This is a genomic window from Frankia sp. RB5 (assembly GCF_059816245.1).
Map to the genome: position 1 here is coordinate 1 of NZ_JCBATA010000048.1, position 56,448 is coordinate 56,448.

General features: G+C 72.3%; 49 protein-coding genes, 1 tRNA gene and 1 pseudogene (1 of these 51 only partly in view). 28 read left to right on the top strand and 23 right to left on the bottom strand.

Going from position 1 to position 56,448, the window contains the following annotated elements; genetic code table 11:
• The first annotated feature begins 396 nt into the window (after nucleotides 1-396).
• The 3 genes from AC6EXY_RS22860 to AC6EXY_RS22870 all read left to right on the top strand — a co-directional run bounded on the left by AC6EXY_RS22860 (nucleotide 397) and on the right by AC6EXY_RS22870 (nucleotide 3,379).
• Nucleotides 397-870, top strand: coding sequence for a hypothetical protein (locus tag AC6EXY_RS22860; protein ID WP_243407536.1), 474 nt, complete (start codon nucleotides 397-399; stop codon nucleotides 868-870).
• An 89-nt stretch (nucleotides 871-959) separates the two neighbouring features.
• Nucleotides 960-1,706 (top strand): YcnI family copper-binding membrane protein, encoded by a 747-nt coding sequence (locus tag AC6EXY_RS22865; protein WP_101831984.1) that lies wholly within the window; start codon nucleotides 960-962, stop codon nucleotides 1,704-1,706.
• Nucleotides 1,706-3,379, top strand: a complete 1,674-nt coding sequence (locus tag AC6EXY_RS22870; protein ID WP_499842403.1) for a copper resistance CopC/CopD family protein — start codon at nucleotides 1,706-1,708, stop codon at nucleotides 3,377-3,379. Before AC6EXY_RS22865 ends, AC6EXY_RS22870 begins: the two co-directional genes overlap by 1 nt.
• A gap of 45 nt (nucleotides 3,380-3,424) precedes the next feature.
• On the opposite strand, the gene AC6EXY_RS22875 is transcribed toward AC6EXY_RS22870, so the two are convergent.
• The 3 genes from AC6EXY_RS22875 to mscL form a co-directional block, all read right to left on the bottom strand.
• Complete coding sequence (locus AC6EXY_RS22875) at nucleotides 3,425-4,858, bottom strand: RNA polymerase subunit sigma-24 (protein ID WP_499818127.1); 1,434 nt, start codon at nucleotides 4,856-4,858, stop codon at nucleotides 3,425-3,427.
• Nucleotides 4,859-5,282: 424 nt separating this feature from the next.
• Nucleotides 5,283-6,935, bottom strand: coding sequence for a S1C family serine protease (locus AC6EXY_RS22880; protein WP_499818126.1), 1,653 nt, complete (start codon nucleotides 6,933-6,935; stop codon nucleotides 5,283-5,285).
• A gap of 105 nt (nucleotides 6,936-7,040) precedes the next feature.
• Nucleotides 7,041-7,436, bottom strand: coding sequence for a large conductance mechanosensitive channel protein MscL (gene mscL / locus AC6EXY_RS22885; protein WP_101831795.1), 396 nt, complete (start codon nucleotides 7,434-7,436; stop codon nucleotides 7,041-7,043).
• 189 nt (nucleotides 7,437-7,625) lie between these two features.
• Between mscL and AC6EXY_RS22890 the strand changes: the two genes are divergently transcribed.
• Nucleotides 7,626-9,875: a hypothetical protein gene (locus AC6EXY_RS22890; RefSeq protein WP_499818125.1), complete on the top strand. Its 2,250-nt coding sequence runs from the start codon at nucleotides 7,626-7,628 to the stop codon at nucleotides 9,873-9,875.
• 15 nt (nucleotides 9,876-9,890) lie between these two features.
• Here AC6EXY_RS22890 and AC6EXY_RS22895 read toward each other — a convergent pair whose 3' ends face one another.
• The 3 genes from AC6EXY_RS22895 to AC6EXY_RS22905 all read right to left on the bottom strand — a co-directional run bounded on the left by AC6EXY_RS22895 (nucleotide 9,891) and on the right by AC6EXY_RS22905 (nucleotide 12,657).
• The gene (locus AC6EXY_RS22895; protein ID WP_499818124.1) at nucleotides 9,891-11,111 is read right to left on the bottom strand and encodes a CE1 family esterase; all 1,221 of its coding nucleotides are present in this window, start codon (nucleotides 11,109-11,111) and stop codon (nucleotides 9,891-9,893) included.
• 27 nt (nucleotides 11,112-11,138) lie between these two features.
• Nucleotides 11,139-11,489 (bottom strand): hypothetical protein, encoded by a 351-nt coding sequence (locus tag AC6EXY_RS22900; RefSeq protein ID WP_101831793.1) that lies wholly within the window; start codon nucleotides 11,487-11,489, stop codon nucleotides 11,139-11,141.
• 247 nt (nucleotides 11,490-11,736) lie between these two features.
• Nucleotides 11,737-12,657 carry a mechanosensitive ion channel family protein gene (locus tag AC6EXY_RS22905; protein WP_243407486.1) on the bottom strand — a complete coding sequence of 307 codons (921 nt, stop codon included), beginning with the start codon at nucleotides 12,655-12,657 and terminating at the stop codon, nucleotides 11,737-11,739.
• Nucleotides 12,658-12,780: 123 nt separating this feature from the next.
• Between AC6EXY_RS22905 and AC6EXY_RS22910 the strand changes: the two genes are divergently transcribed.
• The gene (locus tag AC6EXY_RS22910) at nucleotides 12,781-14,196 is read left to right on the top strand and encodes a cryptochrome/photolyase family protein (protein WP_101831791.1); all 1,416 of its coding nucleotides are present in this window, start codon (nucleotides 12,781-12,783) and stop codon (nucleotides 14,194-14,196) included.
• Between the two features lie 267 nt (nucleotides 14,197-14,463).
• Here the strand turns inward: AC6EXY_RS22910 and AC6EXY_RS22915 are convergent, their stop codons facing one another.
• From AC6EXY_RS22915 to AC6EXY_RS22930, 4 genes are all read right to left on the bottom strand, one after another.
• Nucleotides 14,464-15,234, bottom strand: a complete 771-nt coding sequence (locus AC6EXY_RS22915; RefSeq protein WP_101831790.1) for a L,D-transpeptidase — start codon at nucleotides 15,232-15,234, stop codon at nucleotides 14,464-14,466.
• Between the two features lie 5 nt (nucleotides 15,235-15,239).
• Nucleotides 15,240-16,043 (bottom strand): hypothetical protein, encoded by an 804-nt coding sequence (locus AC6EXY_RS22920; protein WP_101831789.1) that lies wholly within the window; start codon nucleotides 16,041-16,043, stop codon nucleotides 15,240-15,242.
• A gap of 731 nt (nucleotides 16,044-16,774) precedes the next feature.
• Nucleotides 16,775-17,557, bottom strand: coding sequence for a pyridoxamine 5'-phosphate oxidase (gene pdxH / locus AC6EXY_RS22925; protein ID WP_499818123.1), 783 nt, complete (start codon nucleotides 17,555-17,557; stop codon nucleotides 16,775-16,777).
• Nucleotides 17,558-17,586: 29 nt separating this feature from the next.
• Nucleotides 17,587-18,075, bottom strand: coding sequence for a toll/interleukin-1 receptor domain-containing protein (locus tag AC6EXY_RS22930; protein WP_243407352.1), 489 nt, complete (start codon nucleotides 18,073-18,075; stop codon nucleotides 17,587-17,589).
• 277 nt (nucleotides 18,076-18,352) lie between these two features.
• Between AC6EXY_RS22930 and AC6EXY_RS22935 the strand changes: the two genes are divergently transcribed.
• Nucleotides 18,353-19,462, top strand: a complete 1,110-nt coding sequence (locus AC6EXY_RS22935; protein WP_101831114.1) for a citrate synthase 2 — start codon at nucleotides 18,353-18,355, stop codon at nucleotides 19,460-19,462.
• Nucleotides 19,455-20,585: a phosphoserine transaminase gene (gene serC / locus AC6EXY_RS22940; protein ID WP_101831115.1), complete on the top strand. Its 1,131-nt coding sequence runs from the start codon at nucleotides 19,455-19,457 to the stop codon at nucleotides 20,583-20,585. The genes AC6EXY_RS22935 and serC overlap by 8 nt, the downstream gene beginning before the upstream one ends.
• Before the next feature lie 413 nt (nucleotides 20,586-20,998).
• Here the strand turns inward: serC and AC6EXY_RS22945 are convergent, their stop codons facing one another.
• The 4 genes from AC6EXY_RS22945 to AC6EXY_RS22960 form a co-directional block, all read right to left on the bottom strand.
• On the bottom strand, nucleotides 20,999-21,988 hold the full coding sequence (locus tag AC6EXY_RS22945; RefSeq protein WP_499818122.1) for a spirocyclase AveC family protein: 990 nt from the start codon (nucleotides 21,986-21,988) through the stop codon (nucleotides 20,999-21,001).
• A 249-nt stretch (nucleotides 21,989-22,237) separates the two neighbouring features.
• Nucleotides 22,238-23,605: a citrate synthase gene (locus AC6EXY_RS22950; protein WP_101831117.1), complete on the bottom strand. Its 1,368-nt coding sequence runs from the start codon at nucleotides 23,603-23,605 to the stop codon at nucleotides 22,238-22,240.
• 274 nt (nucleotides 23,606-23,879) lie between these two features.
• Entirely contained in the window at nucleotides 23,880-24,617 is a 738-nt protein-coding gene (locus AC6EXY_RS22955; protein ID WP_101831118.1) for a response regulator transcription factor, read from the bottom strand.
• 46 nt (nucleotides 24,618-24,663) lie between these two features.
• Nucleotides 24,664-26,430 carry a sensor histidine kinase gene (locus AC6EXY_RS22960; RefSeq protein WP_101831119.1) on the bottom strand — a complete coding sequence of 589 codons (1,767 nt, stop codon included), beginning with the start codon at nucleotides 26,428-26,430 and terminating at the stop codon, nucleotides 24,664-24,666.
• Nucleotides 26,431-26,839: 409 nt separating this feature from the next.
• On the opposite strand from AC6EXY_RS22960, the gene AC6EXY_RS22965 reads away from it, so the two are divergent.
• Entirely contained in the window at nucleotides 26,840-27,271 is a 432-nt protein-coding gene (locus AC6EXY_RS22965; RefSeq protein WP_101831120.1) for a MarR family transcriptional regulator, read from the top strand.
• Between the two features lie 49 nt (nucleotides 27,272-27,320).
• Here AC6EXY_RS22965 and AC6EXY_RS22970 read toward each other — a convergent pair whose 3' ends face one another.
• The 3 genes from AC6EXY_RS22970 to tnpA (AC6EXY_RS22980) form a co-directional block, all read right to left on the bottom strand.
• A complete protein-coding gene (locus tag AC6EXY_RS22970; protein ID WP_101831121.1) occupies nucleotides 27,321-28,334 on the bottom strand; it encodes a Gfo/Idh/MocA family oxidoreductase in 1,014 nt (337 codons plus the stop codon).
• 192 nt (nucleotides 28,335-28,526) lie between these two features.
• The gene (locus tag AC6EXY_RS22975; protein WP_499818121.1) at nucleotides 28,527-29,729 is read right to left on the bottom strand and encodes an RNA-guided endonuclease InsQ/TnpB family protein; all 1,203 of its coding nucleotides are present in this window, start codon (nucleotides 29,727-29,729) and stop codon (nucleotides 28,527-28,529) included.
• Nucleotides 29,726-30,148, bottom strand: a complete 423-nt coding sequence (gene tnpA / locus AC6EXY_RS22980) for an IS200/IS605 family transposase (RefSeq protein WP_101831122.1) — start codon at nucleotides 30,146-30,148, stop codon at nucleotides 29,726-29,728. Before tnpA (AC6EXY_RS22980) ends, AC6EXY_RS22975 begins: the two co-directional genes overlap by 4 nt.
• A gap of 160 nt (nucleotides 30,149-30,308) precedes the next feature.
• Here tnpA (AC6EXY_RS22980) and AC6EXY_RS22985 point away from each other — a divergent pair, with 160 nt between their 5' ends.
• The gene (locus tag AC6EXY_RS22985) at nucleotides 30,309-30,905 is read left to right on the top strand and encodes a 2'-5' RNA ligase family protein (RefSeq protein WP_341477206.1); all 597 of its coding nucleotides are present in this window, start codon (nucleotides 30,309-30,311) and stop codon (nucleotides 30,903-30,905) included.
• A gap of 59 nt (nucleotides 30,906-30,964) precedes the next feature.
• Here the strand turns inward: AC6EXY_RS22985 and AC6EXY_RS22990 are convergent, their stop codons facing one another.
• A complete protein-coding gene (locus AC6EXY_RS22990; protein WP_101831123.1) occupies nucleotides 30,965-31,471 on the bottom strand; it encodes a winged helix-turn-helix domain-containing protein in 507 nt (168 codons plus the stop codon).
• Nucleotides 31,472-32,118: 647 nt separating this feature from the next.
• On the opposite strand from AC6EXY_RS22990, the gene AC6EXY_RS22995 reads away from it, so the two are divergent.
• Nucleotides 32,119-32,865, top strand: coding sequence for a sulfotransferase domain-containing protein (locus tag AC6EXY_RS22995; protein WP_101832890.1), 747 nt, complete (start codon nucleotides 32,119-32,121; stop codon nucleotides 32,863-32,865).
• A gap of 30 nt (nucleotides 32,866-32,895) precedes the next feature.
• Nucleotides 32,896-33,183 (top strand): DUF2530 domain-containing protein, encoded by a 288-nt coding sequence (locus AC6EXY_RS23000; RefSeq protein WP_499818120.1) that lies wholly within the window; start codon nucleotides 32,896-32,898, stop codon nucleotides 33,181-33,183.
• Between the two features lie 19 nt (nucleotides 33,184-33,202).
• Here AC6EXY_RS23000 and AC6EXY_RS23005 read toward each other — a convergent pair whose 3' ends face one another.
• Entirely contained in the window at nucleotides 33,203-36,901 is a 3,699-nt protein-coding gene (locus tag AC6EXY_RS23005) for a sacsin N-terminal ATP-binding-like domain-containing protein (RefSeq protein WP_499818119.1), read from the bottom strand.
• Nucleotides 36,902-37,042: 141 nt separating this feature from the next.
• On the opposite strand from AC6EXY_RS23005, the gene AC6EXY_RS23010 reads away from it, so the two are divergent.
• Nucleotides 37,043-38,041 (top strand): sterol carrier family protein, encoded by a 999-nt coding sequence (locus tag AC6EXY_RS23010; RefSeq protein WP_499818118.1) that lies wholly within the window; start codon nucleotides 37,043-37,045, stop codon nucleotides 38,039-38,041.
• Here the strand turns inward: AC6EXY_RS23010 and AC6EXY_RS23015 are convergent.
• The gene (locus tag AC6EXY_RS23015) at nucleotides 37,989-39,335 is read right to left on the bottom strand and encodes an RNA-guided endonuclease InsQ/TnpB family protein (RefSeq protein WP_243407065.1); all 1,347 of its coding nucleotides are present in this window, start codon (nucleotides 39,333-39,335) and stop codon (nucleotides 37,989-37,991) included. The genes AC6EXY_RS23010 and AC6EXY_RS23015 overlap by 53 nt on opposite strands.
• A 22-nt stretch (nucleotides 39,336-39,357) precedes the next feature.
• Between AC6EXY_RS23015 and tnpA (AC6EXY_RS23020) the strand changes: the two genes are divergently transcribed.
• The 3 genes from tnpA (AC6EXY_RS23020) to purM all read left to right on the top strand — a co-directional run bounded on the left by tnpA (AC6EXY_RS23020) (nucleotide 39,358) and on the right by purM (nucleotide 42,821).
• Nucleotides 39,358-39,774 carry an IS200/IS605 family transposase gene (gene tnpA / locus AC6EXY_RS23020; RefSeq protein WP_101829746.1) on the top strand — a complete coding sequence of 139 codons (417 nt, stop codon included), beginning with the start codon at nucleotides 39,358-39,360 and terminating at the stop codon, nucleotides 39,772-39,774.
• A 312-nt stretch (nucleotides 39,775-40,086) separates the two neighbouring features.
• Nucleotides 40,087-41,685, top strand: a complete 1,599-nt coding sequence (gene purF / locus AC6EXY_RS23025) for an amidophosphoribosyltransferase (protein ID WP_101829745.1) — start codon at nucleotides 40,087-40,089, stop codon at nucleotides 41,683-41,685.
• The gene (gene purM / locus AC6EXY_RS23030; RefSeq protein WP_101829744.1) at nucleotides 41,682-42,821 is read left to right on the top strand and encodes a phosphoribosylformylglycinamidine cyclo-ligase; all 1,140 of its coding nucleotides are present in this window, start codon (nucleotides 41,682-41,684) and stop codon (nucleotides 42,819-42,821) included. The genes purF and purM overlap by 4 nt, the downstream gene beginning before the upstream one ends.
• A 349-nt stretch (nucleotides 42,822-43,170) precedes the next feature.
• On the opposite strand, the gene AC6EXY_RS23035 is transcribed toward purM, so the two are convergent.
• Together AC6EXY_RS23035 and AC6EXY_RS23040 are read right to left on the bottom strand one after the other, a co-directional pair.
• Nucleotides 43,171-43,377: a DUF3073 domain-containing protein gene (locus AC6EXY_RS23035; protein WP_101829743.1), complete on the bottom strand. Its 207-nt coding sequence runs from the start codon at nucleotides 43,375-43,377 to the stop codon at nucleotides 43,171-43,173.
• 349 nt (nucleotides 43,378-43,726) lie between these two features.
• Nucleotides 43,727-44,806: a Glu/Leu/Phe/Val family dehydrogenase gene (locus AC6EXY_RS23040; protein WP_101829742.1), complete on the bottom strand. Its 1,080-nt coding sequence runs from the start codon at nucleotides 44,804-44,806 to the stop codon at nucleotides 43,727-43,729.
• 291 nt (nucleotides 44,807-45,097) lie between these two features.
• Here AC6EXY_RS23040 and AC6EXY_RS23045 point away from each other — a divergent pair, with 291 nt between their 5' ends.
• The 8 genes from AC6EXY_RS23045 to AC6EXY_RS23080 all read left to right on the top strand — a co-directional run bounded on the left by AC6EXY_RS23045 (nucleotide 45,098) and on the right by AC6EXY_RS23080 (nucleotide 50,587).
• Nucleotides 45,098-45,928: a DUF8083 family protein gene (locus AC6EXY_RS23045; protein ID WP_101829741.1), complete on the top strand. Its 831-nt coding sequence runs from the start codon at nucleotides 45,098-45,100 to the stop codon at nucleotides 45,926-45,928.
• 152 nt (nucleotides 45,929-46,080) lie between these two features.
• On the top strand, nucleotides 46,081-46,287 hold the full coding sequence (bldC, locus tag AC6EXY_RS23050) for a developmental transcriptional regulator BldC (protein WP_009741343.1): 207 nt from the start codon (nucleotides 46,081-46,083) through the stop codon (nucleotides 46,285-46,287).
• Nucleotides 46,288-46,689: 402 nt separating this feature from the next.
• Entirely contained in the window at nucleotides 46,690-47,583 is an 894-nt protein-coding gene (locus tag AC6EXY_RS23055; protein ID WP_243407064.1) for a hypothetical protein, read from the top strand.
• Between the two features lie 33 nt (nucleotides 47,584-47,616).
• Nucleotides 47,617-47,689, top strand: a tRNA-Glu gene (locus tag AC6EXY_RS23060).
• Nucleotides 47,690-48,065: 376 nt separating this feature from the next.
• A complete protein-coding gene (locus AC6EXY_RS23065) occupies nucleotides 48,066-48,437 on the top strand; it encodes a hypothetical protein (protein WP_101829740.1) in 372 nt (123 codons plus the stop codon).
• Complete coding sequence (locus AC6EXY_RS23070; protein WP_101829739.1) at nucleotides 48,434-48,799, top strand: helix-turn-helix domain-containing protein; 366 nt, start codon at nucleotides 48,434-48,436, stop codon at nucleotides 48,797-48,799. Before AC6EXY_RS23065 ends, AC6EXY_RS23070 begins: the two co-directional genes overlap by 4 nt.
• 254 nt (nucleotides 48,800-49,053) lie before the next feature.
• Nucleotides 49,054-49,362: a hypothetical protein gene (locus AC6EXY_RS23075; RefSeq protein ID WP_499818116.1), complete on the top strand. Its 309-nt coding sequence runs from the start codon at nucleotides 49,054-49,056 to the stop codon at nucleotides 49,360-49,362.
• 178 nt (nucleotides 49,363-49,540) lie between these two features.
• Nucleotides 49,541-50,587: a methyltransferase gene (locus AC6EXY_RS23080; RefSeq protein ID WP_101829737.1), complete on the top strand. Its 1,047-nt coding sequence runs from the start codon at nucleotides 49,541-49,543 to the stop codon at nucleotides 50,585-50,587.
• Between the two features lie 75 nt (nucleotides 50,588-50,662).
• On the opposite strand, the pseudogene AC6EXY_RS23085 reads toward AC6EXY_RS23080, so the two are convergent.
• Nucleotides 50,663-50,860: pseudogene (locus tag AC6EXY_RS23085) on the bottom strand (D-alanine--D-alanine ligase); the annotation flags it as partial.
• 445 nt (nucleotides 50,861-51,305) lie between these two features.
• Between AC6EXY_RS23085 and AC6EXY_RS23090 the strand changes: the two are divergent.
• The 5 genes from AC6EXY_RS23090 to AC6EXY_RS23110 all read left to right on the top strand — a co-directional run.
• Nucleotides 51,306-52,304: an MDR family NADP-dependent oxidoreductase gene (locus AC6EXY_RS23090; protein ID WP_101829736.1), complete on the top strand. Its 999-nt coding sequence runs from the start codon at nucleotides 51,306-51,308 to the stop codon at nucleotides 52,302-52,304.
• The gene (locus AC6EXY_RS23095) at nucleotides 52,305-52,700 is read left to right on the top strand and encodes a MerR family transcriptional regulator (RefSeq protein ID WP_499818115.1); all 396 of its coding nucleotides are present in this window, start codon (nucleotides 52,305-52,307) and stop codon (nucleotides 52,698-52,700) included. It abuts the gene before it with no gap.
• A gap of 267 nt (nucleotides 52,701-52,967) precedes the next feature.
• The gene (locus AC6EXY_RS23100; protein ID WP_101829734.1) at nucleotides 52,968-54,047 is read left to right on the top strand and encodes a ParB/Srx family N-terminal domain-containing protein; all 1,080 of its coding nucleotides are present in this window, start codon (nucleotides 52,968-52,970) and stop codon (nucleotides 54,045-54,047) included.
• Nucleotides 54,048-54,246: 199 nt separating this feature from the next.
• Nucleotides 54,247-55,017, top strand: coding sequence for an ABC transporter ATP-binding protein (locus AC6EXY_RS23105; RefSeq protein ID WP_101829733.1), 771 nt, complete (start codon nucleotides 54,247-54,249; stop codon nucleotides 55,015-55,017).
• A 46-nt stretch (nucleotides 55,018-55,063) separates the two neighbouring features.
• On the top strand, nucleotides 55,064-56,448 hold the 5' portion of the coding sequence (locus AC6EXY_RS23110) for an FtsX-like permease family protein (protein ID WP_499818114.1). 526 nt of this gene lie beyond the right edge of the window; 1,385 of the gene's 1,911 nt are visible here — the first part of the coding sequence; the start codon lies at nucleotides 55,064-55,066; the stop codon falls past the right edge of the window.

Sequence of the window (56,448 nt, forward strand, 5' to 3'; positions counted from 1 at the left end):
CGGACGACTCAGCCACAGCTCTGATCATCCACGCCCAACCACCAGGATCAAGCAACGACCACAGCGCGTCCCCGCAACACAAACCCCAAGGTCAGCGGGCTACCCCTGCGCACCCGTGAATGGACACGAGGAGTCTGATCGGCTGACATACGCGCCTTCGCCTGAAGGTTCGTCATGTCCGATGGCAGGTCGACTGGCAGATTGACGACGTTGCCGGTTGTGGCGGTCGGTTGGCCGGGCATGGCAAGCTTGGTCCCTGTGAGCAGCGGCTGGCCGGTGAGCGGGGGTACGGCCCGCCTCGGGCGAGCGGGCACCTTCGCCGCGTCTTCCGTCTGCCTGGCCTGGTTGGCACACCTGATGGGTGGCGCCGGGCGGCCTGGTTTCGGGATCACCGCCGTGTCGTTCCTCCTGCTCACCCGCGTGGCCTTCGGCCTGGGCGGCCGAGAGCGGAGCCTGACGGCGATGGTGTCGGGCGTGGCCGCGGCTCAGGTGCTCCTCCATATGGCCTTCCTCCTCGCGCATCCGCACGTACACCTGGCATGTCTGCGCTGTTCGGTGGACAGTCAGATGTTCCTGGCCCATATGGCTGCGGGCTTGGCGGTCTCGCTGTCGCTGCGACGGGCCGAGCGGGCGCTGTGGTCGGCGACCCGGCTGCGTCCCGGCTCATTGCTCGTCGTGCTGCTTCTGCCGGCGACCGAGCCTGCGGCGCCGCCGGTGGCGCCAGTAGTCAAGATCGGTTGTCGGCGCCGGCCCCCCAGAGCCCACTCCCGGCCGTTGGGACGCAGCGCGCGACGACGCGGACCACCCTGGGCATGGCCGGAGGTCGACTGGACGGCGCTGCGACGCGGCATGCCTCGAACCGTGCGCTGACGCCCGCCGGCAGCAGGATCTCCTCCGGCTCGGGTGCGTTACCGAGGCGTTCTTCTGCTGTGCTTCGGTGTTTCTGGGAGGGGATTCTCATGCACCGCTTTCTTTCGCGTGCCGGAGTTCTGGCCGCCGTCGCGGGAGCCACCCTGGCTGCCACGGTGCTGCCGGCGTCCGCGCATGTGACGCTGCAGCCGACCACGGCGCAGGCGGGGAGCTACACGACTCTGTCGCTCAAGGTTCCGGCCGAGGAGGACAACGCATCGACGACTGGTGTCGACGTGCAGTTCCCGGCGGACAGTCCGATTGCCTCCGTGTCCGTGCAGCCGAAGGAGGGATGGACCTACAAGGTCACCAAGGGAAGACCGGCCACTCCGTTGCGCACCGATGACGGTGTGGTCAGCGAGGTCGTCACCCGGATCACGTGGACCGCCACGCCCGGTAGTCCGGGTATCAGACCTGGCGAGTTCGACACCTTCATGATCTCGGCCGGTCCGCTGCCGGACCGTGCTGGTGCGCTCGCGTTCAAGACCCTGCAGACCTATTCCAACGGCGATGTCGTGCGCTGGGTGGACGTGCCTCAGCCCGGAGCCGGGGAGCCGGAGCACCCGGCGCCGTCGCTGACCGTCACCTCGGGGACGACTGGCAGTGGGGCATCGGCAGGCGCGACCCCGGTCGCCGCCACCACAGCCAGCGGTGCCGGTGAAGCCGCGGGGGGGCCGTCGACTGGCGGCGGCGATGACAGCACGGCGCGTGCGCTGGGCATCGTCGGCATCGCGGTGGGAGCGCTGGGCCTGACCGCCGGTGCCTTCGGACTGGGCCGCGCGCGGCGGCGGGGGTAGTGCCCGTGCGAAGACTGCTCGTCGTGATCGGGGCGTTGGCCTCCATGGCCATCGCCTCGATCGTCCTTGGCCTCGGAGTCGCGCCCGCCTCCGCGCACGCCCTTCTGACCGGGAGCGATCCGGTGGACGGAGCGGCGTTGCGGACCTCACCGGCGAAGATCGTTCTCAGTTACAGCGAGTCGGTCAGGGTGCCGAGAGATTCGATCCGCGTGATCGACGGGGCTGGGCGCAGGGTCGACGATGGACATGCCGGTCCGGGGGCGAAGGCATCCCAGGCCGCCGTCTCGCTGCGCCCCGCGCTCCCCGCCGGTACGTATGTGGTGAGTTGGCGGATGATCTCCGCTGACAGCCATCCGGTGTCAGGTGCGTTCGCGTTCGGCATTGGTGGGCCGCCGGCGGCGGGCGCCGCGCATGCCGAGGGTGACACCGCGGGTTCGCCCGTGGTCGGTTTCCTGTTCGGGGCGGCGCGCTTCCTTGGTTATGTGGGGATCGGCGTGCTGCTGGGGAGCTGCGTGTTCCTGGCGGTTCTCTGGCCGAGCGGTTTCCGCGCCGCGGGCTTGGGGCGGCTGGTCGCTGCGGCCTGGGGGCTCACTGCGGTTGACGCGGTCGCCCAGCTACTCCTGCAGGGCCCCTACGCGGCCGGGCTTGGTCTCGGTGGAGTCGTGCGGTGGTCGGTGCTGTCGGCGACGGTGGAGGAGAGGTATGGGCACCTGCTGCTGGTACGGCTCCTGGCACTGATGCTCGCCGCGCCGCTGCTGCGTCGCGCCGTGCGGATGGGGACGCTCGATGCCTGGCGGCGGGGAGAGCTCGCCATGCTCGGGCTTGCGGTGGCCATCAGCCTCGCCGCGATCGGCCACGGCAGTGCGGGCGACCTGGTGGGACTGGCGGTCGTCAGCCTCACGCTGCATGTGATCGGCATGTCGATCTGGATCGGCGGCCTGACGGTCATCGCGCTGGTGTTGATCAGGCAGGCGACGGTGCGGGAGCTGGCGATCGTCCTGCCGCGGTGGTCCAGGCTCGCCATGGGGGCGGTGATCGCGATCGTGCTCAGCGGCCTGTTCCAGAGCTGGCGGGAGATCGGAACGCTTCCCGCCGTGATTGACACGAGTTATGGCCGGATGCTGCTTTACAAGGTCTGGGCCGTCGTGGGAATGCTCGCGATCGGCGGCCTGGCGCAGCGGTGGGTTCGGCAGCACTTCGGCGACGACGCGGGCAGCGATGCCGCGCCGGGCGCCGCCGCGCTGGCAGGACTGCGGCGTGGGGTGGTGTTCGAGCTGGGAGTCGGTGCGGTCGTGCTGGGAATGACGGCGGCGCTGGTCAACATGGTTCCCGCACGGACCAGTTATGCACCGCCGTTCACCGGCACCGCCATCGCCGGGCCGATGACGGTGAAGGTGCGGGTCGCGCCGACCCGGGTGGGTACGGAGTCCGTCGATGTGTATGCCCAGGCGCCGACCGGGAAGCCGCAGAAGCTGGTCGCGGCGACGGCGGAGCTGTCACTTCCCACCGCGGATCTGGGACCGTTTGAGGTACCACTTGATCTTGCCGAAGTCGGGCACGCCCGCAGCGACCGCATCCAGGCACCGTTGGCGGGGAAATGGCAGCTTCGGCTGACCCTCCGCCTGAACGACTTCGATCAGTACGTGACCACGCTCTTCTACACCGTGCGGTGAGCCCGCGCGACGCCCGCTCTGTCCCCGCGGGCGTCCGAGCTGGCGTCAGACGGACACCGGGGACGCGTTCGCGGAGGTCTTTCCGGACGTCGGAGCCGGGCTGGGGGTGCTGGCTCCGCTCGTGGGGTTGGCCGTCGGCCCGGCGGCGGGCGGTGACTGCGGTGCGCTCGACCGGGAGCTGGCCGCGGGGGAGCTGGCTGGCGGCGAAGAGCTGGGGAGTGCGGGGGTCGTCGGCAGCGGCGCGCCCGAGGTGGAGGGCGGCGCATGGACGGGGGGCGGGACGGTGATGCCCGTGCCGGGCGAGCCCGTGCCCGGGACCGTCGGCGTGATGATCGGCGGCATGGTGATGACCGGCGGGGCGGTGACGGTCGGCGCGGTGGAGGCAGGCGCGGGGGAGGCGGGCAGGAACGGGGTGGACGGCCGGGCGGGGGAGCTCGGAACCGCAGGGAGGGCAGTGGACGCCGGGTGTGGCTCGCTGGCGGCGTTCGCGGGCGTGGGCTCGAGTCGGCGCACGTCGTGCGCGATCTGCTCCACGAGCCGCGGTTGGACCGCGCGCGGCCCGTCGTCCCGGCTGGTGTAGGCGCCGGCCACGGTGGGAACGAGGCCCGGGGCGACGAGGGCGCGGCCGCTCGGGGCGGCGGGCGGGGTGGCGGGGCGGGCCGCGGGCAGTGTGGGCTGCGGGTTCACGATCGCCACGCTGGCCTCCGACACCAGCCGGGGATCGGAGGACGGCCAGTTCATCGCGGCGGTCAGGCCGGCTACCGCGACGACGACCGCGGCCGCCGCGGCCATCGCCGGCCGGCTGCGCCAGTCGGGCGTGCCGCGAACCGCGGCGGCCGCGCCGGCGGCGACCGCATCGCCGCCTGGGCTGGTCTCGGAGCCGGCGTCCGCGTCCATCCGCAGCAGCGCCAGGGGCGCCGCGCGAACGCGGACCGGAGGGGCCTCGGCGGACTCGGCCGCACCAGCAGTATCGGCCGCGGCTGCAGCCTTGACGAGGCTGACCCTCGCCGCGGACCTCGCCACCGCTTCCGCGTCTGGCGCCGTCGCGGCGGCGCGGCGGTTGGCCGCCGCGGTCGCGGCGGCCTCGGCGACGGTGGCGGCGCGGTCGAAGGTGCGGGCCAGGCCGACCCGCAGGCTGGCGGGGGCGGGTACCACCGCTCCGACGAGCAGCTCCTCCGGTGGCACCCCGTGCGGCACCGGGATGCTGCGAGCCTGGGGCGAACCTGACCAGGCCAGCGCGCTTCCCCGGGCGAGCTCCAGCAGCCATGACCGCAGACCGGCGGGGTTGCTCAGCGGATTGAGGCGGGTTCTGGCGACCAGGGCGAACGCGGTGCCTGCGGCCGCGCGGGCGACCGTGGGATCCCCGAGGATCAGCAGACACATGGAGAAGACATCGTCCGCGTAGAGATCGTAGAGGTCGTCGAACGCCTGCCGATCACCGCGGCGGACACGGGCCACGAGGTCCGCGTCGTCGTCCATACTCTCGCTTCTCCCCGGAGGACTAGCAGCGGGCCCGGATCGGGTGGTGGGGCCAATGCTAGGAGCCGGGACTCGCTAACGGGTGAACGTTGTGAGGATTTTGTTGTCGTCGATTCGACAGCCGGTATCGCTTGACCGTAAAAGCCCGCAGTGTTTAGTGCGCGTTTGTCGGAGTATGACTAGTTCGCTCCTGGCTCCAGCGCGTGCGTCGAGCCCTTGGCCCGCCGACGGACTAGTCAGAAAAGCAAGCGGACAATAGTCCGTCAGCGGGTGGCGGATCAAATTGTGTCACCGATCCGACGGAGCAGGCGTTCCGCATCCACCGGGCCATTCGCGACCCGCGGCGGGATCGACACATGATTGCCTCGTGACCGGTATGTCGAGGTCGAAGCCCGACGGACGGTGATGATCTGGACGACGACGATCAGGATGTCGGCGGCTGGAGCGCGAGCTTCGCCTTCGCGGTCGTGGACTGCCCGCTGCGGATGTACGTCACCTCGACCTCATCCCCGATGGCGTGGGAGCGCACCGCCGCGATCAGAGAGTCGACATCGCTGACCGCCCGGCCGCCGAGCTTGGTGATGACGTCGCCGGCCTGCAGGCCGGCGCTTTCCGCCGGCCCGCCACGCACCATCGATCGGATCTGCGCGCCACTGCCGCTGGCAGCGGTCGAGCGGCTGTTCTCGTCCGCGGTCGACGCGGTGACCCCCAGGTACGGGTGCTGCGCGCGGCCGGAGGTGATCAGCTGGGTCGCGACGGACTCGGCGTAGTTGCCGGGGATCGCGAAGCCGACGCCGATGTTGCCGGACTGCTGACTGCCGCCGAACGGGCTGCCGCCACCACCGCCGACGGTCGCGATCGCGCTGTTCACCCCGATGATCTCGCCGCGGCTGTTGACCAGCGGGCCGCCGGAGTTACCCGGGTTGATGGGTGCGTCGGTCTGGATCGCGTCGAGGACCGTGTTCTGCTGGTCCTGCACGGTCGAGTCGCCGGTACGCACCGGTCGGTGCATGGCGCTGACGATGCCGGAGGTCACCGTTCCGTTCAGGCCGAGCGGGCTGCCCACCGCGACCACCAGCTCGCCGATGTTCAACGCGTCGGAGTTGCCGAACGTCGCCGCGGGGAGCCCCGTGGCATCGATCTTGATGACGGCGAGGTCGGAGCTCGGGTCGGTGGCTACGACCCGTGCGTCAAAGGTGCGGCCGTCCTGCAGGGTGACCGTCAGCGTGCCGCCGTCCGACGCGCCCGACACGACGTGGTTGTTCGTCAGGATATGCCCGTCGGCGCGGATGATCGTGCCGGAGCCGGTGCCGGACTCGCTGCTGGACTCCTCCGAGATCGTCACCACGCTCGGCAGGATCTTCTTCGCCGCCGCCGCCACGGTGCCCGCCGCGGCGGGGGACGTGCCGCCAGCGGTGGAGGTGCTGCGCTCCAGCCCGGCGGAGGTCACGACGGTCTTTCCGCCGTCGTCCCCGGCGACCAGGGCGCCGACGCCACCACCGATGCCGGCCGAGACCAGGGCGATGGCGAGTCCGCCTGCCACCAGCCGCCGCCGGCGCAGGGCGACCGACCCGGATCCCGCCGCCGCGAGCCGACCGCCGTAGGGCCCGCCCGGGCCACCGGGCGGGAACTGGCTGGTCGGCGGAACGCCCCCGGCCCCGGCGACGCCCGGCCCGGACTCGGCGCCGGCGGGCCCCCACGGACCTGGCCACGGCTGGCCGCCGGTCGGCGGCCCACCGGTCGGCGGCCCGAAGGGACCGCTACCGCCGGGCGGCGGCCCGTAGGGACCGCTGCCGGGCGTCCCGCTGAAGGGAACCGGCTGGCTCGGGCCCGTGATCGGGCGGGCAGGCGGGGGCGGTGGACCACCGAAGGGCACCGGCGGGCCGCCGGGACGGTGGTCGGGCGCGGGGGAGCTGGGACCGGCGGCCGGGTGAGGCTGTTCTGCCTGCGACCCGAAGACGCCTTCGGCGGGTGGGGCCCAGGGGGACGGCGAGTCGTGCCCGGCACCGGACCCCTCCCGGCCGCTGCCCGGGCGGGCGTCATCGGCGCTGTCGCTGAAGGGGGGACGCGGTGTCATGGTAGGCACTTTCCCTTGCGAGCCTGAGCGATTCCTGAATACCGACCAACGTTCCGGTAAGCGACCGACCCGCGCAACCAACGGCGGCCAACGGGTCCGATCGGCTCAGGAGTTGGTCTGGCGCACCGCTAGTAGATCACGGATCTCGGTGAGCAGCCGGGCCTCGTCGGTCAGCACGGGGTCCTCCTCAGGCGGGACCTGGCCCCGGGCGCGCCGCTCGTTGATGGTCCTCAGCGGAAGGACCACCACGAAGTAGATCACGGTTGCCACCGACAGGAAGGCGATCACGCTGTTGAGGAACGCGCCGTAACGGAAGACGCTTCCGTTGATCTTGAACGTGAGTGACGAGAAGTCCGGCTTGCCGAAGATCGCGGCGATCAGTGGCGTGAAGATGTTCTGCACCAGGGACGTCACCACGGCGGTGAACGCGGTGCCGATGACCACGGCCACAGCCAGGTCGACCACGTTCCCGCGCATGAGGAACTGCTTGAAGCCCTTCATCAACGCTCTCCCCCCTACAGGCTGCTGGTGTGCCATGGGAGGATATCGGCGCACGTCGGAGGGATCCGACCAGCCCTCTATGTCCCCGATGGGCCGCTGTCAACTAGGCGCGCGCAACGTCCCGGCAAAACCGTGGTACACCGGTGGGACGAACGGATGCGCGTGGGGCTCGGGATCGGAGGTCGTCTGGTGACGGACGGTGCGCGACGGGCCGAGTGGAACGACGACGACGCAGACGGCCGGGGTCCTGGCCGCGATCGCGGCCGCGGTCCAGCGGGAGGCCGCGCCGGCCCCGGGGGCTACCCGGCACCGTCCGGCTACGCACCGGCGGGATATCCAGACTCTCCGGGCCCCGGCGGCTATCCGCCCGCGAGCGGCCACCGGCCTCCTGACGGCTATCCGCCCGCCGACGGCTATCCGCCCGCCGACGGCTATCCGCCCGCCGACGGCTATCCGCCCGCCGACGGCTATCCGCCCGCCGGCGGCTATCCGCCCGCCGACGGCTATCCGCCTCCCGGCGACTCTCCGGCCGCCGGCGGCAACCAGGGCTCTCGAGGCCGCCCGGCGCCCGACGGCTACCCGTCCTCGCCCGGGTACGGGCGTGGCGCGGACTACGACGACGCGGCGGGGTACGCCGGACCGGGCGGCCGCGGCGCTCCGGTCGAATATCAGGGTCAGCAGCCCGGCTATCCCGATCCGCGCGGCCGGGACCCCCGTGAGGCCTATCACGGACCGGATGCCCGGGCGCCGCGGGAACGGTCCGGGGCCGGCGGACCGCTGCCCGGTCGGCCCGCCGGGGCGACGGGCGCAGGCATCGGCGGGAACACCTCGGTCCGCAGGGCACTCGTCCCCCCGGCCGGTGGGCGCCGCGCCGCCGCACCGACCGGTGCCGGTCGAGCGGGCGGGGCCGGTCGAGCGGACGGTACCGGCCCGGCCGGGCGCACGATCCCGCCGGGCCAGGGCGCCACACCGCAGGGCTTCGACGGCGACGCGCCCGGGCCTGGCCGGGAGGAGTCCTCGCCTGCCCGCGCCGCGCCGGCGACCGGCCCCCGTGCCGGCCGATCCGGGCGGGCGGGTCGAACCGGGCCGGGTGCGGCCGGCGGCCGCCACGGACAGTCTGGACACCCGGGGCGGTCCGGCCGTCTCGCGGGCTCCGACGATTCGGACGGCACCTATCCACCCGACGGCCCCGAGGCGGTGACGCGGCGCCCCGGTCCCCCAGCCGGCGATGAGACGGGCCTCATGCGCCGCCGTGGTGGTCGATCCGCGTCCCGATCAGCCGCCGGTGACCGCACCGATCCTGGCCGGACCGGGCGCCACGAGTCACCCGGACAGCGCCCCGACTACCCCGAGCGCCCTGACTACCCCGAGCGCCCTGACTACCCCGAGCGCCCTGACTACCCCGAGCGTTCCGATCGGCCGGACCGCTCCGGCCGATTCGACCGGAGCGCCGGGCTCGCCCGCGGTGGCGCTCGCCCCGAGCGCCCGACCGGCCCGGGACGCCGTGCGGACCCCTCCGCCACCATGACCAGTGGGCGGCCGGAGGCTCCCTCTCCGGAGGACGGCAGGCGTCGGCCCGTGGCGCGCCGTGCGGGCGGCCCGCTGACCGCGGCCATGGAACGTGATGCCTCCGCGGGGCGCGATGGCTCCGCGGGGCGCGGTGTCTCCGTGGGGCGGGTTGACCTCGTCGACGATGCGGACGCGCGTGACGACCTCGTCGACGGTCGTGGCCCGGTGGGGCGCGACGACGATGCTGACGCGGAGCCGATGTCGTTCCTGCGCCGCCTGGCCGTGGCGATGGTGGTGCTGGCGGTGGCGCTCGGCGTCGGCGTCGGCGCGGGCGTGGTGTGGGAGAAGGTCCGGCCGAGCGGGCGCACGGCGTCGAGCGGGCCGATTCCGTCGGCGACGCCTGGTGCCGCCGCGTCGCCGTCCCCGGCGGGCACGGCGGCCACCGCGCCGGCGGCCCCGGCCGCCGGGCAGATCGCCGTGCCGGCGGACTGGGTGGCCTACACCGATCCGCAGCAGAAGGCCACGTTCTCCCACCCCCCGGTCTGGAAGCAGCGCCGCGACAACACCGGAATCTTCTATGGCGAGCCAGGCACGGCGGCCGCCGACTACGGTCCGCAGATGATCGGCGTTGCCCGCATCGCCGGGGCCGACGCCACGGCCGCGCTGGCCAAGGTCCAGGCAGGCGAGTTCGACGGGGTGTCCGGGCTGACGAAGGACCGTTCCGGCCCCGCCACCGACAGCAGCGGTCAGCCCACCCAGGAGCTTGCGGGCTCCTACGACCGTGAGGGCCAGCGGGTGTCGTACCTGATGCGGACGATCCCGGCCAACGGTGCGGTCTACGTCCTGATCGCCCGCGTGTCCACCAGCGCGACAGCGAGTCTCAACACGCTGATGGGCGCCCTGCGGTCGTCGTTCTCCCCGGCCGCCTGAGCGGCCCCGGCACGGTCACATCCGCGGTCCGGGCCGGGCGGAGCGCGCTGGCGAGAGCAGGTTCCAGAGCACCCCGGCGGTGGCGAACCTGGACGGTCCCGTGGTGGGCGGCCAGCCGTGCGCCATCGTGGGCAGCAGGAACTGGACGACGCGCGCCGGCGACCCGCACCGTGTCTCCCGTCGCACCGCCACCGGCCCGCCGCCCGCCGGCTGTCCGGCCACGGGCTGTCCGGCCACGGGCTGTCCACCTGCCGTCGGTGCGGCGGCGGGCAGGCTCGCCTGGCCGGTCGGCGGCTGCCCGGCGGCCGCGGGCGCGGTGGCCGGGGTGAGGGCGGTCGGTGGTGCGCTGGTGGCCGGGGCGCCACCGGGCACCGCGAGGCCGGCGGCCAGGCCGTCGGGCTCGGGTGGGGTGGTTGTCGGCGTGAAGGTCCACGGCACGCCGTACGAGTCGGTGAACACCGAATCGCCCGGTGCGCTGGGCACGGGGCAGCGATCCTCGGCGCGGAACGGCGCCAGGCTCTCCTCCTCCGGTGTGATCGCCGTGTTCAGCACGGGCGACCAGGGCGTGCCCAGATAGGGGACATGCCCGTCCTGGCCTCCGTGCACCGCCACGACGGTGAGCGGCGCGGCGGGATGGCACTGGGCGACCTGACGGCTGCCCGCGACGACGGCGACGCCCGCGAGTTCGTCGCCGTGCTCGCAGGCGTACCGGTAGGCGAGCATGGCGCCGTTGGACAGCCCGACCATGCTGACCCGCCGCCGGTCCACCGGGTACTTCTCGCTCAGGTGGGCGACGAGTGCGCGCAGCCAGTCGACGTCGTCGATCTGACGGGCCGACGCGATGTCACAGCACGTGCCGGCGTTCCACGACTTGCCGATCCCGTCGGGGTAGACGACGGCGACTCCCGCGGCCCGCGCGAGGCCGTCGAGATCCCAGTTCGTCTTTGGATCGGTGCCGTCGTAGTGCAGGCTGTGCAGCGCGACGATCAGGGGGTAGGGCGTCGGCGTACCGGGCGGCGGCAGCGTGATCCTGACCGGGGAGCCGCGCCCTGATCGCTCGAAGGTGTCCGGCCCGACGGTGGGGGTGGCACCTGGTGTGGCCTCGGGGACCACATGGCCCCGACGGGATCCACCGACGACGCCACAGCCGGTCACGGCGAGCAGCACGGGGACCAGGAAGGTGAGGAGCCAGACCGCGGTGACGCGGCGGCGACGAACGGCCGGCACGCAGGCCATTCTGACTCGCCGATCGCACAGGGGGCGTCACCGGTGCCGCTGATTACCCTTCGTGTTCAGACTGCTACGAGCCAGCTCCCCCTCGGGGGCGCGGACCACATTGAGTCGTGGCCGCTCGGTCGCGGACGAGGGCGACCAGCGCCCGGCGGCCGGCCGCGCCGCAGGGGGCGGGGTGTTCTCCGCCGCGGTGCGGTAGCGGTCGAACGCCTCCTGAGCGCGACTCTCCAGATCGTCCACGAGTGCCAGCGACTCACGCACCCGGCGCTCACCCGCGGGGCCGGCGGCGAGGAGGTCGGACAGACAGTTGTCCACCGCACGCCGTGCCGCCAACCAGCCGAGGAGCAGCCGGGAACGCTCCATGTCCGAGAACTCGTCCACCGAGATGTCCCTCCGCTCGCCACTCGTGACGTTGTTGGGGCCGCTGCCGCGAAGATCGGTCGGGGGATCGATCGACAGGTCTCCTGGCTGTGCCGAGCGCCCGTCCGGGCGACTGGGTTGGTTCAGGTCGACGGCCGGTCCGATCGTCCGGTCCTCTCCCAGAGTGCCCCACCCGGGGGCCGAACGCGCCGTAGTTCGCCTAACGCACACCCACTGGTCCTCCCGAGACGGTAGATCCGGGAGCTGATCACAGGTTACGGGGCCCCTTCGCAGGGGGCTGAGCGGCGGGGGGTGCCGGACCGGCCGGCCGGTGTGTGGCAGTGGACGCCGCGATCGGCCGCGCGGCGGGAGGCCGTGGACGAGCCGCTTCACCGGGTGCGGGAATCGAGGCTCGGGCGTCCTCGTGTGCCGTGTCACTCACGGGCCCTGTCGTGGGGGCCGGTTCCGGCGGGTGCTCGGGGCCGGGCTGGCCCCCGTGACGAGCCAGCCGGACCGCGGCGGCGCTCTGTTCGGCGTGGTCGAGGATCTCCTCCCAGCGCCGCTGCATGGGTCGCACCAGTCCGCCGCCCACGCCCACCACGACCACACCGCCGACAGTGGCGAGGATCGCCCACAGCACGGGCGTGGTGACCGACGTGGCGAGGCCGACCTCGTCCAGTCCGGCCTTGCCGAACGCGATCACGATCACTGCGGCGACCGTGTCGCTGACCGCTCGCCGGTAGGTCAGGTCCCGCAGCGCCTCGCGCACGAAGGTGCGGGCCAGCCGGGCCAGGCTGACGCCGAGCAGCACGACGATGATCGCCACCGCGGTGTGCAGCAGCAGGATGAGCAGCTCGGTGATGGTGGACCCGGCCGCGCTCGGCCCGAACACCCCCACGGCGACCCGCAGCACAGTGAGGTGGCCGAGTCCGGCCAGGGCGCGCAGCGCGCCGGTGCGGATCTCGCCCGCGGGCCGGCGCAGCAGGGCCGGCAGTCCGCCGCGCTCCAGCACACGGTCCACGCCGCAGCGGCCGGCGATGACGGCCAGCAGCCGGGCGGCGATCCGGACGAGCAGTGCCCCGACGATCAGGATCGCCAGACAGACCCCGACCTTCGGGCTGGTCTCGGCGATGCGCGACCAGGCGTCCGACGCGCCGCGATCCCAAGCGATGGCGCCGGTGAGCTCCACGCGGCCAACTATAAACTAAAAGTAGCTGTGCGATGACGTAAAGCAACAATGGTGGGGGCCCGCGCGTCGTCGCCAGCCTGGCCTGCCCGGGCCGTCGGTCGAGGGCGGCTAGCGTCGGGTCGCATGACGGTCTCGGTCTGCTGGCTGCGGCGCGACCTGCGACTCGGCGACAATCCCGCCCTGTGCGCGGCGGTGCGTGACGGCGGCGAGGTGCTCGTCCTGTTCGTGCTCGACGACACGCTGCGGCGCCCGGCCGGTCCGGTACGCCCGGCCTTCCTCTACCGCTGCCTGCGTGAGCTGGATGAGCGCCTCGGCGGCCGGCTGTGCGTGCGCACGGGGGATCCGGCGCGCGTCGTCCCCGCGGTCGCCCGCGAGGTGGACGCCCACCGCGTGCACCTGGCCGCGGACCACGGCCCCTACGGGCGGCGCCGTGACGACGCCGTCGATCACACCCTGCGCGCGGACGGCCGCGAGCTCGCCCGTACCGGCTCGCCCTACGCGGTCGCCCCCGGCCGGCTGCGCACCGCGGGCGGCACGCCGTTCCGGGTCTACACGCCGTTCTACCGGGCCTGGACGGCGCACGGCTGGCGGGCTCCGATGGCCGAGCCGACCGGCGTGCGATGGGCCCGCCGGCCGTCCGACGGCATCCCGGACGATCCGGATCTCGGTGACGTCCGACTGCCACCAGCGGGCGAGGCCGCCGCGCTCGAGCGGCTCGGCGAGTTCCTGCACGGTCCGCTGCGCGGCTACGCCAAGCGGCGGGACATCCCCGGAGAGGACACCACCTCCCGGCTGTCGCCCTACCTCAAGTACGGCTGCGTCCACCCGCGGACCGTCCTCGCCGAGCTCGCCCGTGCCGCCGACCCGGACAGCGGCCACAGCGGCCGTGGAGTCCACAGCGGCCACAGCGGTGGTCTGGCGGTCGACGCCGAGAAGTTCCGCTCGGAACTGGCCTGGCGCGAGTTCTACGCCGACGTCCTCGCGGCGAACCCCGCCTCGGCGCGCGAGGACCTGACCGACTCCCTGGCCACGATGTCCTACGAGGCGCCCGGCGATGCCTTCGACAGATGGCGGTGGGGCGAGACCGGCTTCCCCATCGTCGACGCGGGCATGCGCCAGCTGCTCGCCGAGGGCTGGCTGCCCAACCGGGTGCGGATGATCGAGGCGTCGTTCGTGTGCAAGGACCTGCACGTGCACTGGACGCACGGCGCGCGGTGGTTCCTCGACCGCCTCGTCGACGGAGATCTGGCGTCGAACAACCACGGCTGGCAGTGGACGGCCGGCACCGGCACCGATGCCGCGCCGTACTTCCGGGTGTTCAACCCGGTGTCCCAGGGCCGCTCCTACGACCCGGACGGCACGTACGTGCGCCGGTGGATCCCGCAGCTGCGGGAGGTGCCACGGGCGATGGTGCACGAGCCGTGGACGCTGCCGGACGGACCTCCCGACGGCTACCCGCCGCCGGTGGTCGACCACGCCGCCGAGCGCCGCGAGGCGCTGGCCCGCTACGAGGCGGCCCGTTCCCGCCGCCGGCGCTAGCCACGGACGGTTCTGGGCTTGGAAGCAAGCGTGTCGCGTGTCGGGAATCCGACAGCTCGGTTGTCGCGTCCGGCGGATCCGACCCGTGGTGATTGGCGACCCTTGTTCCTGGGCAGGGAGTGTGTGGGCAGGGATCTCCCGCTCAAAGCCCGGCGGAGAAGTGACGGGCTCCGCCGGAGGTGGTCGCGCCGGCGTGGGGTGTGGAGGGCAACCCACGTGGGCGCGCCACGCCCGCCCGACCCGTCCGGCGGGCTGCTCAGGCAGGTGTCAGGCGATGATGTCGACGGGCGTGCCGAGGGGGACGGTCTGCGCCAGGCGGGTGATCGCGTCGTTGGTCATCCGGATGCAGCCATGGCTGACGTCCTTGCCGATCATCTTCGGCTCGTTGGTCCCGTGTATGCCGATGACGGGCTTGTGACCGTCGAACGAGCTCATCGACGTCGAGAAGCCGCTCAGGCCGAACGCATACGGTCCGTAGGCCCCGTTCGGGTTCGGCGGGCGCAGCAGCTCCATCAGGTAGAAGCGCCCGCCGGGAGTCGGCGTGTCGGAAGTGCCGATGGCGACGGACTCCGCCGCGATCTGCTTGCCGTCGCTCAACACCCGCAGCAGATGCTGGCTGCGGGACACCACCAGCCGGTACGGCGTCTCGGAGGCGCTGACCTGGTCGGCGCGCACCCAGCCGGCGCTGCCGTTGGGCTGCACCGGCAGCAGCACCTGCCACCAGCCGGGCATCTTCGCCTGGACCAGGAAGACCCGCTTGACGCCGTTCTCGTTGGGGCTGGCCAGCGTCGAGGAGGGCTGGTTGTCGGTGGGCGCGCTGTAGACGTCCACGCTCGCGCCCGAGGCGGTCACCACGGTGCTGCGGCCCTGGCCGAGCCCGGCGATCGCGGCGAGCTGGCTGCGGACCTGGGGCGTGAGGTTCGTGTCGGCCTTCTGCATGCCGTCGCCGCCGCTGCCGCAGCCGGTGAGCACGGCACAGCCGACGGCGGCCGCCAACAGCCCGGCCGCCGTCCTGGATCCGCCCAGCCGTCCGCTCATCGCGGTCATCCGGTGTAGTGCGGCGTGACGGGGACGGCGGCGGGCGCGGCCGGCACGGCGGCGGGCAGCGATGCGGGAATCGCGAGGCCGGCCGGCGGCGTGGTCGGTGCCGGACCGCCGCAGTTCGACACGCCGACCGTCGGGACGGTCACGAGCAGGAGCTTCGTCTGGGCGTCCCAGGGCGATCCGATGACGGCGAGGGCCTTCGACGGGATGTCGACCGTCTGCTTCGGCCCGATGTCGAGGATGCCGCCCTTGAGGTCCGTGTCGAACCAGCCGAACCCGAAGCTCTTGTCCGAGGTGTTCTTCAGCTTCCAGGACGGCACGGTGCCGTCGCAGGTGAAGGTGAGGAAGAGCGGGTTGAGGTCGATGTCCTCGATGCCGTTGATCTCCTTGTCCAGCGGCACCTTGAACGGCAGCAGGTCGAGGAAGTGATCGAGGTTCTCATCGCCGGTACCGCCGCCGGCCGGGCTCGCCGTCGCGGTCGGGGTCGTCGCCGCCGAGGCAGACGCGTCGGGGCTCGGCGTGGCGCTGGCGAGGAGCCCGGGGATCGGGGTCGCGCTCGCGTCGGCGGGGCCGGTGGCGGTCGCCGTCGGGGACGGCGGGGCGAACAGCCCGTCGGTCGGCGAGGTGGGCGATGCGCTGGGACTGGTCGCCGCGGCGGTGGGGCTGGGAGTCGGGGACAGGATGCTGCCCTCGGCCGGCGCTGACGGGGAGGACGTCGGGTTGGCGGACGCCGGGGTGGCCAGCGCGATCGCGGCCACGCCGAGAACGCCGACCACCGCCGCCCGCATTCTGGTGCTGCGCATGAATCCGTCTCCTCGACGTCTGCCGGGCCGGGAATGCCTCGACGGGACAATCTTGATCCGGGCTGAAGGTAGCAATGCGGCGCAGATCCGTATACATCCGGGTCTGGCGGTAGCGGGACCGTTGTGGCGGGTGGCGTCCTCGTGCGGGTGTCCGTGTGGTGCGCGCGGCACCCCCGGTCCCGGTCCCGGCCGCGCCGCGCGGTGGGCGGCCGCCGGCGCCACGCCGAGGTCCTCGCCGCCGCGCGGCCGGTGACAGGTAGTGACGTCCGGCGGATCCGAACTTGGGTTCCGCCGGTCTGGCGCTCCAGGTCGGCGCGTAGGTCGGCGCGTGGTCGGCGCGTCGGTGACGCCCGGACGATCGGCGGTCGCGGGCGATTCCGCGCGGCCTGTCCAGGACCGGGAAGGGCGTTTTCGATTTCGGCCGGCCCCGGCCCGCGGTCGGCCGCCGGATGATGACCGGACGGACCGCCGACCGGGTTGGCGGAAAACCGTCCGGCAGCGCCACCCGGATCTGGAGAATGGCAAACAATGGCTGGTTCACAGGTTCTCCCCGCAATGTCCGGCGGTTTCCGAAATCAGGTGTGACCGCGGCGGACGTCGTGCGTTCACGTGCCCGGCAAGGGCGTCGCGCGCGGGCGGGCGGGCGGCACGTCGACGGCTGCGCCGACGGCCTGAGTTGACGGGGATATCCGGGAAAGTCCGTTTTCACTTCACGTGCTCGGCCGCTGCCTTCAGGGCGAGAGGCGCTCGACCACCCAGAGGTCCGTTCCCTCGGCCGCGCGGCGGTAGCGAAGGCGGTCGTGTAGTCGGTCGGTGCGCCCCTGCCAGAACTCGACCGTCCGCGGCACGAGGCGCAGCCCGCCCCAGAACGGCGGCGTGGGGACCGGGGTGCCCGGCGGCCAGCGCTCGGCGAGCCGCGCCGCGCGGGCGTCCAGCGACTCCCGGGACTCGATGATCTCGGACTGGTGACTGGCCCACGCGCCGAGCTGTGAGCCGCGCGGGCGGGAGGTGAAGTAGCGCTCGGTCTCGGCCCGGCTGACGCGTTCGACGGCGCCGATCACGACCACCTGGCGCTGCAGCGCGTACCAGGGGAAGACCAGGGAGCCGAAGGGGTTCTCGGCGCTCTCCCGGCCCTTGCGGGAGGTGTAGTTCGTGTAGATCACCAGACCTCTGTGGTCGAAACCCTTCAGCAGCACGGTGCGCGCGCTTGGCTGGCCCGCGGCGGACGCGGTGGCGAACACCGCCGCGTTGGCCTCGGGGAGCCCGGCCGCGCCGTGCTCGCCGGCGGCCTCGGCGAACCAGCGGGCGAACTGCTCCACCCAGGTGGTCGCGAGCTGGTCGGGATCCAGCCGGCCGGCCTGGTAGGCCCGCCGCAGTCCCGCGGGATCGGGGGCGTCCTCGCGGCTGGCTTCCGCGGACCGGGTGCCCTCGGGCTGTGCGTCTTCGGACCGGGTGCCCGCGGGCTGGGGGGCGGCGAGCTGGGGGGCGGCGGCGGGCCGTGGCAGGCGGGGCATCCCAGGATCGTGCCAGCAGGGCGCGGCGGTCAGCCGAGCTCGCGCAGGAGGGCGGAGACGCCGCGGTCCCAGTCGACGGTCAGATCGGTGCAGGGCCGGCCGCCGATCCGCATCGGCGCCTCGGTGCCCGACAGCACCGCGGGAAGCAATGTGATGCCGCGGCCGGCGAGTTCCAGGGCGAGCGCCGGAAGGAATTCCTGCGCGACCCACGGCGCATGAATGCCGAGGGTCGAGTGGCCGAGCAGGAGGAAGTCCGCGGTCGCCAGGGTTTCGTTCATGAACATTGGCACGCTGTCGCCGATACGCACCTCCCACCGATCGAGATGCACCGCGTGGCCGACGGCGTTGACCGCACGCCCGAGACGTTCCGCCGTGGCGACGTCGGCGGCCCGGTGACTGATGAAGACGAACGCCATGATCTCCCCGGGTTTCTCGGTCCAGTCCGAAGCGCGGCATGCCCGTTTGGCATTCCCGTGTGCTTCGTGTCGACCGTAGCGCGTGGTGATCCCGGGCCGCATGCCTCCCCTCTCGCAACATGCGGCAGCTTCGTGCAAATAGTTAATGAATCGGGCAAAACGACTATGATCTATATCATATTGTAATGTTTACGTGATCCATCGGTAACTCTCCGTGCGACCCGCGGCGTCGGTGCGGGGCCGCCGGTCGTCGACGGGGCGGCTGCGGTCTGGCGCGTCCGGATGGCGCGGGGCAGGATCGGATGGAGCAGGACCGACGGGGCAGCACGCAGACGGGCCGCCGGTTGAACTCACGGACAGAAGCGGAGATCCGGACTCGATGGCCGAGAAGACAAGCGATTTCAAGCCCGGTCTGGAAGGTGTGATCGCCTTCGAGACGGAGATCGCCGAGCCGGACAAGGAAGGTAGCGCGCTGCGGTACCGCGGCGTCGACATCGAGGATCTTGTCGGCAAGGTGGACTACGGCCACGTCTGGGGCCTTCTGGTGGACGGGTCGTTCGAGCCGGGGCTGCCGCCGGCCGAGCCGTTCCCGGTGCCCGTGCACTCCGGCGACATCCGGGTGGACGTGCAGAGCGCCCTGGCGATGCTCGCGCCGTACTGGGGCATGGGCCAGCTGATCGACATCACCTCGGAGCAGGCCAGGGAGGACGTGGCGCGGGCGTCGGTGGTCGCCCTGTCGTTCGTCGCCCAGTCCGCGCGTGGCCTCGGCCAGCCGGCGGTGCCGCAGAAGGAGGTCGACCGGGCGCGGACCATAACGGAACGGTTCATGATCCGTTGGCGCGGCGAGCCGGACCCCAAGCACGTCCAGGCCGTCGACGCCTACTGGGTGTCGGCCGCCGAGCACGGGATGAACGCCTCCACGTTCACCGCCCGCGTCGTCGCGTCCACCGGGGCCGACGCCTCGGCGGCGCTGTCCGCGGCCGTGGGCGCGCTGTCCGGCCCGCTGCACGGCGGTGCGCCGTCGCGGGTGCTCGCCATGCTCGACGAGGTCGAGCGCACCGGCGACCCGCTCGGCTACGTCCGGCGCGCGCTGGACCGCAAGGAGCGCCTCATGGGCTTCGGGCACCGGGTGTACCGGGCCGAGGACCCGCGTGCCCGCGTGCTGCGGCGCACCGCCCGTGACCTCGGTTCCAGCCGCTACGAGGTGGCCGAGGCGCTGGAGGCCGCCGCGATCGAGGAACTGACCAACCGTTTCCCGGACCGTCCGCTGCGGACGAACGTGGAGTTCTGGTCGGCCGTGGTCCTGGACTTCGCCGAGGTCCCGGCTCATATGTTTACGTCCATGTTCACCTGCGCCCGCACCGCGGGCTGGAGTGCCCACATCCTCGAGCAGCAGCGCACCGGTCGGCTGATCCGCCCGTCGGCGCGCTACGTCGGCCCCGAGCCGCGCCCGCTCGGCGACGTCCTGCCGGAGGTGCCTCGTGGCTGACGTGCCCGCGATCGCGCTGCCCGCGGACCTGCGCCCGGCTGACGGCCGGTTCGGCTGCGGACCGTCGAAGATCCGCCCGGAGGCGGTCGCGGCGCTGGCCGCCAGCGGCCCGACCTACCTCGGTACCTCGCACCGGCAGAAGCCGGTGAAGAGCCTGGTCGGCCGGGTCCGCGCCGGGCTCGCCGAGCTGTTCTCGCTGCCCGCCGGGTACGAGGTCGTGCTCGGCATCGGCGGCGCCACGGCGTTCTGGGACGCGGCCGTGTTCAACCTGGTGCGCACCCGCTCCCAGCACCTCGTCTTCGGCGAGTTCGGCGGAAAGTTCGCCGACACGACGAAGGGCGCGCCGTTCCTCGCCGACCCGTCGGTCGTCTCCTCGGCGCCCGGCTCGCACCCGGACTGGGCGCCCGAGGCGGGCATCGACGTCTACGCCACCCCGCACAACGAGACGTCCACCGGCGTCGCCCGCCCGGTGCGCCGCCCGACCGGCGCCGGGGTCGATGACGGCGCGCTGCACCTGGTCGACGCCACCTCGGGCGCCGGCGGCCTGCCCGTCGACGTCAGCGAGGTGGACGTCTACTACTTCGCGCCGCAGAAGAACTTCGCCTCCGACGGTGGTCTGTGGACCGCGCTCATGTCGCCGGCGGCGATCGGGCGTCTCGCCGAGATCGCCGCGACCGACCGGTGGATCCCGCCGTTCCTCGACCTGACGACGGCGCTGGACAACAGTGTGAAGGACCAGACGTACAACACCCCCGCGGTGTCGACGCTGTTCCTGTTCGCCGACCAGATCGAGTGGATGCTCGGCCAGGGCGGCCTCGACTGGTGCGTGCGGCGCACGGCCGAGTCGTCGTCGATCCTCTACACCTGGGCGGAGAAGACGGCGTTCGCGACGCCGTTCGTCGCCGACCCCGCGCAGCGTTCCCAGGTCGTCGTCACCATCAACTTCGACGAGGTGGACGCCGCCGCGGTCGCCAAGGTGCTGCGGGCCAATGGTGTGGTCGACGTGGAGCCGTACCGCAAGCTCGGCCGCAACCAGCTCCGCGTCGCCTGCTTCCCCGCCGTCGACCCCGCCGACGTCGAAGCCCTCACCGCCAGCATCGACTACGTCGTAGAACGCCTCTAGCGTCGAGAAGCCCGCTCAACGCCTCTGGCATCGAGGAAGCTCGCCCAGCGCCTCTGACGTTCGGAGGTCCGCCCAGCGCCTCTGGCGTCGCGGTGTCCGCCCAGCGCCTCTGACGTTCGGAGGTCCGCCCAGCGCCTCTGGCGTCGCGGTGTCCGCCCAGCGCCTCTGACGTTCGGGGGTCCGCCAACGCCACGGGCGCTGCGCGGCGTGGCGGGCCGGGGATTGCGATCTCTCCCCGGCCCGCTCGCGAACTCGGCGTGCCGTGTCCGTTTTGTCGCCCTGTTCGCGACACGGGCCGCAGTGATGCTGCCGGGACGCTGCCATGACCCGCCGCATGACCCGCTGTCGGAACGCTGCCGTGACCCGCAGCCGTGCGCTGATGGCAGCCGTGCGCGGGGGGCGGCGAGGAGCCGTCAGCCGCGGAAGGGGGTGAGGTTGTTGGAGAGCCAGGAGGGGGTGTCGACGGGCCAGGGGGCGCCGACGAGGGCGATCAGGCCCATGATCGTGGTGTAGATCAGGTTCGCCAGGTTGCAGAAGGCGACGAACGCGAGGATCCGCAGTGCCGTGTGGACCCAGCTCGCCGTCCGCAGCTGAACCAGGCCGTGCTCGATGACGGTGTGGCCCTTCTCGTCCTGGTGGTAGAGCAGCAGGGCACAGGCGACGAACGCCGCGGGGAAGACCAGGAACTCGTACAGCGGGAACTGGTCGTAGCCGCCGCCGAGCAGGGACAGGCTGTGGTTGGTGATCAGCCAGCCGTCGAAGTGCATGAGCGTGGTGGCCCCGACGTCCAGCACTCCCATCGAGATCCAGATCGCCGGGACCGAGACGAGGGTCTGCACGGTCCGGCTGACGTCCGGGCGCCGCTCCTTGATCTTCCGCATCGCCCACACGCCGGACAGGGCGGTGAGCGTGAACGAGACGAAGTAGCTCGACGGGTCGACCAGCAGCGGTTCGGCGATGCGGTCACCGTGCGGGGTCCGGAAGCCGGGGATGTAGTTCGCCCAGCTCCCCATGTTCACCAGGGCCGCGTTGTAGGTGAACATCGGCCGCAGGAAGTTGAGGAACGGGTCGAGCCAGTACGCGGAGAGCCAGCCGATCATCATCAGCCGGGTGGCGTCGATCCGGCCGGACTTCCGGATGCCGCGCACGAACCAGACGAGCGCGCCGGCGAGCGACACCGTGCTGACGACTTCGAACACCCGCATCACGACCCGCGAGTAGGTGGGGACCCGGTCGACGCCGGTGTGCGTCGGGTGGAAGCCGTCGGAGAGAACCCACGAACCGTAGGTGTAAAGCTGAACGACGACGAAGACGGCGCCCAGAAGCGCCCACCAGACGACCGGTGGGACCCGCCGCGGCGCCCGGGTCTCCGTCACCGTGCTTTGTTCGAGCTGCACAGTCATGGCCAGCTTCTCCCGGTGCCACTGATACGGAATCGGCGTGAGGCATCCTCACGTCGGCCGTAAGATAGCACCGGTATTCAGCAGTGGCCACCGGTATCGTCGCCCCGATGAGCCGCAAAAACGACGGTGGCCGGCGAGCGGAGGGCCCGCCGGCCACCTCACGGCTGGTACTGCTGCCAGGACGGGCGGAGTGGAGCGGGGATTCCGCGCATCCCGGCGGGGACTTCGGTCAGGAGTCCCTCGCGACCGTCAGCGCAGCGGGCGCTCCGGGGCGGCCTGGGCGGCCTGGGCGGCGATCGGGTCGGCGTCGGAGTCGACGCCGGCGGAGCGCTCGTCCATCGGGACGTAGGGCCGCTGGTCGTAGCCGACGTACAGCTGGCGCGGACGGGCGATCTTCTGCTCGGGGTCGAGCAGGCCCTCCTCCCACTGGGCGAGCCAGCCGGGCATCCGGCCGATGGCGAACAGCACCGGGAACATCTCCACCGGGAAGCCCATCGCCTGGTAGATGATGCCGGTGTAGAAGTCGACGTTCGGGTAGAGCTTGCGGGAGATGAAGTACTCGTCCTCCAGCGCGATCCGCTCCAGCTCCATCGCGAGGTCGAGCAGCGGGTTGGTGCCGGTGACCTTGAACACCTCGTCCGCGACCTGGCGGATGACGCGGGCCCGCGGGTCATAGTTCTTGTAGATGCGGTGGCCGAAGCCCATCAGCTTCTTCTTGCCGTCCTTCACCTGGGCGATGAAGGAGGGGATGTTCTCCACCGAGCCGATCTCGGAGAGCATCCGCAGCACCTGCTCGTTCGCGCCGCCGTGCAGCGGGCCGTAGAGCGCGGCGATGGCGGCGGCCGTCGCGGAGAAGGGGTCGGCCTGGGAGCTGCCGACGGCGCGCATCGCGTTGGCCGAGCAGTTCTGCTCGTGGTCGGCGTGCAGGATGAACAGCACGTCGAGGGCGTGCTCGAGGTTCGGGTCCGGCTCGTACTTGAGCTCGGTGGCCTTCCACATCATGTTGAGGAAGTTGCCGGCGTAGGACAGGTCGTTGTCCGGGTACACGTACGGGAAGCCGACCGAGTGCCGGTACGAGTACGCCGCCAGCGTGGTGATCTTGGCGATCAGGCGGACGATCTGCAGCCGCCGCAGGCCCGGGTCGTCGATCGTCTTGGCGTCCGGGTAGAAGGTCGACAGCGCGCCCACGCTGGAGACGAGCATGCCCATCGGGTGGGCGTCGTGGTGGAAGCCGTCGATGAACTTCTTGATCGACTCGTGCACCAGGGTGTGGTGCGTGATCTCGTCTTCCCAGGTCGACAGCTCGTCGCCCGAGGGCAGCTCGCCGGCCAGCAGCAGATAGGCGACCTCGAGGAAGCTGCTCTTCTCCGCGAGCTCCTGGATGGGGTAGCCGCGGTAGCGCAGGATGCCTGCGTCACCGTCGATGTAGGTGATCGCACTGCGACAGCTGGCCGTGTTCGTGAACGCCGGGTCGTAGGCCATCAGGCCGAAGTCGTCGTCGCTCGTCTTGATCGAGCGGAACGCACTCGCGCGTACCGTGCCGTCCGAGACCGGGATCTCGTAGGTCCTTCCGGTTCGGTTGTCGGTAACGGTCAGTGTGCTGACCTGCTCGGACACGCCGGGCTCCTCTCGCGGTGGCGATGCCGTCCATGCACGGCTCTGGCCCCAGCCGGGGCGCGCATCCGGGTATGGAGCGCTCACTCCGGTTTGCTGGCTCACATGCTTCTTCCCAAGTCTGGCCGCTCGCGCCTGCACATGCCCGTGATCGGTGAGCCTCGTCCCACGTGTGCTACGCCACCCCTTATGGGACAGCTGGTTCCCAGGGCATGGCCGGCGTGGCGGGACACGCTGGGTGAGAACCACCCGCGGCCGGCGACGAATCGGCGCCGAGCTACCCGAAAGGGGACGCGTCGCCCCGATGGTCCGGACCGGCGGCGGTCGCGGCGGCGGCCCCACGCCCGCCGACCGGGCGCGGCTCGGGCGGGGTGGCGCGCAGCCACGCCAGCACGGCGAGCACCCGCCGGTTGTCGTCCCCGGACGCCGGCATCCCGAGCTTGGCGAACACCCCCGCGATGTGGTTCTCCACGGTCTTGGGCGCCAGGTGCAGCCGGGAGCCGATGCCCTGGTTGGAGCGGCCCTCGGCCATGTGGCCGAGCACGGAGCGCTCCCGCGGGGTCAGCCGGGCCAGCTCGTCGGCGTGCCGCCGGTGCGCCAGCAGGCCGGCGACGATCTCCTCGTCCAGGACGAGCCTGCCCTCGACCACCCGGCGCAGCGCGTCCTGCAGCGCGGCGACGTCGTCGACCCGGTCCTTGAGCAGGTAGCCGAGCCCCCCGCCGCCGCCACCCAGCAGCCGCAGCGCGTACGGCGTCTCCGCGTACGTCGACAGCACCAGCACGGCGACACCGCGGTGGCGTGCGCGGATCCGTTCCGCGGCGACCAGACCCTCGTCCGTGTACGTCGGCGGCATCCGGATGTCCATGATCACTGCGTCCGGCCGGCTCCGGTCGAGTCCGCTGACCAGTTCGTCGGCGGTGGCCGCCTGCGCGACGACCTCGGCCCCGGAGCTCGCCAGCAGCATCGCCAGACCCTCCCGGAACAGGGCGGAGTCATCCGCGATCGCTACCCGCACGGGTTGGTTCCCTCCTGAGGGTTGGGATTCGGGTGGGGCGGGTGGGTCAGCACGGGATGTTCGCCGTCAGGCGGGTGCCGCCGCCCGAGGGGCTCGCGATCACGAGCGCGCCGCCGAGCGCCCGGACCCGGTCGACGAGACCGGCGAGCCCGCCGCCCTCGGCCGCCGTCGCGCCGCCCTTGCCGTCGTCGATGACATCGATGCGGACGGCGTCACCCATCTGGCGCACCGACACCGTCGCCCGGGTCGCCCCCGCGTGCTTGACCGTGTTCGCGAGAGCCTCACAGATCGTGTAGTAGGCACCCGCCTCCAGGACCGCGTCGAACCGCTGCGCGCAGACGTCGAGCTCGACCTCCACCGGCAGCGCTGCCGTGACGACCTCCAGGGCCGGCCGCAACCCGCCCTGGCTCAGCACGGCCGGATGGATCCCCCGTGCCAGGCTGCGCAGGTCCGCGAGGGCGTGGCGGAGGTCCTCGCGGGCGGCCTCGATCGCGGAAATCGTATCGGGGTCCGTGGCCTTCGTCCGGGCGAGTCCCAGCCTGGTCGCCAGGGCCAGCAGTCGTTGCTGCGCGCCGTCGTGCAGATCGCGTTCCAGCCGCCGGCGTTCGTGCAGGCTCGCCTCCACCAGCCGGGCCCGGGAGGCGCGCACGGAGTCCAGCTGGGCGGCGACGGTGGCGTGCAGCCGCGCGTTCTCCAGGGCCAGCACGCAGGCCTGCACCGCCGCCACGACGAGGTCCTGGTTGCGGCGCATCGCGGGCGCGGCGGTGATCAGGGCGAGCGGCGCACCGGCCGCCGTGCGCACCTCCATGATCAGGTCGGCGTCGGGTGGGTGCGGAGGCTGCCGCGCGATGCCGTCGCCGTCGGCGTGGTGGCCGTCGTCCGGCAGCCACAGCAGGATCTCGGCCGAGTCGTCGTGCAGCGCGATGCGCAGCGCGTCGCGCACGGCGCCCACCGTCGGCGGGCTCGGCAGGCTCGCGAGCTGCTGCGCGATCCGGGCGCGGACGAAGGTCCTGCGCAGCACGGCGACGGCGAACGCCACCGGAATGAGCAGCAGCGTCAGCGACACCAGGGTGAACTCGGCGCCGATGTGCGGGCTGGTCGGAATATAGGAGACGGTGTTGACCGCCGCGGCGATGAGGAACGCGAACAGCAGCGCGAACGCCACCGGGCGGAAGATGCGCCGATCCAGCTCGGAATACCGCCGCAGCCGGTGCCGGATGACGACCAGGAACATCGCGGCGAGCGCGACCGTGATGGTGTCGAGCCCGATCGTAAGGATGTCGTACATCCCGTGGTCGACCGGGGATCCGTACCACCAGAGGCCGTCCGGATGCGTGTATCCGAGCCACTCGGGCCGCGCGATGCCGAGCTGGGCCATGTTCGCCACGGGGACGAACAGCACCGCGGCGCCCAGCAGCACGCGTTCGGTGTTGTTCTGCAGCCGCCCGGTCGGATAGCGCAGCACGCCCCAGCCGACGCAGACCCAGAAGTGCGCGTAGGAGAACGTCGCTATCAGCGCCGACGGTCCGCCGTCCCAGGCCGACGTGAAGGACAGCGCCCACAGCAGGCCACCGAGGACGAGCGCGCCGGTCACGCTGCCCAGCGACTCCTCGCCGTTGAGCAGGGCGGCGGTGAGCACGAACGCCACCGTGACCGAGACGTTCACCGCGGCGGGAACCGGGCTGGGACCGAACGCCGGCCACTGGCAGGCCGCCGCGGCGACGGCGGCCGCCGTGCCGCCGATGGCCAGGCACCACGTCCGGTGCCGGGCGGCACAGGCGGACATGAGGCTGGGCAGGCGCGGATGCGGCACGTCAGTCGACGTTATGTAGCCAGGAACTCACCCGCCAAGGGTCGCACACAGACGGCGGCGGATTGCGGGTTACCCCCCACCCGATCGCTGGTGATCCCCCGGAGAAGTGTGGAGCTCTCCCCGAAGCCAGCGGTGGTGGCACTGGTGGAACCTGGTTGCACGGAATCGGTGTCCACGGTGGTCGCGCTCCGCGGGCGGGCGCCGGCCGTACGAGGGTCGGCTGCCGCCGGGGGGTGGCCGGCCCTCCCCGGCATTCGTTCGCCAGCCCGTTCGGGGCGCGTTCAGTCCGGGTTCGGGAGGTGTTCGCGCGGGTGTGCGGGCTGGCCTGTGACCGCCGCGCGCTCCGGGCGCGCGATTTCCCGCGGACCACGAAGAGATTCCGGACGGTGCCGGCGAGTACCGTCAGGAGATGGAGACCGGAACGGCGCGTGACGCCGAACTCGCGTCCGCGTTGCGGCTGTCGGTGATGCGCCTGTCCCGACGGATGCGCCAGGAGAGGTCGAGCCGCCTCACCCCCACGCAGACCTCCGTGCTGGCCTCGCTCGGGCGGCGCGGTCCCATGACCCTGGGCGAGATCGCCGCGCACGAGCGGGTCCAGCCGCCGTCGATGACCCGGGTGATCGCCTTCCTCGCGGTCGAGGGGCTGGTCGAGCGCCGGTCCCATCCGACCGACGGCCGGCAGGTGATCGTCGAGGTGACGGACCGGGGGCGTGCGCTGCTGAGCGACGACCGGCGGCGCCGGGACGAATGGCTGACCGACCGGCTGGCCGCCCTGACCACCGAGGAGATCGCCGCGCTGACCCGGGCGGCGCCGATCCTCGACGCGCTCGCCGGCTCCTGACGCCGCGGACGGCGGGTGCGCCGTCGGGTGGTGGGCGGTGCGTGTTCCGTCAGAGCTCGACCCAGCCTCCCCGTCGGTGGGAGGTGCCGGCCGCGGCGAGCAGCCGGTTCGCGGCGAGCAGGTCGTGGAACGTCGCGCCCCGCACCAGGCGGGTGTCGTCGAGCTCGGTGGCGCGCACGACGTCGTAGGTCGCCTCCATCAGCCCGGGCCGGGCGGTCGGGCTGGTCGGCATCAGCATGTCCCGCACGCCGGCATCGTCCTGCCGGCGCACGCGTCGCCCCTGCACCACGACCCGCCCCTCCTCCCCGCAGACGGTGATGGTGGCGGTACCCAGATCGCCGCCCATCCGCTCGTTGATCAGGACGGTGGCGCCGCTGGCGGTGAGCAGGGCGAGTGTCACCGGCGCGTCCGGCGTCAGCGTGGGCGCCGGCATCGCCGCCGGATCGGCGCAGACCGCGAGGATCTCACCGCACCAGCGGATGACGAGATCGACGATCTCGACCCGGCCGCTCGGCCCGGTGGGCGCCCCGACCACGGTCATCTGGGTCAGCCGGCCCAGCGACGGCACGGTCGCCGCGACGTGCGTCGCCGCCGGCCAGGCCCGGCCGTCGAGCGCGACCACGTGGGCGACGTCGCCCTCCTCGGCCAGGTCCGCGACCGCCCGCAGGGTCTCCGCCTCGGCGCCGCCCGGCCCGGCCAACAGGACATGCAGGCCGATCTCCGCGGCCCGGCGGGCGACGATGTCGGCGCCGGGCGGCCGGGTCTCGACGCAGACGGCCTCGATGTCGTCGGAGAGCAGCGCGAGCAGGTCGGCGTAGGCACGCGGGACGCCCGCCTCGGCGGCCCAGGCCAGCGACTCCAGCGGTTCCGGGGCCAGCAGGCCCACCACGTCGACACCGGCGTCGCGCAGCACCCCGGCCGTCGTGCTGTCCGAACCGTCGGTGACCAGGGCCATCGCGAGCGGGAGGTCGGGCTGCCGGCGGCGGATCACGCGCCGCAGTTCCCGCCAGCTCACGGCCAGCGCCGGGTCGCGAGGCGGGACCAGCTCGGGGAGCGTCGTCACGGTTCTGATAGTGCCCTCAGCGGGCGGCGCGGTCACCGAGGCACCCGGTACGGGTCACCGGCGGGTGCCGGACGGGCGCCCGCGTCGGGGGGATTGCGGGCGGTGGGCGGACGCCGCGAGCGCCGGGGGAGGCCAGGCCCCCGGTAGGTTGACGGGCGTGAGACTCCTCCACCGGCTGAAGCCGGTGGCTTCTCAGGCCGCCTGAGCGTCGGTCTGAAGGGCGAGCCCCGCCCTGAGGATGTTGACGGCCGCGTTCTCGTCGGCGTGCGCGGTGTGCCCGCACGTCACGCACAGGAACGTGGCCTGCGTCGGCCGGTTCCACGCGGCGACGTGCCCGCACTGGGCGCACCGCTGGGAGGTGTGGCGGGGGTTCACCTCGACGACGACCCGTCCGGCGCTTTCAGCCTTGGCGCGCAGCACGTTGAGGAACACCCCCCACCCGGCGTCGAGGATCGAGCGGTTCAGTCCGGCCTTGGCGGCCTGGCCGTTGGGCAGGAACGCCCCCGGCCTGTCGGGGTCGGGCTTGGGCCTGGCCCGGCGGGTCATGCCCTTGATGCTCAGCTTCTCGACGGCGATCAGGTCGTGGTCGGCGACCAGTTCGCAGGCGGTCTTGTTCGCGAGGTCGACGCGCTGCCGGGCGACGGTCCGGTGGTGGTTGGCGACCCGGGCGACGGCCTTGCGGCGCCGTTTCGATCCACGCTTCTTCCGTGCCAGGTCCCGCTGCGCATCGGCCAGCTTGCCGGCGGCCCGTTCGAGGAAGCGCGGATTGCCGTATTGTTTCCCGTCCGAGGTCGTCGCCAGCGACGCCACACCCAGATCGACGCCGACGACCGCGCCGGTCGGCGCCAGCGGGACGGCGGGAACGTCGTCGCAGGACAGGATCAGATACCAGCGGGTGCCCTCGTGCTTGACCGAGACGGTCTTGACGGTGCCGCGTACCGGCCGGTGCTGGTTGACCTTGACGTGGCCGACGCCTTGGAGTCGTACCCGGGTTTGGGTCGCATGGTGGGGGTCGGAGTTCCAGCGGCAGCCGTCCCCGTCCTTCGGCCACTCCACGGTGTCGAACCAGCCGGCACCTTTGAAACGCGGGTAGCCGGGTGCCCCACCCGCCTCGACGCGGCGGAAGAACGCGGCGAACGCCAGGTTCAGCCGGCGCAGCGTGGCCTGCTGGGAGGAGAACGACCAGCGGGCCTGGTCCGGGTCGTAGGCGCGGATCTCTTTGAGCTGGGCGGACTGGTCGCCGTAGCGGATCGCCGTCTTCGACGGGTGCCGGTAGGCGTCACGGCGCTCCTGAAGGGCGGCGTTGTAGAGATCGCGGTGGTCGTCGAGCATCGCGTGCAGCGATCCGACCTGATGCCCTGTCGGGCGCAGTAGGAACTTGTACGTCCGCCTCACCGGGCCACGCCCTTGCGCCACGGCCGCTCGTCCTGCGTGTCGATGTACCGCCGGACCGTCTCAGCCGAGACCGCGCCGACCGTGGCAACGAAGTACGACCGGGACCACAGCGTGGGCAGCCGGGAGCGCAGGTGCGCGAACTCGCCGCGCAGTTCGTGGGACGTGAAGCCCTTGATCTGGTTGGCGATGTACGACGGGGAGTGCTTCGGATGAGCCCTCACGAACACGTGCACGTGGTCGGGCTCGATCTCCAGCGCGACGACCGGCCAGTCGTGCTCGGCGCACTTCTCGCGAACCAGCGCGTCCAGCCGGTCGCGAACCTGACCCACGAGAACAGCCCGGCGGTACTTTGGGCACCAGACGACGTGGTAGCCGAGGTCGTAGACCCCGCCTGCCCCTGCGGTCACCTGCCGCCCCATGCCATCGGTTATACCAGCAACGCCGGTATAATCGTCGCGGTCCGCACCGGATTCCCCTGTCGCCTGAAGGCGACAGTCCCCTCTGGAGGTCACGGATGGAGGCCGCCGTCGCGAGATCTGCCTGGCCAGCCTGGGACGCTCGCTGAGCGCCCGGCTGTTCGTGGCGGTGCTGCCGCCGGGGCGGATGGTCGAGGACCTGCGGGCGGCCACGCGCCCGGTCCGGCTGGCGGCTCCCGACCTGCGCTGGTCCGAACCCGACCGGTGGCACGTGACTCTCGCGTTCCTCGGGCCGGTACCGGACGAGCGGCGTGCGGACCTCGACGCCCGCCTCGCCCGGGTGGCAGCCCGACACGGCCCGATCCCGGTCGAGACCGTCGGCGGCGGCCGGTTCGGTGATCGGGTGCTGTGGACCCAGGTGCGAGAGGTCCGCGGCCAGCGCGACGGTCAGGGCGGTGGCGGGAGTCCCGGCCCGGGCAGGGACCTGGCCGGACTGGCCGCCGGGGTGCGGCGGGCGGCCGAGCGGGCCCGGGCCGCCCCCGAGGCGGACGCCCGGCCGCTGCGCGCCCATCTCACCCTCGCCAGGGTTCCCGACCACGCCCGCCGGGAGTTGGCGCCGCTGGTCGACCGGCTGCGCGCGGCCGTCGCGCCGATGCCGTGGACGATCGACCGGCTCGTGCTGATGAGCAGCGTCAACGGCCCGCCGGGCACCCCCGCGATCTACGCGGAGGAGGCCGGCTGGCCGCTCACCGGCCGGTGAGGACGGCATGCCGGTGAGCGGCCGGTGTGCCGGTGTGCCGGCGACCGGTGTCGGCGGGGTCAGGAGGCGTCGGCGTCGAGTGGGCGGTAGCGGTAGCCGACCCGGCGGATCGTCTCGATCCGGTACCGGTTGTCCGGGCCGAGCTTGCGCCGCAGCCGGGTGACGAGGACGTCCACCGTGCGCAGGTCGGGCGCGGACTCGTCGTCGGCCCGGTGTCCCCACACGGAGGTCAGCAGGCCCTGGCGGCTGTGCGCGGTACCCGGGTGGCGGACGAAGAAGTCCAGCACCTCGAACTCCAGGTAGGTCAGGTCCAGGGGCCGGCCGTCGACGGTCGCGAGCCAGGCGGTGCGGTCGATCCAGACCCCGCGGCCGGGCGGGGTCTGCGCCACCTGGCGGGCCGGCGCCGCGGCGACCCGCGGGAGTGCCTGGGCCGGGAAGGCCGCGCGGGGGCGCGTCGCCGGCGCGAGAGACGGCGACCCGAGGGGCGGGGCGGCGAGGGGCGGGCGAGTCGGCGCGGCCGCCAGGCGGGACGCCCGGTACGGGAGGAGGGTCGTCTGCGGGGGCATCGCTGGCCTTTCGGTCAGTGGGTTCTCCCGTCGCCGGGAGAAGGATGATCACGAGACTGCGGGTCGAGACGCGGTGCGCGAGCGGATGCGCTCAATGCCGGGCGGGTCGCCGCGGGTGGCCCGTGCGTGCGGGTCGGGCGTCCGGCGGCGGCGGTCGGTGGGTGGGTGGGGCGGCGGCTGCGTCATCGGCGCGCCCGGGGGTGGCGATCTCCTGAGCGGGTGCCTGTGCGAGGATCGACGGGTACCAGGGAGCGCCCCGAAAGGCGGGAGTTCGCGGCCGCGGCCGGTTCGGAACGGCGCGGCGGATTGCCTGCGCGGTCCGGGGTGTGCTGCGTCGGGCCGGCGGCGGATCAGCCAGCCGGACAGGCGGCGGAGGCGACGCGGAGCAGATCGATGTGGCTCCGGGTGACCAGCATCAGCCGCTTAAACACAAGAGCAACGGAAGCACACGATTCCGGCGGCCGCCAAGGGCTGGAAACTGTGACTTGCTTCACATGGAACGGTCGACCTGGGGGTCGCGTGCCGGTCAGCTGTCGCCCTTGTCGATTTCTCCGATGGGGAAATCGGGCTAAGGTGGGTGTTCGTTCACGCCGGCACCGGCCATCCGTACCACCGGTGTCGGCGGGGGGTGGAGGACGGAGAGCGTGATGGCCAAGCCCGATTTCCGGGTGATCGGCGCCCCGGATGCGGGCACCGACCTTCTGGTCGCCGGACTTCGTCACCGCGACGCCGAGCTCGCCGCCGGCCCCGATCCGCACGCCCCGTACCTGCTGGCCGACTTCGAGGGTCTGCGCCGCCTGCATGAACGGTCGCCGTACGTCCGCCTGGTCGCGGTGCTGCGCGATCCGGTGGCGCGGGCATACGCCCACTGGTCGCGGATGCGCGCGGCCGGCCTGGAGACCGTTGATGACTTCGAACGCGCTCTCGCGGTCGAGGGCGATCGCACGACGGCGGCCTGGGACTGGACCTGGCGATATCGGGCGCTGGGGTGCTATGGCGCCCAGCTGCAGCGGCTGACCACCCTGTTCACGTTCGGGCAGGTGTTCCTCACCCCGTACGCGCGGCTGTGGACGGAGCCGGCGGTGGTGCTGGACCAGGTCGCCCGGTTCGTCGGACTCGCCGGCGCGGCGGGCGCGGGCGACGGGATCGCAGGGGCGTCCGCCGGCCTTCCCCGCGTCGCGAGAGTGCGTTCACAGGTCCCGGTCGGTTCCGGCGCGCCGGTCAGATCAGGGGCGCCGGCGGGCGACACCGCCGCCTCGGGTGCGGCGGCGTGGGCGCCGGCGCGGCTCGATTCGGGCGTCGCCGACCGTCTGCGTGACCACTACAGCGCGGACCACCTGCTGCTCGAGCAGGTGACGCGCCGGCGGTGGGAGTTCGGCCCCGACCCCGGCTGACCGTCCCCGGCCCGGGTAGCGTCGGCGGCGATGAGCGTGCCAGAGAGCAAGGATCCGGCGGGCGGCGGCGAGCTGCCGCCGCCCGAGCCGCTGCCCTACGACGGCGTCGCCTCGGTGGCGGTCGGCACCGCGCTGTGGGGGATCGCCGCCGTCGTCATGCTGTTCTTCCTCGACGACCTGCGCACGGACGGCCATCTGTGGTGGCTGGCGACGGCCGTCTGCGGGTTCGGTCTGGGGCTTGTCGGCCTGTGGGTCGTCGTGCGCCGTCGCCGCCGGCTACGGGCCGCCACGGCGGCGGCCGAGCCGGCGGCCGGCTAGCGCGAGGAGGGGCGGGGCCTCAGGCCTCGTCGAGGTCGTCCTCCGCGGCGCGGAAGGCGGCGCCCGCCGGATCGCGCAGTTCCGCGGCGAGCGCGTGCCGGCGGTCCCACTGGCCGCCGCGCCAGGCCAGCGCCCGGGCCAGCGCATCCGGCCCCGCCTCGGCGTCGACGTGCACCTGGCCGCCGATGCCGCCGAGCACCCGCCACGGCACCCGGGTCGGCCGGCCGGTCAGATCCTCGACCAGCAGTGGGCGGTGCACCCGGTAGGGCGTCCCGTCCGGCGCGAGCGCCGCCTCGCCCGTCTCGCCGCTCTCGTCCGCCTCGTCCGTCCCTTCGGCGCCGGCGGCCTCGCCCGCCACGATCGCGCAGGGGGCGATCTCGGCGGCCATCGGCACTCCGAGCACGTGGGCGACCTCGGCCGCGCGGTCCAGCGGCAGCCGCAGCGCGTGGCGCCCGCCCACCAGGCCCAGCATGTCCGGCGCGTCGACGACGACGGCCTGCGCGCTCGGCACCACGCCGTCGGGGGTGCGCACCGTCAGCGGCGGGTCGAACCGTTCGTCGCCCGCCGACCGATCGGGCGCCGCCAGCACCCGGGCCACGGCGTCGACCGCCGCGATGTACAGCAGCCGCGCGGCCGGCCAGGACACGTCCCGGTCGGCGTCGCCCAGCCGGTCGAGCAGGTCCATGACGGCGCCGAGGTCACCGAGCACGTCGTCGAGCGTCAGCCGGGAACCGAGATGGCGCAGGAACTCGTCGTCGACGTCGGGCAGCGGCGCCGCCGGCGCGAACAGACCGGCCAGCAGCGGATCGGCGGCGGGCAGCAGCAGCTCGCGCGGGGGCAGCGCGGGACCTCCGCCGGCCACCGGCAGCACCGCGTGGCGGGCCAGCCACCAGCGGGTGTAAGACGGCTCCGGGGTGAACACCACCTCGCGCAGCGGCGGGGCGGCGAGCTGCGCCAGCGCCCTCGGCCAGGCCCGCGGGTCGACGAGCTCCAGGTCCCGCACGGCGGCGAACACGCCGATCATCGCCGGCGCGGGCGGGCCGCCGGCGGGCGGGCGGCGCAGGTTCGGCGTGTCGCCGGGCGGGCCGCCGTGATCGCCGGCGGCGACGTCGTCCACCCAGGTGTCGCTGTCGTCCAGATCGAGCAGGATCTGCTCGTCCGCGTCGAGGGGCAGGTCGTAGGCGTGCAGTACGCCGAACGCGTGCAGGACGCCGACCCGCTCGAGCACCTGGGTCGGCCAGCCGCGGACGATCTCGGGGGACAGCGTGGAGAACGGGGCGTCCTGCGCGAGCACCTGATCCAGCGGGCCGCCGTCGACCAGCAGCTCGCCGGCCGGGGCGAACTCGCCGTCGGCATCCGGCAGCAGCAGCTCCTCCAGCCAGTCGAGGCCCGCCGTGACCTGCTCGTCGCAGTCCCGGACCAGGGCGAGTACGGCGCCGGCGAGCGCGAGCAGGTCGTCCCGGTGATCGTCGGGATCGCTGTCGAGCACCGCCTCGCGCACCGCCGGGTCCCGCAGCACCCCGGCCGGCGTTCCCTCGGCGGCGCCCAGGGTGCGCAGCGCGTCGCGGGCCGCGTCGGCACAGGCGTCCGGATGGACGACCCGCAACGGCAGGCCCGAGCGGATCAGCGCGACGATGTCGAGATCGGCGGTCGGCAGCAGCGTGCCCCGCGGACCGGTGACCATCCGCGTGCCGAGTTCCGCGGCGCCCGAGCCGGCCGCGGTGCCGGACGTGGGTCCGGGGGGCTCGTGGTCGTCCACCGGCAGTTCGGCCAGGGGCACGGGCAGCGCGCCGAGCGCGTCGCGGTCCGGTGCGGCCACGAGCAGCGGATAGAGCCGTCCCCACCAGGCCGGTGGACGGTCGGCGCCGGACAGCAGCTCGACGAGCGCGGAGCTGTCCACCCGCCGGACCCCGAGCAGGTCCAGCGGGCCGCGCCAGCGCCGGCCGGCGTAGGTCGCCGGCAGCAGCCCCGGCAGCAGGCGGCTCCCGTCGGAACCGTCCGTACCGTCGGTGATGACGTCGCCCGCGCGGGCGGCGGGATGATCCGGATCCGTGTCGCCCGCTGGGGCGGCGCCCTCCTCGACGGGGTCGACGCCGAGCAGGTCGGTGACGGCATCGGTGGCGGGGCCGAGGTCGCAGACCGAGCAGTCCCGGCCGCGCCGGCCGCCGGGGAACAGCGCGGCCCCGGGCAGGAGTCGCAGCAACGCCTCCCGCAGCCGGCCGTCGACCTCGCCGTGGGCCAGGCCCGTCGGGACGAGGCTGAGCGCGGCCAGTGGATCGGGCGGCGCCGCGCCGGCGTCCACCCCGTCAGGGCTGTCCGCGCCGTCGGGGCTGCCTTGCCCGTCGGGGCTGCCTGGGACGCCGACATCACCTTGGTCGTCGAGACTGTCCCGGCCGTCGAGGGTGCCTGGGTCGTCGAGGGTGCCGGTGCCGAGGTAGCGGGCCAGCGCGACCGCTGCGGCGGCGAGCTCGTCGGTGAGCCGGTCGCGCAGCGGGCCGGCGATCGTGTGCCGGCGGGAGGGGTCCAGTGGCAGCTCGACGCTGGCCAGGACCGGCAGGGACAGCGGCTCGTCGGTGGGCTGCGGCGCGCGCAGCACTCTGGCCACGCCCTGCGGCCAGTCGCCGTCCGGGATCATCACGCGGGCGGTGAAGCCCGTCCGGCCGCGTTCCTCTACCGGGCGGTCGGCGAGCAGCTCGGCGGGAATCGGGCCGCGCCGGGCGACGCCGCGCCAGCGTTCGCCGTCCAGGTCGGCGATCTCGACCAGTTCCTCGACCATCGGCGCGCCGGCCGCGGGGGTGGTAGCCGCGGGAGTGGCGGCCGGCGTCGTGGCGGCCGGCGTCGTGGCGGCCGGCGTCGTGGCGGCCCGGTGGCCGTCGGGACCGCCGCGCACCCAGTGGCAGCTGATCGTGCGCACCGTGCCGTCGACGTCGAGAATGATCTCACCCGGCCCGCCCAGCACCAGCGGCAGCGTGGGATCGATGCCGGCCAGCAGCTCCCGGACCAGGGCGGCGGCGCTCGCGTCCCGCAGCGGCAGGCGCACCACAGTGTCAAAGCCGTCCGGCGGCGGCGGGGCGGTGATCGCGAAGGGCAGGCGCAGGATCGGCACCGCGCCGTCGCGCCGGGCGAGCTCCTCCGCGAGGCCGCCGAGATTTGTTGCGTCGCCTTTCGTTACGTCACCCGGAGTTACGTCGCCGGGGGCGGCGTCCGGGTGGCGTGGGTCGAGGGCCGCCACCGCGTCGATCACGGCGGTGCGCGACCAGGCGACGCCGGTGGCCGGCGTGCCGGGGTCGCCTGCTCCGGAGACGATCGACGGCTCGTCCGTCACCGCGAGGACCGCGGCGAAACCGGCCCCGAACCGTCCCACGGACGCGGCGTCCCGCTTCGCCGAGGCCCGCAGCGTCGACAGCGCCTCGACGCCGGCGGCCGTCAGCGCGGCGCCCGTGTTGGCGACCTCGAGCAGGCCGCCGGGGGCGGCTGCGGCCGTGGTCAACCGCAGGAGGGCGCGGGCCGGCACCGCGGCCTCGGTCGCCGCGTCCAGGGCGTTCTGGATCAGTTCCACGACCAGGCGGTCGCGGTAGGCGCCGAGGGCGGCGTCCTCCTCGGCGTTGGCGTCCTCCCGGAAGCGAGCCGGGGAGGCGACCCAGGCATCCAGTACCCGCCGCCGCACCGCGGCGGTCCCATACCCGTCGGCCGCAGCGTGTGCGGTGGTCACTGACACGGGTCCATCCTCGTCCGTCCGCCGCACGCCCGCGGAGCGGGTCGCGTCCGGGCCACGCGGCCGGCAACGGCACCCGGGCGTGCGAGCTGTCACCGAGAGGGATGGGGCGGACGGACGGGGCCAGCCGGGCAGGATGAGGGGATGCCGTCGACCGCCCGCCCCGGCCCCACCCGTACCGGCCGCGGCTCCCGTGGTTCTCGCGGCTCCGGCCGGGACGCCGCCGTCGACCTGCCCGTCCTTGTCGTCGTGGTGGGCGAGCAGTGGCAGCGGATCGTCGAGGCCGTCGACGCCCTGCCGGACGTCGCGTTCGCGCGGCCCAGCGTGCTGCCCGGCTGGACGGTCGGCGGCCTGGTCATGCATGTGGCCAGCTCCGCGACCGCCGTGACCGAGGCGCTCGCGCCCGCGGCGACGGCCGTCGGCGGCGGTCCCGTCTCGGCGGTCGAGTACCTCGCCGGCACGGGCGCGCGCGCCGAGGCGATCGCGGACACGGCCCGGGCACTGTCGGCGTCGGTCGCCGCCACGGGCCCGCGCTCCTGGCTCGCCGCGCAGGTCGCGGCCGCGTGCGCCGCCCTGGAGTCTCGCACCGGCACCGGCACCGGCACCGGCACCGGCACCGGCACCGGCACCGACAGCGGCACCGGCACCGGCACCGGCATCGGCACCGATTCGCCGTCGGCGGGTGCACCCACGGCGGCCGGCGCTCCTGGCGGGACGGGCTCTCCTGTCGCGGCCGGCGGCCCAGCGGCGGGAGGTGAGGTGGTGGTCACGCCGGGCGGGCCGATGGCGCTGGGCGAGTTCCTGCGCACCCGGGCGGTCGAGGCGGTCGTGCACGGGCTCGACCTCGGGATCGAGCCGTCGCGCCCGGCGCTGCGGGTGGCGGCGCGGCTGCTCGCCGATCTGTTCGCGGCGAGGGCTCCGGGGCACGCGGTGGAACTGCGGGTACCCCCGTTCACCGCGGTGCAGATCGTCGATGGTCCGCGGCACACGCGGGGGACGCCGCCGAACGTGGTCGAGGTCGGGCCCGTCCCGTTCGTCCAGGTGTGCGCGGGGCGGCTGGCCTGGGAGGACGCCGTCGCGGACGGTCGGGTCAGGGCCAGCGGGGAACGGTCGGACCTGCGTGGGTGGCTGCCCCTGCTCTGACGGCGGCACCCCCCCGGCGGCCGCCCGGCGGGACCGCACGCTTGACTTCCTCTCCGCCCTGAAGCTGAGGGGCGGAGATTCCCGCCTGCTGCGCCGCCGCTGTGGGCGTGAGCTTCGGGTGGGTTCCCGTTTCGCCGCGCGGTGCCGGCACATATGCCGGTCTTACCTGCGCTCCACGGGCAGACACCGCCAGTCCGGCGGCCAGCGCGACGTTGACCGCCGCGTTCACATCCCGATCGTGCCCTGCCCCGCACGCCGGGCACGTCCACTCCCGCACGGCGAGCGGCTTCGGACCGTCCTTCACGCCGCAGGCCGAACACACCTGCGAGGTGGGCTCGAACCGTCCGATCCGCACGAACGTCCGTCCATACCGGGCGGCCTTGTACTCCAGCATGGCGACGAACCGCGACCAGCCGGTGTCGTGCACCGACTTTGCCAGCCGCGTACGGGCGAGTCCTTTCACCGCCAGGTCTTCCACGGCCACCGCTTGGTTCTCGCGGATCAGCCGGATGGAGAGTTGGTGGTGGAACTCGCGGCGCGCGTCGGCCACTCGCACATGCGCACGGGCGACCTTCACCCGGGCTTTGGCCCGGTTCGCCGAACCCTTCTTCTTGCGGGAGAGGTCCCGCTGGGTCTTCGTGAGCCGCTTCTCGGCGCGGCGAAGGAACCGAGGAGAGTCGATCTTCGTGCCGTCGGAGAGGACCGCGAAGTGCGTCAGGCCGAGGTCGACACCGATCTCCGGCTGGACCGGCGGCAACGCCTCCGAGTCGGTCTCCACCACGAAGCTCGCGAAGTACCTGCCCGCGCTGTCCCTGATCACCGTGACCGACGACGGAACGCACGGCAGGTTCCGCGACCAGCGCACACCCACGTCCCCGATCTTCGGTAGACGCAGCTTCCCGCCCGAGGTGAGCGACCAGCGGGCGTTCGCGGTGAACCGCACCGACTGCCGCGTATCCCGCTTCGACCGGTACCGGGGCGCGCCCATCCGGGGCCGCTTCCCCTTCAGCCCGTCGAAGAAGTTCCGGTACGCCGCGTCCAGGTCCCGCAGCGACTGCTGAAGGACCACCGCAGACACGTCGGCGAGCCACGCCCGCTCCGGCGTCTTCTTCGCCTCGGTGATCAGCAGCTTCGACAGATCCCCGGACGTCGGGAACGGCAACCCCGCCGCACGGGCGGTCTCCCGGGCACGCAGGGCGTCGTTGTAGACGGCGCGGGCGCACCCGAACGCCCGCGCCAACGCGACCCGCTGACCGGCGCTCGGGTACAGACGGAAGCCGTACCGAAGCTGCACGATCACAGCCTACCATTGGTCTATGTCTGATGATCTTGATGTTCGTACTGGCAGGCGCTGTGTTTTCGCGATGCACGCCCACTTGGTTTTCGTGACGAAGTACCGGCACCGGGTCTTCGCTGATCGCCACCTGACCCGACTGGAAGAGATCATGCGGGCGGTGTGCGCCGACTTCGAGGCCGAACTCGTCGAGTTCAACGGCGAAGCCGACCATGTCCACCTGCTCGTGAACTTCCCGCCGAAAGTCGCCGTGTCCCGGCTGGTCAACAGCCTCAAGGGCGTGTCGTCGCGGCGGATGCGCCAGGAGTTCCCCGACCTCGTCAGGCACTACTGGCGGGCCCAGCGGCTGTGGTCGGGGTCGTACTTCGCCGGCTCGGTCGGCGGGGCGCCACTCGACGTGCTCCGCCGGTACATCGAGCAACAAGCCCGTCCGGTCTAGAGCACGCTCGGACCTAGAGGCCCTCCCGCGCAGCCCTTCACCCCCGACCTGAAGGCCAGAGCACTGGGCCGCATCCCGGTAGCAAGGGCCGATGTGCGTCGTCGCTGCTAGCGTGGATGGTGGCAGCTGCCGGGCGAGATGGCAGGTGCCGGGGCGAGACGGTCACCGGAGCCGGTTCGGCGCGTCTCGTCACCCACAGTGGACGGCACCACGGCGAGCGGGCCGGCGCGGACGCGATCCGGCGCGTCGTCTCTGCGGCGCCGGCCCGGTGCCCCTCACCAGCCGGTGTCCCTGACCAGTCGAGGAGTCCTGGTGCCAGACGTCGCCGCCCGCTTTGGCGCCATCGGCAAAGAGTGTTCCGAGCTGTCCGACGATCCCGGTCCGCGGGACGCCTGCGGCGTCTTCGGTGTCTGGGCGCCGGGCGAGGACGTCGCGAATCTCACATATTACGGGCTGTACGCGCTGCAGCACCGCGGCCAGGAGGCGGCCGGCATCGCCGTCGGGGACGGCCGCACCGTCGTGGTCTTCAAGGAGCTCGGGCTCGTCGCCCAGGTCTTCGACGAGGGCAAGCTGTCCAGCCTGGTCGGCCACGTCGCCGTCGGCCACACCCGCTACTCGACGACGGGCTCCTCCACCTGGGAGAACGCACAGCCGTCCTACCGCACCGCCGGCTACGGCGGCCCGATCGCGCTCGGCCACAACGGCAACCTGACCAACATCGTCCAACTGGCCCGTGAGCTCGGCGCCGGCCGGGACCGGCTGCGTGCCACCACCGACTCCGATCTGATCACCGCGATGCTCGCCGACCACCCCGGCCCCACACTCGTCGACGCGGCGATGGCGGTGCTGCCCCGGCTCGCCGGCGCGTTCTCGCTGGTCTTCTCGGACGCCTCGACCCTGTACGCCGCCCGCGACCCGCACGGCATCCATCCCCTCGTGCTCGGCCGGCTGGCCGACCATCCGGACGGCGCGTGGATCGTCGCCAGTGAGACGGCGGCCCTCGACATCGTCGGCGCGACCTTCGTCCGCGAGGTCAAGCCCGGCGAGATGATCACCATCGGCGCGGACGGGGTGCGCTCGCGGACCTTCGCGGCCGCCGACCCGCACGGCTGCCTGTTCGAGTACGTCTACCTCGCCCGCCCGGACACCGCGATAGCCGGCCGGTCCGTGCACGCCACCCGCGTCGACGTCGGCCGTCAGCTCGCCCGCGAGGCGCCGGTCGAAGCGGACCTGGTCATCCCCGTGCCGCAGTCCGGGGTGCCGGCGGCCGTCGGCTACGCCGAGCAGTCCGGCATCCCGTTCGGCGAGGGGCTGGTCAAGAACTCCTACGTGGGCCGCACGTTCATCCAGCCGTCGCAGACGATCCGCCAGCGCGGCATCCGGCTGAAGCTGAACCCGCTGCGCGAGGTGATCGAGGGCCGCCGGCTCGTCGTCGTCGACGACTCGATCGTGCGGGGCAACACCCAGCGCGCCCTGGTCCGCATGCTGCGCGAGGCCGGCGCCGCCGAGGTGCACATCCGGATCTCCTCGCCGCCGGTGCGCTGGCCCTGCTTCTACGGCATCGACTTCGCCACCCGCGCCGAGCTCATCGCCTCGGACGCCGGGGTGGAGGAGATCCGGGTCTCCCTCGGCGCGGACTCGTTGGCGTACGTCTCGCTCGACGGCCTGGTCGCCGCCTCCCACCAGCCGGCCGAGTCGCTGTGCCGGGCCTGCTTCGACGGCGTCTACCCCGTGCCGCTGGCCGAGACCGACAAGCTCGGCAAGCACCGGCTGGAGTCGGCGGGCGGCGCGACGACGACCGCGGAGATGATCGCCGAGGCGATGCGCCGGGAGGTCACCCTCGGCATGAACGGCGCGGATCCGTCCCCGGACGGCCACGACGCGGATCTCGCCGAGGCGAGGCCGGCGTGAGCGCGGGCGAGCGGGTCTCCTACCGGACGGCCGGGGTCGACGTCGTCGCGGGCGACCGGGCGGTCGAGCTGATGCGCGGGCACGTGGCGCGGGCCACCCGGCCCGAGGTGGTGGGGTCGCTCGGCGGCTTCGCCGGGCTGTTCGCGCTGGACACGACCCGTTACCGGCGCCCGCTGCTCGCCTCGTCCACGGACGGCGTGGGCACCAAGATCGCGGTGGCGCGGGCACTCGACACCCACGACACCGTCGGCATCGACCTCGTCGCCATGGTCGTCGACGATCTCGTCGTGTGCGGCGCGGAGCCGCTGTTCCTGCTCGACTACATCGCCTGCGGCAGCCTCGTGCCCGAACGGATCGCGCGGATCGTGTCCGGGATCGCCGCCGGCTGCGAGCAGGCCGGCGCGGCCCTCGTCGGCGGCGAGACCGCCGAGCATCCCGGGGTCATGGGCGGCGACGACTACGACCTGGCCGCGACGGGGGTCGGGGTCGTGGAGGCCGACGGCGTGCTTGGGCCGGAGCTCGTCCGGCCCGGGGACGTGGTGGTCGCGATGGCATCATCCGGCATCCACTCCAACGGCTTCTCGCTCGTACGGCACATCCTGTGGGGTCCGATCGAATCTGACCAGCCCGGAGGGGTCTCCGCATCGGCCGCGGCGGAACTGCGGGCGCACATACCCGCCCTGGGCGACACGCTGGGCGCCGCGCTGCTCACTCCGACCCGCATCTACGCCCTGGACTGCCTCGCCCTCGCGGCGGCCGTCGAGGTGCACGCCTTCGCGCACATCACCGGCGGTGGCCTCGCCGCGAACACCGCGCGCGTGATCCCCGCCGGTCTGCTCGCCACCCTCGACCGGGCGACCTGGCCGGTGCCGCCGATCTTCACGCTGCTCGCCGAGCGCGGCGAGGTGGCCGCGGCGGACATGGAGCAGACGTTCAACCAGGGCGTGGGCATGGTCGCGATCGTCGCGCCCGAGGCGGTCGACGACGCGCTGGCGCTGCTGGCCGAGCGCGGAGTGCCGGCCTGGGTGCTCGGGTCGGTGGGCGAGGACCTGGAGGGCGGCCAGCCCGCTGCCCCGGCCGGTTCCTCGGGACGCGCCGCTGCCGGCGCCCGGTTGATCGGTGAGCATCCCCGCTGAGCCGCGGGGCCGACGTCGTCCGGCCCGATCCGCCGCCGGATCGGGCCTCGTCGGCGCCGGGCCACGATCGGCCGGCATCGGCGGGCGAGTGCCCGACACCTGGCCATGATCGAATGATCACGCGGTCCCTGACCGCCTGAGTCCGCCCGACCACCAGCCTGGGCCGCCGTGGGTTCGGGCCACGATGGCCGGCACGCCAAGTGCCGACCTGGACCGTCCGCCTACGGGCGTCCGAAATCAGGGCAGGACGCAATGGCGGTGGGAGTCCGGGCCGAAGCCCGGACGACCACCATCGGCGACGACGCCGCGGTGAGCCATCCGCGGCGGACCGGTTACCGACGTGACGCTGTCAGCGGGAAGAACGACGATCGTCCTCGTCGTCCGCGTAGGCGTCGTATCCGTAATCGTCGTCTGCGTGCGCATCGTCGCTGTTACTCTCGCGCGTCGAGCCCGCGCCCAGATCCGCCTTCAATCGGTCGAGATCCATATTGGGCGAGTTGTACTTGAGCTCGCGGGCGACTTTCGTCTGCTTGGCCTTAGCTCGGCCGCGCCCCATGGCTCGACCCCCTCGAACATGACGACGGGGACCCGCCCCGGTGCTCTCACTGTCTCGTGCTTCCCGAGACTACAGGGACCGGAGGCCTCTCGGCACGCCAACCCGACAGTTGCCTGTCCTCGGACAAGATGTCCATGATCGGAAGCCCTCCGTGATGGCGCCTGTCCGGCCGTCCACGTGGGGCATCGGCGCCGCTGGGCGGGCCCGCGGCGGTCCCTCGCGCGGCCGTTCGGATGTGGCGACCGTCACCTTCCGCCAGACCGGCCCACCGGCGCGGTGCGGGCGCGTCGGTGGGGTCGCGGGTACGACCGGCGGTGTGGCGGGCGGTGTGGCGGCGTGTCGGGTCCGGTCAGCGGCCCTGCGGGAGCAGGAAGCGGCGCAGCCTGCCGACCTCGGCCATCCGGCGCTCGGCGAGGCGCTCGGCCGCCTCGACCGGCGTGACGCCCTCATCGTCGGCGAGCCGGAACACCTCGGTGGTCGTGTCGAAGATCCGGGCCGCGCGGGCGCGGGCGCGCTGCGGCGAGTACCCCTCGATCTCGTCGGCGACCTGGATGAGCCCGCCGGCGTTGACGACGAAGTCCGGCGCGTAGAGCACGCCGGCGGTGGCGAGCCGCCGGCCGATCTCCGGCGTGGCGAGCTGGTTGTTGGCGCCGCCGCAGACGACCGCGACCTGCAGCCGGCCGGCCGTCTCGTCATTCAGGACGCCGCCGAGCGCGCACGGGGCGAGGACGTCGGCCTCCAGCTCGAGCAGCTTGTCCGGATCGTCGAGGGTCTGCACGCCGGGGAACTCGGCCACGAGCCGGGTGAGCGCGGGCCGGTCGACGTCGGCGGCGACCACCGACGCACCGTCGTCGACGAGGTGCCCGACGAGCCGGCGTCCGACCTTGCCGACGCCGCTGACGGCCACCCGGCGCCCGGCGAGGCTCGGCGTGCCCCAGCGGTGGCGGGCCGCGGCGCGCATGCCCTCGAACACGCCGTAGGCGGTCAGCACGCCCGAGTCGCCCGCTCCGCCGTGTTCGGGCGAGCGGCCGGTGACCCAGCGGGTCTCGCGGGCGATGACGTCCATGTCGGCGACGTAGGTGCCGACGTCGCAGGCGGTGATGTAGCGCCCGCCGAGGGAGGCGATGTGGCGAGCGAAGGCCCGCAGCAGCGGCTCGGACTTGTCCCGGTCGGGGTCGCCGATGATGACCGCCTTGCCGCCGCCGAGGTCCAGGCCGGCGCAGGCGGCCTTGTAGGCCATCGCCCGGGACAGCGCCAGGGCGTCGGCGAGGGCGACGTCGTCGTCGGCGTAGGGGTGGAAGCGGGTGCCGCCCAGGGACGGTCCGAGCGCGGTGGAGTAGATCGCGATGATCGCGCGGAGCCCGGTCCGCGGATCCGAGCACAGCAGGACCTGCTCGTGGTCGTGCACGGCGCCGAACAGCGATCGCATTGACGCACCTCCTGGCGGATCCTGACCGCCGGCACCCGCGCGGTGCAGGGGTGAACCCCCCGGTCCGGCCCACCGCGAACCCTACGGCCCCGGTAGGCCGGACGGCGTGCCCGTGGACGTGCCAGGATCGAGGCATGCCAGGTTCCAGGGCATCCGCGTGGGTGTCGTCCGCGGCGCCCCGGCATCGGCGTGGGCGTCGGTGCGGGGCCGCCGTCCACGGAGGGGGCCGCGCCGCGCCTGAGGGGCCGCTGGTCGCACCGATGGCGGTCCCGGCCGGCCTGGGGAGCTGAGATGCCTGTCGTGTCGCCTGCGACGTATCTGCGGGTGTACGAGCCGCTTGCCGCCTTTCCGGCCGCCGAGCGTGGCCGCTGGCAGCGTTACGCGGCCGCCGGGCCGCCGTCGCGGCGGGCGGGTTCGCGCCGCGAGCGGGTCGTCTCGCTGCTCGCGGCGGTCCGGCCGTCCCTCGACGTCGCCGACGAGTCGGCGTTCGTCCAGTGGATCGACGGGTTGATGTTCGTCTGTCCGTGGTCGACGCAGCTGCGGGTGTGGCAGGCGGCGCTGGAGTTCCGCGGGCTGATGCCCGAGCGGGTGGCCGAGGCGTTCCTGCCGCGGCGGATCACCGAGCCGGCCGAGCTCGAGCTGGACCGCTGGAAGGCCCGCCGCCCCGTGCTCAAGGTGCACGTGCAGACCTGCACCTGGATGGTGCCGCCGCCGTGGTTCCTGCTGTTCGACCCGGCCGAGCGGTCACTGGTGACCGGGGACACCGCCGAGCGCTCGATGATCTACCGGACGACGATGAGCCTCGCCCGGCGCCGCGCCAGCCGGGCGGTCGAGGCGGTCGAGACGCTGCGGGCGGGCTCCGCGGACGCCCCCGCCGTCGAGGGGATCGGCGACCTGGCCCGTTGGCTGGGGTCCTTCCATCCGCAGAGCAGGGTCGAACTGGACTACGACGGGCTAGTTGACCTGCTGGACGATGACATGCTTCGGCGCGACAGCTCGGTAGAGGACATCGTTGAGGCTGTCAGTGCGTTACGCCGAGGGCGAACAGACCTAGCGGTCGAAGCCTACGAACGGGTCCTCATGAGGTGGAGACCCCTGCAGGCGCGGGAATCCGCAAGCTGATCGACGCATTCCGTTAACAGAGAGTCGCCGTCTGCTTCGGACGAGCTGTGACTAGTCAGCAGATGGTCCTGACGTGCCATGTCCGAAATGCCCCCGAAGGATGCACGATCTGTATGGGACGGAGCGACGCTCTGTGACGGGAGGCCAACACAATGACGACACGAACGCCGGACGCCGAGCCGCTGCTGACGCCCGCCGAAGTGGCCACGATGTTTCGGGTTGACCCGAAGACCGTGACCCGGTGGGCCAAGGCCGGCAAGCTGACGTCGATTCGGACCCTGGGCGGGCACCGCCGGTACCGGGAGGCCGAGGTGCGTGCTCTGCTCAAGGGAGTTCCGAGCATTGGAGGCGACATCTAGATCATCTGAACCTGCTGTGGCCGGGGACACCTCCTGCTCTCTCGGCGGCCGCGTCATCGCCGCCGGTGCGAGAGTCTCGGTGACCGGGTCCGGAGGAACAGGGCCGAAGGTCTCAAAGGCCGCCGGCCCCGTTGTGGGCTCGACTGTCGGTCGGGTCCGGACGTCCACCTTCGGGCCATCGTCCGTCAAGGAAGTGTCAGGATCCGGCTGTGCGGCCACGTGGCCGGGGGTGGGGATGCCTCCGGGGCGGGGCTCGCACATGCGTGCTTCGGGCACGCGACAAGGACCACCTGAGCACCGGGAGGGCGCAGGGTGGACCTTCTTGGGGAACCGGCGGACGGTCCACGGACCGTCCGCCGGCCTCATCCGTACGTCAGGGACCGGCCATCGGGGGAGGGCACGGTGAGCCAGTCGCGGGAGCCCGAGACCTGGACGGCACGGTCCGCTGTGCCCGGCTTTCTGCCCAGCACACGGGCCTTCCGGTTCACGAACACCTTCGCCCCGCAGTCGTTACTCGACGTGAGACTGCCGCGGATGCGGTGGGGTCTCGGCATCGGCGATGCCAGCCGCGGTCTGTGCGGCGGCATGATCTTCGCTGTGCGTGACCTGCATGAAGCCGGCCTCGACCCGCCGCCCGACACCGCGCCGCCGGAACGTGGCTCGCCCCTGTACGCGTACCTCGTCCGCCGCCTGTTCGCGAGCTTCGACCTCCCGCGCGGCGTCGCCCGCTACTACGCCCTCACCTACGGCCCGGACGCCGTGGACGGGCATGCGAACCAGAAGATCGGCCAGAACGCCCCGAACCGGCGTGACGCGGGCCGACCCGGCCAGGGCCAGCCCTACGCGCGCCGCGCCGACGTGGGCCGGCGCAGCATCGCCGGTGAGTGGCCCCGGATCCGGCTCGACCTGGACACCGGCCGCCTGTCGCCGCTGGGGATCATCACCGTCCACTCGGCCGACCCCCGCCGGCTCGGGCTGAACCACCAGGTCCTCGCCTACGCCTACGAGCAGGTCGGCGCGGCCGTGACCCTGCGCGTCCACGACCCGAACACCGCACTGGACCGCGCCGACGACGTCACGATGTCCTTCGACCTGGCCCGTCCGGACGCCGGCATCGACCACTCGATCTCGATCGGCGGTCGCCCGGTGCGCGCGTTCTTCCGCTCCCGCTACCGCTGGACCGACCCCCGCCCCGCCCTGCGCCGCGTGGGTGACGATCATCCGCGGACAGGTTTGTCGCCCACCCAGGCCATCCCCTATGCTTGCAGTGCTTCAGACGATCGCCGAAGCGGTTGAGCGATCACTCAGTCGGCTCGTGATCGTCACCCGGCCCCCATCGTCTAGTGGCCCAGGACGTCGCCCTTTCAAGGCGGTAGCACGGGTTCGAATCCCGTTGGGGGCACGCTCCGTAGCCGTTAGGGCTACCGAAGGTAGCTGATCGGGATGCTGCCGACAGCGTCGTTAGCGATAGCCGACTTGTTCGGTTACCCCGGGCTGGTAACGGGACCGTGCCGCTTGTCTGCTATACGCAGTTTCCGCTGCACGGGTTCGTTTCCTGGGTGCGGAGCTCCAAGACCGCCCGGTAGGACCACAGGGTGGACGCTGCGTAGCGGAGCGCGTCGCTACTGGCTAGCCGCAGCCACCCGCGCCCTCACGCGCCGGGCCGCTAGATGATATTGCCTGCATGCGGATGTGCCGCCCGCTGCCGGTCGGTGGGGTCATAGTCCGCGGTCGGGTATGAGTTTGACGTTGTATTAAGCGGGGCTCATACTCGGGAGGTGATCGTCGACTGGACCGACGAGTTCGACCGCTGGCTGACCCACGCGGAAGAACAGGGAGGCCGCCGCCTCGCCCTCGCTGTCGCGCTCCTGCAGGCACTCGCGGATCTGCCGGCCAGACCTGCCGAGGAGTCCCCAACCTTCAAGCGAGTACGGCAGGCCCGCCGCCATGAGCTCTGGCGCGTCGCCCATCCGTTCGACCCGGAGGTCGCTGTCCGGATCATCTGCTGGTTCCCCGCCGACGACCACGTCGTGCTCGCATTGATCGGCTTCGACAAGAAGATGATCGGCGATGTGTTCTACGCCAGCGCCGCCACCCGCGGCGAAGCACTCGTCGACGCCTGGCTACGCCAGCAAGGAGGCACCCCATGACCGACAACAACACGACCGACGGTGACGTCACCTTCATCCGCGGAAACGACCGCATCCGCCAGCTCGCCCAGAGACCCGACATCGCCGGTGAAGTCGCCCAGATTCGGGCAGACATGGCCGACGCCGACCGCACCTACGCCATGGGCTTGGCTGCGCTGCGCCAAGCCGCAGCCCTCACCCAGGTCGAACTCGCCCGGCGCATGGGCGTCACCCAAGCAGCGATCAGTCGGATCGAACAGCCCCACGACCTTCTGCTGTCAACCCTCAACTCCTACCTGGCGGCCATCGGCGGCACCGTCCGCATGACTGTCAGCTTCGCCGACGGCCACGAAACCACCCTCGACCTCGCCACACTCGCCTAGACTGACTGGCCGCCGCAGGGCCGCGCGGCGGCAGTGAAATCCTCGCCAGCGACAGTCCTGGCCCTGGTCCCATGCCGGTCAGCGTTTGCGGGACTTGTCGAGAGACCCCACCGATGTCTCGGGTAGTGGCGCGGCGTCTACATAGACGTACTGTGGCCATGTGGCGACATTCCGAGACGACGGTGGGCGAGCGAGCATCCTGTGCCGCGGAGACGGCCGCCGTCGCGAGCCGCCAATCATGGTCTTCGAGGACGATGTCCGCACCGTTTCAAGGGCTCGGTGAGGGGCGCGTCCCCCGCCCACAGTGCCTCGCCGACGAGTACGCGCTGTGGCTCGTCATCCAGAACACCGACCCACCTCAAATCGGCGATGTCCTCGACACGTTCTCCGGACTGCGTGGCACAAAGGACGTCTTCGGCTACGACCCTGACGCGGACGATCCTGGCGACGAGGTGGCCATCAGAGAGGAGTGGATGAACCGCATGGTGGGCAGTCTCATACCGCTACCCGGCGGCGGGCCGGCGTGGGGTCCGGCGAGACGGGCGGCGCTCGACCGGTCCTGAGCGAGCGTCTGACCCGCTTCCACGAGTAGACCGGCGGCATACTTCGACAGTTTCACCCAACTTCTTGAGGGGCGTCGCGGAGGCTGGGAGGGGAAGGAGGCTGGCACCGGCTTCCATGGCCCTTAAGCCCGACACCGACTGGGCAACTCTTCATGTATTTTTTAAGTAGAATCGAATCATGAATCTTGCAAGGAGAATACCTTCGATCCTCGCGATGGCCGATCTGGCCACTCCCATGTCCATACGGGTGGCTGCGACACTCGGTCTGACCGAGAAGGCTGGGATCGCGGGGGCGACCGTGGAACAACTCGCCCTCCGAACAAAAACCTCCGCACCGGCGCTCCGGAAACTCCTCGACCACCTGGTCGCGATTGGCGTGTTCGACCTCGATGCCGAGTGCGGACGCTATCGCCCCACGAGCCTCGGAAATCAGATGAGTGAGGACTCCCCAGAAGGGTTCAAAATTCTGCTCGACATAAACTGTGTCGGCGGGCGCGCCGAGCTAGCCTTCGTCGACCTGCTCGAAACGATTACCACGGGAACTCCTGCTTACGTACACCGATATGGGCGCGATTTCTGGGCGGACCTCGACACCGGCCCGAAATTGCGGCGCTCATTCGACGCCCAGATGAACTGGCGGTTCCAGGTTCAGGCACCACAGATCGCTGAACGTTTCGAGTGGACCCGCTTCTCCGAGATTCTCGATGTGGGCGGGGGCGATGGGACGGTGCTTACGGCGATCCTCCATGCCTATCCCGAGCTGCGCGGACGGGTGCTGGATCTATCTCCGGCAGCTACTGCCGCTGACATCAGATTCATTGCTGCTGGTCTTGATGATCGAGCCAGCACCGTGTCTGGCAGCTTCTTCGACCCCCTGCCCGTCGGGGCTGACGTCTACCTTCTGTCCGATATCCTGCATGACTGGGATGATCACCACGCCCGCAAGATCTTGTCTAGATGTCGTCAGGCCGCCACGCCGAATGGCACCCTCGTGATTATCGAGCCCTTGCTGGGGCAGGGCACCAGAACCGCCACCGATCTGTTCATGCTGATGTGCTTCGGCGGCAGGGAAAGGACGGCCGATGAAATAGTCAGGCTAGCCGAAGATTGCAGACTCGTGCTCCGCTCCACAGAATCAGTGGCAGATGGACGGACGGCCCTGGAGTTCGTAGTCGCGCCCGGACCAGTGGAAGCATCCGACGCCGGACCTTGCGTTTCCGCTTGAAGGCCGCCCTACCGTGGTTCCACTCGAAGACGTTCGGCGACGTTCAGCGCCAGCGTGACGAGATAGCACCCGCGCTCAGCCGCGTGAGACATCGCGGTGGTCGCGTGCTCGGGCTGCCAGGCCGCGGCAGACCACGGCGAAGTCGAGAACGGCGGCATGCAGACCCGTCGGCCAGGTACTCGTGTCGGTCATACCGGGGGCCATGTTCACCTCCAGGAACTGCGCGACATCGTCACCGTCGATGATCATGTCGGTGTGGGACAGGTCCCGAAGACACCGATGACGATCTCGACACCGGTTCCCCGCCGACGACCGCGCCGTGGTCGCATTGATCGGGTTCGACAAGAAGACGATCGGCGACGTGTCCTACGCCTCGCGCGACGCCTGGGTGTCACCCAGGCGGCCATCAGCCGGCTGGAACAGCCCCACGACCTGCTCCTGTCGACGCTTAACGCCTACCTCGCGGCTATCGGCGGCACAGCCCGCATGATCGTCAGCTTCGCCGGCGGCCACGAAACCACCCTCGGCCTGTCCGGGCTCCGATAACTGGTACGAAGGCTCATCGGCCCCGTGGGACAGGTGGCGAGACCCGGGCGCTCCGGATCGCGGCTACATTGTGGCCGAACGCGGCGGCAGCCCTGGACCGGATCCGCCGGCAGCCCTTCTCGGCATGAGCGTTTTGCCTTTGACGTGCGGGTCAGGGGCTACGGTCCCGGCCATGTCGCTGTCTCGTGAGGTACGCCTGGTCCACCCGCCCGCCGGTCTGCCCCGGCCGTCGGACTTCGAGGTGGTCGAGGTTCCCGTTCCCGTTCCCGGGGCTGGCGAGGCGCTGGTCCGCAATCGGTACTTCCACGTCTTCGCCGCGATCCGGACGCTGCTCGGCGGCAGTGTCGAAGGCGCGCCGTTCCCGCCGATCCATCCCGGCGACACCCTGTTCGGCGCCGCGATCGGGGAGGTCGTCGCCGCGCCCGCCGGCTCCGGCCTTCGGCCGGGCGAGCTGGTGTCGCACTGGCTGGGCTGGCGGGAGTACGCCGCCGTGCCGATCGACCGGTGCCAGCCGCTGGGCGACGTCCTGCCGGACCCGGCGGCGCACCTGGTCTCGGGCCGGACGGCCTACGCGGCGCTGCGGCAGAGCGGCCTAACGGACGGTGAGACGGTGTTCGTCGCCGGCGGCGCGGGAGCGGTCGGGAGCATGGCCGGGCAGATCGCCCGGCTGCTCGGCGCCGGCCGCGTCATCGGCAGTACCGGATCCCCGGCCAAGGCCGAGCGGCTGGTCCGCGAGCTCGGCTACGACGCCGCCGTCCTGCGCGGCGGCGTCGCCACCGTCGACGACCAGCTCGCCGAGGCGGCTCCCGATGGCCTCGACGTCGTGATCGACAACGTCGGCGGTGAGCAGCTCCGCGCGGCCGTCGCCGTGGCCCGGCCGGGAGCGCGCATCATCCTGGTCGGCTCGCTGGCCGCTCAGCTGGCTCCGGACGGCGCCGGCGTCGCCTCCCCGGTCGAGCTGGACACCTTCCCGCTCATCCTCAAGCACATCACCCTGCGCGGTCTGGACAACACCGTCGAGGACGGCTGGACCGAGCGGTTCGGCACCTGGCTGCGCGCCGGCCGCATCACCGCCCCTCTGGTCCGGATCGCGGGCATCGAGCACGCGGCGGACGCACTGTCGGAGACAATCGCGGGAAAGCATGTCGGCACGGTCATCGTGGAGATGTAGATGAGAATCGGCGACGCGGCGGCGGCAGCGGCGACCACTCCCCGCGCCCTGCGGTTCTACGAACAGCGCGGCCTGCTGCCTCCGCCCCGGCGCACGGAGACCGGCCAGCGTGAGTACGACGCCGCGGATGTCAACCGGATCCGGATCATCCGGGAACTGCTCATGCTCGGCCTGACCGTCGAGGACGTCGCCGCCTGCGCCGACCGCCTGCACCTGTTGGAAGGCGACGCGCTGCCGCGCTACGGCGATCCTCGCGGCGTCTGCAGCTCGACGAGCGGCGTCGTCGAGCGCCGCCTCACCGCGCTCAACGACGAGATCGCCCGGCTGACAAAGCTCCGCGACGGTCTGGCCGCGCGCACCTCCGCCAGCGCCGCCCTGCCCCTCGATGCCCGGTAGCCCGGTAGCCCGGTAGCGACGGGCCGACGGCAATGCCCAGGCGGCAATGCCCCGGCGGCACGGCGTCGACCAGAACGTTCGAGTAGCGGTCCAGCATAATGCTGCGCGAATTCTGTGCGGATGGTTGCCGGTCCACTACTCCTCGGCTCAGTGGAATGGCGACCGTTCATCTCTGGTTTTCCTGGGCGTCGCGGTGCGGATCTCACGCGTTGTTGGGCCACCACCAGGCTCACAGGGCTATCCGCACTGCTGACCAGGAGCACGTCTATGCGTTTCAGATCTTTGTCCCGCCGCGCCTCGGTGCTGGCGGCGACCGTCGCCGTCACCGTCGGGGCCGGCGTGGCCGTTTCCGCGCCGGCCGCGTCCGCGGCGCCTGGCGCGCCGGGTACCCGGCCGTCGTTCTGCGACCACGACAACCGCAACACGCCGTTCTCGCAGCATCTGTGCGCACAGACCGGTGATCTGCTCGACACCCGTATCGGGGACGTGCACCCCACCCAGCCGTCGCTCGGCTACGACGAGGTGTACTACAAGCTCGGCCGTTACACCCTGGGCAAGGACGCGATCAACAAGAAGTTCGACGACTGGTGCGAGGCCGACGGCCGGATCGCCGCCGCGACCGTGTCACCCGGCGCGCGCCTGGACGACCCGTCGTCGTTCACCTGCCAGCTCCCGATCGGCGGGGAGACGGCGGACAGCGTAGCCGCGATGAAGACGGTCGTCATCGGTCCCGGTGGGGAGCCCTTCCTCACCGACGGGCACCACACGCTCACCTCGTTCTACGAGACCCCCGACGGCGGCGCGAACCTGCACGTCCGGCTGCGGGTGCTGGCCAATCTGAGCACGCTGACGCGCCAGGATTTCTGGGCCCAGATGCAGGCGAACAAGTGGGTCTACCTGCGCGACCCGGAGGGCAACCCGACCACGGTGAACAAGCTGCCGACGAGTGTGGGGCTGGCCAACTTCACCAATGACAAGTACCGCAGCCTGCTCTATTTCGGCCGGGACATCGGCTACGCCCAGAACGGACTGCCCTTCCAGGAGTTCTACTGGGGCAGCTGGGTCCGTGATGCCAGGCCGATCGACCTGGCGACCTGGAACCCGAACGACCTCGGCAGCTACCTGGCCACCGTCAAGGCACTGACCCAGACGATGACCGCGCTGCCCAGTTCGACCGTCGTCGACAGCGGCTTCACCGCCGCGCAGCTCGGCGCGCTCACCCAGTGGAACGGCGGCAAGGCCGAGAACAAGGGCGAGTTCGACAAGCTGAGCAAGCCCTACTCCGACGCCAAGCCAGGCAAGCTGGCCTACACCCTGGAATACCGGCGGGTGCACGGCCTGGGCTGACCGGCCCCCGGCTGGGGACCCGCCCAGCCAGCGCGACGGTGGCGGCCAGCGACCCTGCCGCTGGCCGCCACTCCGCCATACCGCGCCACATCAGGGGCGCCGCGTGGCAAGCTGAAGGTCGGGGGCGGGGGTATACCCCACCCTGAGCTGGCCAGACCGCCGCAATGTCAGGCGCCGCGCCCGCGGCTATAAAAATCGCATGAGCACTCGCGAGCGGTTTCAGCAGACCATGGGGGATGTGCGGACGGCGCCCGCCGTCGAACTGCGTGGTGTCAGCCACCTTTATGGACGTCGCGAGACGGCGGTGCGGGCGCTGGACAACGTCGATGTCCAGTTCGCGACTGGCTCGTGGACGGCGGTGATGGGGCCGTCGGGTTCCGGGAAGTCGACGCTTCTGCACTGTGCCGCCGGGCTTGAGAGGGTCACCGAAGGCCAGGTCATCATCGCCGGCCAGGATATCAGCGCAGCCTCCGACGCGGAACTCACCGAACTGCGGCGCGGCCCGGTGGGATTTGTTTTCCAGAGCTTCAACCTGATCGCCTCGCTGACGGCGGCGCAGAATGTCGCCATGCCGCTGCGGCTGGCCGGCCGGCGGCCGGGGCGCCAGGAGGTCCATGGGGCGCTGGCGGCGGTCGGGCTGGCCGACCGAGCCCGGCACCGACCCCGGGAGCTCTCCGGCGGGCAGCAACAGCGCGTCGCGGTGGCGCGGGCCATGGTGACCCGGCCGGCCGTGCTGTTCGCGGACGAGCCCACCGGCGCGCTCGACACCCGCGCCGCGCGCAGTCTGCTCGACCTGCTGCGCTCCATGGTCGACCACAACGGCCAGACGATCGTCATGGTGACCCACGACCCGGCCGCGGCGGCCACCGCCGACCGAGTGCTCTTCCTGCGCGACGGACGCCTCGTCGACCGGCTTGAACGGCCATCCGCCCGCGCCGTCGCCGACCTGCTCGCGAGCTGGGACGCCTGAGCCCCCCTGCGAAACCGCCCTCCCCGGCCGGAAAGGCTGAGTTCCCATGCTGCGTCTGTCCTGGAGCACGTTCCGTGACCGGTGGCAGGTCTTCATCGGCGCGATCGTCACAGTCGCGCTTGGTGTCGCCCTCGTCCAGTCGTCATTGCTCACCCTGATCTCGGCGGCGACCGCCAGGGTTCCCGCCGGTCTGTCGTCCGCCGAGGCGCATCGCGTGCGCGACGGCCGCGACGGCGCCCTCGCCCTGCTCGGCAACACGCTGGGCCTCGCGACGTTCGTCGCCGTCTTCATCGTCAGCTCGACGTTCGCGTTCACCGTCGTGCAGCGTTACCGCGAACTCGCCCTGCTGCGCCTTGTCGGCGCGAGCCGGCGGCAGGTCCGCCGGCTGCTGTTCGGTGAGGCGCTGCTGCTGGGCCTGGTCGGCTCCGGGCTCGGCGTGCTCGCCGGCCTGCCGGTGATGCGCCTGCAGGTCTGGCTGCTCATCCGGCTCGACCTGCTTCCCGACGGGTTCACCAGCGCGTGGCGGACCTGGGTGATCGGCGCGTCGGTGGGGGCGGGTGTGCTCATCGCGGTGTGCGGGGTGGCCGCCGCCTCAGGCCGGGCGGCGCGGGTGCGGCCGCTCGCGGCGCTGCGCGAGGCCGGTGGGGACGCCCGGCTGATGACCGTGTCGCGGTGGCTGCTGGGCGTCGTCTTCCTGGGCGGCGGGATCGCGCTGCTGGTCATCGTCCCGCACGTCGGCCCGGACGCCGCCATCGCCATGGCGCTGTGCTCGTGCATCGTGCTGGTCGTGGCGGTCGCCGCGTTCACCCCGCTGCTGTTGCCCGCGGCGAGCCTGCTGCCGAGGCTGTTCGCCGTCGGGCCGCTCGGCCGGCTGGCGCACGCAAACCTGCGCGCCGACACCCGGCGCGGTGCGGCGACGGCGGCCCCGATCATCGTTCTGTTCACGTTCGTCATCGGCATGGCCGGTTCGCTGGGCACCCTCGGCGCCGCGGCGCGCCACGAGACGGCGAGCGGCCTGCGTGCCGACCTGGTCGTGACGGCGAACCAGGAGATGACGGCCCGGCTCGCCGCCGTGGACGGGGTCGCCGTGGTCTCCGAGGAGACCCCCGTCGCGTTCGACCTCGGCAGCGTCGAGGACGGGAAGATGACCTACGAGTCCTCGGACGGACTGTCCGTCAGCCCAGCCGAGTACGGCCGGACGCACCGGCTCGCGCCGCGGTCGGGCGACCTCGCGGACCTGCACGGCGACACCGTGGCCGTGCTGGGATCGCACTGGGACGTCGGCGACGTGCTGCGGACGCGCATCGCGGGTACGCCGAGGGATCTGCGTGTCGTCGCGCGGTACCCCGCCACGATCTCCGGCCCCCAGTTCCTGCTGCCCGCCGGCCTCGGCGTCGAGCGCGCCGACTCGCGGCGCTACACGATCCAGGT

Excerpts from the sequence above, each read along its gene's own strand:
- AC6EXY_RS22865 (WP_101831984.1), top strand. The coding sequence starts at position 960 with ATGCACCGCTTTCTTTCGCGTGCCGGAGTTCTGGCCGCCGTCGCGGGA.
- AC6EXY_RS22875 (WP_499818127.1), bottom strand. The coding sequence starts at position 4,858 with ATGGACGACGACGCGGACCTCGTGGCCCGTGTCCGCCGCGGTGATCGG.
- AC6EXY_RS22880 (WP_499818126.1), bottom strand. The coding sequence starts at position 6,935 with ATGACACCGCGTCCCCCCTTCAGCGACAGCGCCGATGACGCCCGCCCG.
- mscL (WP_101831795.1), bottom strand. The coding sequence starts at position 7,436 with ATGAAGGGCTTCAAGCAGTTCCTCATGCGCGGGAACGTGGTCGACCTG.
- AC6EXY_RS22895 (WP_499818124.1), bottom strand. The coding sequence starts at position 11,111 with ATGGCCTGCGTGCCGGCCGTTCGTCGCCGCCGCGTCACCGCGGTCTGG.
- AC6EXY_RS22910 (WP_101831791.1), top strand. The coding sequence starts at position 12,781 with ATGACGGTCTCGGTCTGCTGGCTGCGGCGCGACCTGCGACTCGGCGAC.
- AC6EXY_RS22915 (WP_101831790.1), bottom strand. The coding sequence starts at position 15,234 with ATGAGCGGACGGCTGGGCGGATCCAGGACGGCGGCCGGGCTGTTGGCG.
- AC6EXY_RS22920 (WP_101831789.1), bottom strand. The coding sequence starts at position 16,043 with ATGCGCAGCACCAGAATGCGGGCGGCGGTGGTCGGCGTTCTCGGCGTG.
- pdxH (WP_499818123.1), bottom strand. The coding sequence starts at position 17,557 with ATGCCCCGCCTGCCACGGCCCGCCGCCGCCCCCCAGCTCGCCGCCCCC.
- AC6EXY_RS22930 (WP_243407352.1), bottom strand. The coding sequence starts at position 18,075 with ATGCGGCCCGGGATCACCACGCGCTACGGTCGACACGAAGCACACGGG.
- AC6EXY_RS22935 (WP_101831114.1), top strand. The coding sequence starts at position 18,353 with ATGGCCGAGAAGACAAGCGATTTCAAGCCCGGTCTGGAAGGTGTGATC.
- AC6EXY_RS22945 (WP_499818122.1), bottom strand. The coding sequence starts at position 21,988 with ATGACTGTGCAGCTCGAACAAAGCACGGTGACGGAGACCCGGGCGCCG.
- AC6EXY_RS22965 (WP_101831120.1), top strand. The coding sequence starts at position 26,840 with ATGGAGACCGGAACGGCGCGTGACGCCGAACTCGCGTCCGCGTTGCGG.
- tnpA (WP_101831122.1), bottom strand. The coding sequence starts at position 30,148 with ATGGGGCGGCAGGTGACCGCAGGGGCAGGCGGGGTCTACGACCTCGGC.
- AC6EXY_RS22990 (WP_101831123.1), bottom strand. The coding sequence starts at position 31,471 with ATGCCCCCGCAGACGACCCTCCTCCCGTACCGGGCGTCCCGCCTGGCG.
- AC6EXY_RS22995 (WP_101832890.1), top strand. The coding sequence starts at position 32,119 with ATGGCCAAGCCCGATTTCCGGGTGATCGGCGCCCCGGATGCGGGCACC.
- AC6EXY_RS23000 (WP_499818120.1), top strand. The coding sequence starts at position 32,896 with ATGAGCGTGCCAGAGAGCAAGGATCCGGCGGGCGGCGGCGAGCTGCCG.
- AC6EXY_RS23010 (WP_499818118.1), top strand. The coding sequence starts at position 37,043 with ATGCCGTCGACCGCCCGCCCCGGCCCCACCCGTACCGGCCGCGGCTCC.
- tnpA (WP_101829746.1), top strand. The coding sequence starts at position 39,358 with ATGTCTGATGATCTTGATGTTCGTACTGGCAGGCGCTGTGTTTTCGCG.
- AC6EXY_RS23035 (WP_101829743.1), bottom strand. The coding sequence starts at position 43,377 with ATGGGGCGCGGCCGAGCTAAGGCCAAGCAGACGAAAGTCGCCCGCGAG.
- AC6EXY_RS23040 (WP_101829742.1), bottom strand. The coding sequence starts at position 44,806 with ATGCGATCGCTGTTCGGCGCCGTGCACGACCACGAGCAGGTCCTGCTG.
- AC6EXY_RS23045 (WP_101829741.1), top strand. The coding sequence starts at position 45,098 with ATGCCTGTCGTGTCGCCTGCGACGTATCTGCGGGTGTACGAGCCGCTT.
- bldC (WP_009741343.1), top strand. The coding sequence starts at position 46,081 with ATGACGACACGAACGCCGGACGCCGAGCCGCTGCTGACGCCCGCCGAA.
- AC6EXY_RS23070 (WP_101829739.1), top strand. The coding sequence starts at position 48,434 with ATGACCGACAACAACACGACCGACGGTGACGTCACCTTCATCCGCGGA.
- AC6EXY_RS23075 (WP_499818116.1), top strand. The coding sequence starts at position 49,054 with ATGTCCGCACCGTTTCAAGGGCTCGGTGAGGGGCGCGTCCCCCGCCCA.
- AC6EXY_RS23080 (WP_101829737.1), top strand. The coding sequence starts at position 49,541 with ATGAATCTTGCAAGGAGAATACCTTCGATCCTCGCGATGGCCGATCTG.
- AC6EXY_RS23090 (WP_101829736.1), top strand. The coding sequence starts at position 51,306 with ATGTCGCTGTCTCGTGAGGTACGCCTGGTCCACCCGCCCGCCGGTCTG.
- AC6EXY_RS23095 (WP_499818115.1), top strand. The coding sequence starts at position 52,305 with ATGAGAATCGGCGACGCGGCGGCGGCAGCGGCGACCACTCCCCGCGCC.
- AC6EXY_RS23100 (WP_101829734.1), top strand. The coding sequence starts at position 52,968 with ATGCGTTTCAGATCTTTGTCCCGCCGCGCCTCGGTGCTGGCGGCGACC.
- AC6EXY_RS23105 (WP_101829733.1), top strand. The coding sequence starts at position 54,247 with ATGAGCACTCGCGAGCGGTTTCAGCAGACCATGGGGGATGTGCGGACG.